This is a genomic window from Mesorhizobium sp. B2-4-2, assembly GCF_006442845.1.
In the GTDB taxonomy this organism is placed as follows: Bacteria; Pseudomonadota; Alphaproteobacteria; order Rhizobiales; family Rhizobiaceae; genus Mesorhizobium.
This window is the reverse complement of record NZ_VFVM01000019.1, coordinates 1-55704: the sequence shown is the minus strand read 5'-3', so window position 1 is coordinate 55704 and position 55704 is coordinate 1. Positions and strand designations below refer to the sequence as shown.

The window sequence follows — 55704 nt, the reverse complement described above, 5'->3', positions numbered from 1 at the left end:
AACGGCATCGAGCACGTTGGCCATCTCAAAAACTTCCTGCAGGCCGCAACGCTCGACCAGCGCGATCTTTGTCTCGACGCTGTCGACGACGGCCGGCGTCGGGATCAGATAGCCGTCGCCCTGGAAGATTTGGGCGAAGCGCCAGGCGAACTCGGCCGGGTTGTAGCGGCGCACGACGCCCACACCGCCCAGCAGCGAAATGACCTTGAAGTCGGTGAGCGATTTGGTGCTGATGAAGGGCAGGCTCGAGAAAAGCGTCTGACCCCAGCCGACGCCGACGCGCATGCCGGATTTCATCGTGTCGGACAGGAAAATCCCGGTCTTCGCGCTGATCGCGGGAATCGGATCGGCATTGGGCGCAGTCAGCGGCGCCACCAGCGCCTGCTTCAGGCCGAACGTGCGCTCCAGCGCGCGCTCCAGCCGCACGATCTCTGACAACTCGCTTTCGATGGTGATTTTCACCTCGTTGCGGGATCTCGCCTCCGCCAGCATGCGCACGATGGTGACGCGGCCGACGCCGAGCACGTCGGCTATCTCGTTCTGCGTCATCTGCTCGACGAAATACATCCAGGCGGCGCGGATCCGGAGGCGGTCCGTACGGCTCTCGTTGACGACCTGTTCGGGCGCCTCGGCCCCGCCGTTTTCGCTATCGCCCTGCCGTCGCCTGCCCAACTGTCTGTCTCCCCGCTCGGCGATGTAGGAGTCCCTCGCCGATTCTCCACGCTGGTTTAATATCGCCTATTGATCTACCAATCGATAGGAACAATGTAGGGTCAGCGGCCGGCTCTCGGCGGCCGAGGCCGGTAGACGTTTTCGAGGCGATTCGCGATGCTCCGACAAATCTCCAGGGATGTCCGCGTCAATTTGAAGGACCGGCTGCGCGATGTCCGCGACATCATTCGCCAGAGCCGCCACGACAGCGACAGCGAGGCCAATCTCGTGCGGGAAGCAACCAGCCATTTGCCGCCGTTCCCGGGCAAAGGCATCGAAGGCCTGCTCGGCCATGCCGCCAGTGCCGTCGACGAAGCCTTGTCGATCGCCGAATCCTTTGTCCCGCATGACCGCCCGACGAAGATCGACGGAACGACCGTGAAAGGCCTTGGCATCTATTTCCCGGCCGGCAACGAGGAACGCCGGTCGAGCGCCGAGCGCGTCTTCCGGCGCGACATGTACTATCTGACCAGGACCGTGCTCGCCGCCCTGAAGATCGACAATGCCCGGATCCACGAGGCGGATTTCGCCGCCGTCCACGCCGCCATGCGAAAACGCCACGCCGGTCTGCTGGCCGCGATACCCGCCAGACCCGGCCCCGCCGCGCTGCCGGCCGTCGCCGCTGCCTGTGCGGGGCTGCTGGTCGAGTGCCTCAACCACCGGCCTGTCCGCTTTGCCGAAGCCGAACCGGATGCAATCGGCGACCGGGCGCTGGACATAGCTTGCCTGGCCCCTGTCGTCCTGGCCTGCGGCCTGGCCACAACGGCCAGCGACGGTGCGCCGGAGCCCGACATGCTGGAGACCGCTGTTCTGGCGGCCGGCATCCGTCACGACCGCATCGTCAAGGCCTGTGCCAAGGCGAGCCCGGTCGATGAATTGACACCTGTCTTCGCCACCTTGCTTGCCCATCTGCCCTAGCTGCCGGTTCCGGTCGGGACTATCGCCCGGCCGCCATGGACGTGATGGTCTTCTTGGCGCGCTGGATCGAGGCCGGGCTCATCGAGAGCTCGGTCAGCCCCATCTCGAGAAAGGCCGGGATGAGATCCGGGCGGCCGGCCGCCTCGCCGCACATGCCCACCATGATGCCGGCGGCCACGCCGGCCTTTGCGGTCAACTCGATCGCCGACATGACGGCCGGGTTGGCGACATCATTGAGCTTGGCCACGGTCGGGTTGAGCCGGTCGGCGGCCATGATGTACTGGGTCAGGTCGTTGGTGCCGATCGAGAAGAACGACACTTCTTTCGCCAGCGCCGGCGCGATCAGAACGGCGGCCGGCGTTTCGATCATCACGCCGAGATCGAACGCCGCATGCGGCACGCCTTGCGCCTTCAGTTCCGCCGCGCATTCGGCAACCAGGACCCGCGTCTGCCGCACCTCCGATATGTCGGAGACCATCGGCAACATCACCTTGATGTTGCCGTGCACGGCTGCCCTGAGCAGCGCCCGTAGCTGGCGCTTGAAGATGTCGGGCCGGTCGAGGCACATGCGGATGCCGCGCCAGCCGAGGAAGGGATTTTCCTCGTCGGGAAATTCGATGCCGGCGATCGGCTTGTCGCCGCCTATGTCGAGCGTGCGCACGATGACGGGATAGGGCGCGAATGCCTTGGCCAGCGCCGCATAGGTCTCGGCCTGCATGTCCTCGGAGGGCAGATGCATATGGCGCATGAACAGAAGCTCGGTGCGGAACAGGCCGACGCCCATGGCGCCGGCTTCCTGCGCTGCCTCGATTTCCTCCAGCGAGCCGATATTGGCGGCGACCTCGATGATCCTGCCGTCCGCGAGTTTGGGCGTCACGGTCTTGAACACGGCCAGTCCGGCGCGCTCCTTGGCCGCCGCCTGGACGCGGGCGGCGAAGTCCGCGCGGGTCGCCGCATCGGGGTCGACGATCACCTGCCCGCCATTGCCGTCCACGGCCACTTCGCGCGCGCTGCGCAGGGCATTGATCTGGTCGCCAAGGCCCAGCACTGCCGGAATGCCGTGCGAACGGGCGATGATGGCAATATGCGAGGTGGCCCCGCCATGGCCGCATACCACCCCGCCGATGCGCTTCAGCGGCGCCCGCGCCAGGTCCCAGGCGCCGATATCGTCGGCGATCAGGATGGCGCCTTCGGGGATATTTTCGAGGCTGGCGTCATCCTGGCCGAGCAACGCCAGACAGATCTGTCGTCCGACCGCATGCACGTCGTCGGCGCGCGCGTTGAGATAGTGATCGTCGACCGCGCTGAAATCGGCGGCAATGGTGGAGGCGGCGGTGATGACGGCCGAAACCGCATCGTTTCCGCTTTTGATCGCCTCCTCGGCCTCGCCGGTCAGGCTGTCGTCGGCGGCGATGTCCCGCAGCGCCGCGATGATGCCGCGATCTCCGGCGGACAGGGTGTCCTGCGCCAGCGCCTTGTCCATGCGCGCCTGAACGGCGGCGACGGCGGCGCGGAACCTGTCGATCTCGCCGGCGATCTCCTCCGCCCGCAGCATGCGGCCCTGTCCAGCGATGTCAGGTGGAAAATGCGCGAAGGCAGGCCCGATGGCGACGCCCTCGCTCGCCGCGACGCCGCGCAAACCGGCCGCGCCTGAAACAGCCGGTACGGGTTCGGACGCCGGCACAGTTTCCTCGCCCGTGTTGGCGGCCGATTGCGGATCGTCATCGTCGAGACCTGCCTTCGGGTTCTCGAGATAGCCGATCAGCGCCTCGATCGCTTCGATGGCGTCCGCGCCATTCGCCCGCACGGTGACTTCCTGGTTTTCCTTCACCGCCAGCAGCATCAGCTTGACCGAGCTCTTGGCGCTGACCGCCTTGCCGTCCTTGACCAGCTCGACATCGGATTCGAAACCCTTGGCAAGCTTGACGAAGCGCGTGGCGGGACGGGCGTGCAAACCTTCATGCACTCTGACGATGGTCGAGCGTTCCATGGCAAATACTCTGTTGTGGCGCCGCGCCGACATGGGTCGCGGCGCGAATGCTTCAGGCGGCGATGGTGATGATCGCGTCTGTCTTCAGGGCGGCCACGAGCGCTTGAGTGTCGACCTGCGAAGCGCAGATCTCGCCCGGCCGCTCGGCCTCGGTGGCGCCATTGAACGAGATGACGACATGCCCCATCTCGAGCACCTTGCTCCAGGCGCTGGAGCCGACCGCCGTGATTGTCGCGGAAACAGGTCCAAGGGTGATCGACGCGCCCTTCTGCGGCGCGCCTTCGCTGGGCCCGAGTTCCGTCTTGTGGAGCACGGAAACCTCGGCAAGCTCCGGCGGCGAGCCATCCGCGAACAGGATGAGCACGCCCCCTTCGGCAAGGTCCGCTACTTCAGGCCCAATGGAAGTGACCCGTGTTCTCAGCAGAACCGTCATATGGCGAACCTCATTTCCTTACTTTCCTCGAGGGGGTCACGGACGCCCCGTGAACCCCTCTATCTCCGTGCTTTGGCGCAATTCCCAAGGGAAAGCGCTACGCGCCTTTTTCCGGGAAAGCCGTTTCAGGCTTTCCCGGAATTTGCTTAGAACACGATCAGACTGACGACCCAGGCGATCAGCACCGAGACCGGGCCCATGATCTGGCGGCTGATGAGAACCGCCGGGACGCCGATTTCGATCGTCTTGGGCTTGGCTTCACCGAGCGCCAGGCCGACCGGGACAAAGTCGCAGCCCACCTGGGTGTTGTAGGCAAACAGCGCCGGCAGCGCCATCGCCGGCGAAATCGTGCCGTTGGCGATCTGCGGACCGATGATGGCGACGCCGATGACCTGCGCGATGACCGCACCCGGTCCCAGGATGGGGGACAGGAACGGCAGGCCGCAGATAGCCGAGATGATCAGCAGGCCGACGATGTTGTTGGCGAGCGGTCCCATCGGCTGGGCAAGCACGTCGCCGATGCCGGTGTACAGGATCAGGCCGATGAGCATGGTCACGAAGGCCATGAACGGCAGCACGTTGCGCACCACCTGGTCGATCGTACGGCGGCCGGCATTGAAGAAGATGCCGACCACGCGGCCCATGACGCGGCCGATCGAGCTGATCAGGCCGATCAGCCCGCCTTCGCTCGGCAGCGGCCGTGGTGCCGCGGCCGCGGTGTTGTTGCCTGGACTCATCGATGCTGCTCCCCCCGCAGTGGTGACCGCCTCGGATCCGTCCGCCATCGTGACATTGGCCGGCTTCACGCCCGAAACGTAGATGTCCTCGGTGATGAACTGGGCGAGCGGCCCAGCCTGGCCGACCGGCGTCAGGTTGACGGTCGGGATGCGCTTGCGCGGATAGACGCCGCAGCGTGCGGTGCCGCCGCAGTCGACGACGACGACCGCCATCTCGCTTTCGATCGGCGGCGCCTTGAAGCCGTCGACGGCCGTGGCGCCGGTCATGTCGGCGATGAGCTGTGCCACGGGATGGATGCCGCCTCCGGTGACGGAGACGATCTTGTCGCGCTGTGCGGTCGGCTCGATGACGAGCGGGCCGCCCCAGCCCGTGGAGCCCCGGGAGATCCTTACGGCTTTGTATGTCTTGGCCATGATGTCCTCCCCGCCCTTACAGCTCGATGCCCTGGCGGCGTGCCATGATGGCGGTGATGCGCTCGGTCAGCATGCCCTTGAGCAGGATGACGACGAGGCCGACGATGGCGTACCAGATCGCCACCTTGACGTGATAGCCTCCGGCGACGACACCCCGCTTCTCGAGGTCGAGCAAGGCGACCAGCATGCCGCCCCAGACGAAGTATTCGCCGGGGTTGATATGCGGGAACAGGCCGAGCGGCGGATGCACGTAGGAGACAGCCGCGTCATAGAAGGCGGGCTTGTGCTTTTCTTCCAGGAACGATCCGAAGGTGTAAGCCATCGGATTGGTGAGGAAGAACACCGCCAGCAGAGGCAGCAGTGTATAGCGGGTCAGCGCGATCCTGCCGGCGCCGCGTGCCAGGCCGTGGACGCGCTCCTCGCCGACCAGTTCGGTGACGGCGTAGAAGGCGGTCATCAGCACCACCAGTGTCGGGATGATGCCGGTGACGAAGCCGGCGAACACTTCGCCGCCTTTCTGGAAGATGCCGATGAAGTATTTGCCGATTGCGGTCAGCCAGCCGAGTTGCTCTTCCTGCTGCACATTTTTCAGCTGTTCCTTCAGCTGATCGGCGGTGACAGGCGCGCTGTCGGTCTGCGCCTGCGCCAACACCACGAGATGATCGGTGGCATGCTCGACGCCGAGCCTGCCATGCCAGGCAGCATCCGAGACCATGGTGCCTGCAACATGCAGGTTATGCACGGCCATGTCGGCATGCTGCGCCAATAACGAAAATACAGACATTTCTCCTCCTTATGCCGCCCGCCGGTTGATTCCGGCCGGTGCGCGGCGTCCTCTAGGCCCTTGCTACGTTCAAGCCGGACAAGCCCGGCTTCTTCCCCGGCTCCGACCGTGCTTTGTCGATCTGTTCAATCGCCCGTTTCACGGCCTCGGCCACACCGGGTTCCCCCTCCCCCAAGATCGCAGGGTTGGACCGGAGTTGATCGAGGGGAACACCCTCGAATTGTTGATGTCGTTTGAATTTGGTGAATACCGAGCGCCCGCTCATGACCATCATGCGGCGCACGATCAGGTCCGGCGTCACCACGACGAGCGCGATGGTGCCCTTGGCCAGCCGGCCGCGAAAATTGCCGGCCCCGACGAAGCCATCCTTGTACTGGTCGGTGACGCCCCGGAAGACGTCCGAATAGTGCCGCATCTGCAGCCAGACGCCGAGCGACTGCAGCGCCCACACAATAACCAGCAGAAGCAGTCCCCACTGCCAAATCGCCATTCGGTTCTCCTCCCGAAGCCTTCATTGAACCGCATCTTGGACGGATGCGCGACAACAGCAAAGTGAGAACATTTGTTTCCGAGAATGTCAATATGTATGATATTGACCTCGGTCACGGTCATCCACAGGGCCGTCGGCCGATTTCGGCGACGGCACGGTTGTGCTAGCCTGTCGTCAAACGGGATATGTGAAATGGAACTGCCCTTCAGGGATGAACTGGCCCTTATGCCCGACCTTCGCCATCGGTTGCGGCAATTGCGCTGGTTCCGCGCCACGTTTCGCGGCAGCGCCAAGGTGGTGTCCGACACATTCGGCGTGCGTTTTGAAATCGACGAAGCCAGGCTCACAAGGGCTTTTCTCGACTGGGTCGAGATCATGGAGGCGCAGAAGCGTTTCGCCGCGATCGACCGCGCCGACTTCATCGTCTTTGCCGCCGGCCTCGTGCTGCGCGAACTGATACGGCAGGCGCCGGCCAGGGAAGTCTCCGGCCTCAGCCATCTCGTCGAGACCGAGCAGAATGCCGGCACGCTGGAAATCGTCCGCTTCTGGCCTGAGGGGTTCCTCTACACCAATTATTGCGTTTCGGTGATTTCGGCGATCTACGAGCAGGAATTCGGCTCAGCGCCCAGCATCGACAAATGCGCCGACGACCTGCGCACATGGTGGTCCTATCGCGAGAACGTGACCGAGATGCCGGCCTATGCCGTGGCTTTCCTCGACCGCTTCCTTGGCGCCGAACCGAACTGGATCACGCCGGATCGCGCGCAATCGCGGCAGGCCATGCAAAGGGCGCTTGGGTCGGCCCGGGCCAGCGATGCGCTACGCCAGCTTTGACAGATTTTGGCGCCCGACCACCACGCTATTGAACATTTGACTTTTTGCCGGTAGCAAAGTGCAAAACTCCGGGGAGAAGCGCGTGGCGCGATCAAGGCCTATCATTTTCGATTGCGACGGCGTTCTCGTCGACAGCGAACCGCTGGCCGCGAGGGCCTATGAGCGCGTCTATGAAAAGCACGGCATGCCGGGCGTGCACGGCGGCATCATCGCTCAGTGCATCGGCATGAAACAGTCCGACATCATCGTCAAAATCAGGGAATTGACCGGCCATCAGTTTCCGGCGGCGGCGGATGGCGACATCTGGACCGAGACCAGGATCCTGTTTTCGCAGGAACTGAAGCCGACACCAGGAATCGCCGCGTTTCTGGAGGCGCTTGAGGGCGACCGCTGCGTTGCCTCGTCGTCCTCCGTCGAGCGCATAAACCACAGCCTGGCAGTGACGGCGCTGGCACGGTTCTTCGGCGACGCAATTTACAGCTCCTCGATGGTTAAGAACGGCAAGCCCGCGCCGGACATTTTCCTGTTCGCCGCGGCAAAGAGGGGCGCCAATCCGGCGGACTGCATCGTCATCGAGGATTCGCCCTTCGGTATCCAGGGCGCGGTTGCCGCCGGCATGACGGCGATCGGCTACACCGGCGGCGGCCACACCTATCCCGAGCATGGCGCGCGACTGAAGGCGGCCGGCGCCGATTTCGTCTGCACCGACTGGCAAGAGATCAGCCGGCAATTGTCCGGGCTCGGTGTCCCCGCCTAAGAGCTTGTTCTAGCGAGTGGGTAGTCCAAGCCGAACCCATTCGTCGGGCGGGATTACAGATCCGACACGTAGGCCGAACGACAAAACCCTGGTCACATCGCTGTCGACCTCGCAGCGGAAGCCCACATGGTACCACGTGCCCGTTGCGCGGAAAGCGACATCCGGGGCGTTGAGAATATTGCCGGCCTTCAGCGGCACGCTTGGGATCAAGTCGGGGAAATAAGAGGCGTCCAGCAATTGCTGCTGCAATGCGCTGGCGCAAAGTTTGGCACCACGCTGGGCGCGCGGCACGCCGCCCATCGAGGTCGTGGCCAGCGCATCGCCGGTAGCGTCTTGCGAATAGAGCTTGCGAACGCCCGGAAGCCCGGAATAGCGACGCGACGCGGCACTGGCGACATCAGGGGAAGCTGGGTCTCCCGCGCTCCCCTTGGGGGACTTCGAGACCTTTGAAGAGCCGGGCTTCGGCGCATTTGCGGGTTTGGGCGTCGGCTTTTCAGCCGATATGGGAAGCTCGACCTCAGTGTCGCCGTCATCGGCGGCCAACGGCGGTGCCGCGGCCGTTTGCTTGTCGGCGTCGGGGGTTTCCGCCTCCTCAGCATCCTTCAGGGACTCGGCATCCTTCGCGGCGGTTGCCGGCTTCTCGCCGGCCTCGGGCAACTCTGCCCCCTTTTCGGTGACCGCCGGCGCGCCAGACTTGGTCTCCGCAGGCTCAGGTGTCACAGGCGGCTTCGACGTCTCCTCCTTGGCAGGCGCTGGCGAATTGTCTTGAGCGCTGGCTCCGTCCAGGGATTTCCTGGGGCCGGCGTCCTTGTCGCCGAACTGAAAGACAGGTCTCAAGGTCTCGATCGGCGGCGTCTTGCGCGGCTGCTTTGCGGGCGGTTCTTCAGCCTTCGTTTCCGGCGGCTTCTCGGCTTTGGGCTCCTTTGGCGGTGCGGGAGCAGGTTTCGGTTTTGGCTGATCGGGCGGAGGCACGAGCGCGACATTTACCGGCTGGTCCTGCTGCGGCTCTTGGGCTGGCCTCGGCAGGTTGTAGAACACCAGCGCTGCGAGGAGCGCATGCAGGATCAGCGATGCGGGCAGCGCCCACAACAGATCCCGACGCCGCTCTCGTGCCTCGTCCTTCATGCTGACCGATGTGGAATGAAATAGCGGCGGCTTCAAGCATAGGCTTTGGATTGATGCAATTTAACCGCTGCACAGCTCGGTGATCTGGATGATCCGCGCCGCTGCGCCGCCCGTCGAGGCGTTGGCACGGCTGGTCGAGCGACCGTACCGTCCTGAATATTCGCAACGACCCTGTTCTGTGACGAGTGACTAGCCTTGCCGCTGGTGCTGGATCTCGTCCAGAAACTGTCCGTCCAGCGGCGTTTCGCCAAACCAGTTCAGCCGGTTGATGCTGACGAAGCCGGCATCGATCGCCTCGTTCTCGTCGCCCGGCTCACTTGCGTGAGCGCGCCCGCGCGGGACTGTGATGACGGTGCGATCGCCGTCGCTCTCCAGGATTTCAGCCTTGCGGCCGATCTTGTCGCGGCCGATGCGCGGCTGCCGGATCCCGGCCGGCAGCGAAGCCGGCAGGTTGATGCTGAGCCAATGGCCATCCGCCGCCCACTCTTCACGCGACCGCCAGAGCGAGGCGATCAACGCGCCGAGCCACTCGTCGTCGACACCGCTGAAGTCCGGATTCTTCACCCGGGAAAAGCCGATCGCCGGAATACCCCAGAATGTCGCCTCGCGCGCAATGCCCAGCGTCCCGGAATAGGCAAGGTCCTCGGCGACGTTGCGCCCGTCATTGACGCCCGCCAGAACCAGGTCGGGCTTTTGGCCATCCGCGAACAGCCAGGCCATCGCGCTCACCACGCAGTCGGCCGGAGTGCCGGAACACGAATACCAGCCGGGCTTGACGCGTCGCATCGTCAACGGCCGCGCGATCGTCAGCGACGCGCCCGCGGCGGTGCGCTTGCCGTCGGGTGCCACCACCCACAAATCGTCGCTCAGGCCGCCGGCCGCCTTGACCAGCCGGACAAGGCCCGGCGCCTCGATGCCGTCATCGTTGCAGATCAGGAGTCTCATGTCTCTTTTCCTCGGCGCACCGTTATGCTCTGGCCGGTGCGGCATTGCGGGCGCAGCGACGGAATATGGGCTTTCAGGTCGTCGAGGAGTTCGCTCGCGCAGGAATGACCGAGCGCCTCCGGGCGCCCTGCCTTCTCCCAGATATCGACATTGCCCGACAGCGTTGGGTGGGTGGGCATGCGCACCCAGTCCGCCCGGCCGGCTTTGTGCAGCAGATCGCCGGGGGAGCCGGAGGGCAGATGCCCGGTCAGCAACACCGGAAAGCCGGCCCGGTCGGCGCGCGGCAGCAGGCGGGACGAAGGCCCGGCCTCGCCCATGCCGTCATCGGCCAGCAAGGGCAGCGAGGGCAGCGGGTCGGCGTCGGTCCAGTCTGCGGCACTACCCAGCCGCAAGCGCAGGATCTCGGATACGCCAGGCAGCAGCGCTGAAGTGGCGGCGATCTGCGCTTCGAGCGAAGCACGCATGCCGGCGTGGATGGCGAAGGGTCCCGGCAAGGCCGCGATCAATTCCAGCGACCGCCCCGACAGCGGCGTCGGCAGAAGGCATCCGTTCGAATGGCGCGCCACCCAGCCCGAAATGGCCTCGGCGCGCGCCGCACCCGGCACGGGATCGGCGCCATAGGACGCGTCGAGAACGAGAAGATCGCATTCGGGGATCGCGTCCATCACGAAGACATTGCTGTCCGGCACCACGTCGGCCGAATAGACGACGCGGCTCTTGCCATCGTCGACGGCAAACCAGACGCCGCCGACGACATGTCCCGACCTCCCCGTCCTGACCGTGAGATTGCCGCTCTTCAGCAAATCGCCGGGTTCGAAAATCTCGATGCGATCTTCCGGAAAGGGAAATCGCTTGAGATCCCCGGGATCGGCATAGCCGGCGAGCGTGGCCGGAGCCTCGGCGCGGGTTTCGGCCGTCATGAAAATCGGACCGGCATAGCCGCGCGACAAAAGCCAGCTCAGAGCACCGACGTGATCCTCGTGCGCATGCGAGACAAACAACGCGTCGATGTCGGCGATCGACCCGTCAAGTGCCGGATAGTACTCCGCCCCTGTGGCCCCGACCTTGATGCCGATATCGAGCAGGATGCGATCGTTTCCGCTGCGGACGGCAACGCTGGTGCGGCCCTTTTCGCCGAAGCCGCCGGCCAGGTCCAGCTTCATCACGACGCCGCCTCCGCCGGGATTACCCAGCCGGACTTAATGCGCAGGCGCGCCTGGGCTCCGCTCTCCAGCACGACCGGGTCGGGCTGCTCGAAATGCAAGGTAAGATCAGGTCCTGCGGAAGGCGTAAATTCGATGCGCGCCGAGCCACCCTGGTAGATCACCCGCTTGACGAGGCCATCGAAGCCGGGGCCGTCCGGCGAAACGTCGAGATCGGCCGACCGGCAGCAGATCCTTGCGCCGGCGCGCGGCCGCTCGCCTGCCCGGCAGCGGACGACCAGCTCTGTTCCGAGAACCCGGACTTTGCAATGACCGGCCTCCTCCGCGCTCAGCACGTCGGCCGGAAGCAGAATCCCCTGCGAAATGAAGGAGGCCACCATTTCATTCGCCGGCTCATGATAGAGCTCGCGCGGGGTCGCGAGCTGGACCAGGCGACCGTGATCCATCACCGCGATGCGATCGGCCAGCGCCATGGCCTCGGCCTGATCGTGGGTGATGTAGACGATGGTCGTGCCGGTGCGCTTGTGAAAGGCGGCGAACTCGTCCTCCATCGAGGCCCTGAGATGCACGTCGAGATTGGCGAGTGGCTCGTCGAACAATACCAGCGAGGGCGCGGCGACCAGGCAGCGCGCCAGGGCCACGCGCTGGCGCTGGCCGCCGGAGAGGTTGGCCGGCCTACGGTCTCCTAACCCCTGTAGATTGACCAGGGCCAGCGCGTCGGCAACCTTCTGGCGGGCGACCGCCTTGTCCAGCTTTGCAACCTTGAGCGAATAGCCGATGTTCTCGGCGACCGTCATGTGCGGCCACAATGCGTAGTTCTGGAAGACGATGCCGACCCGCCGCTTCTCTGGTGGAACGCTGCCGCCTGCACCCGACACGACCTCGCTGCCGACGCGGATTTCGCCCGACGTCACCTTCTCGAAGCCGGCGACAAGCCGCAGCAACGTCGTCTTGCCGCAGCCGGAAGGCCCGAGCACGGCAAGGAATTCGCCGTCGCCGACATCGATCGAAACGTCCTTGACCGCATCGAACTCGGCGAAGCTCTTGGTCACATGGTCCAGGGTCAATCGCGCCATGGCAGAACTCCACTCGGAAGATGAGGGGCAAGCAGGTTGGTCACCAGCATCAGCACGAAGGTGACCGCGACCGTGATGACGGACATCGCCGCCGCGTAGTTGGAATCGCCGCCCTGTTCGAACGAGAACATCACCACGCCGATTGTCTCGGAACCCGACGACCACAGCAGCGCCGAGACCGTGAGCTCGCTGAGCGCCGTCATGAAGATCAGCAGGCCACCGGCGATCGCCGCCGGCGCCACCAAAGGAAAGACGATGGTGCGCATGCGCGTGAACAGGCCCGCGCCCGCCACTTGTGCAGCCTCCTCCAGCGTCCGGTCGATCTGGTGATAGCCGCTGATGGTCGGCCGCAAGGCCAGCACCAGGAAGCGGGCGAGATAGGCGTAGAGGATGATCCAGACCGTGTTGTAGAGCTGTATGCCGGTCAGCGGGATCGGCCGCAGGAACAGCAGCAGCGATGCGATCGCCAGCACCACGCCGGGCAAGGCATAGGGCAGTTCGACCGAAAGATTGAGCAGCCGCACCCAGCGCTGCTTGCCCCAGGCAATGAGATAGCCGATCGGCACGGCGACGAGGACCGCGAAGAAGGCGGCGGCGATAGACAGCCAGAAGCTGTTGAAGAAGGCGCGGCTGGCGGCAGCGTGCTCGAACAGCACGAAGCGGTAATTGTCGAGCGTCGCCGTCTTGGCGCTGAGCGCGATGCCGTAGCCGGGAACCAGCGACGTCAGCACCAGCCCGAACAGCGGCAGGAACAACACCAGTACGACCAGCAGCCACATGCCGGCCTGGACGACCGGACGCCAGCGGCCAAGCTCGTAGGGCTCGGCGGGCAGCGAGGTGGAGCTGATGCGGTAGTCGCGGCGCCGGCTCATGACCTCCTGGGCGATAATGCCGGCCATGGCGATGATGCCGATCAGCACCGACAGGAACGCCGTCTCGCCGAGCACGGCCGGCCCGCCGCCGGCCAGCTTTTGATAGATCAAGGTCGGCAGCACGAGATAATTGGCGGGAATGCCGAGAAAGGCGGGAATGCCGAAATTGCCGACGCAGGACACGAAGGCCAGTGCCGCTGCCGCCATGATCGACGGTGTCATCAGGGGTAGCACGATGGTGACGAGCACGGTGAACCAGCTCGCGCCGCCGGCTCGCGCCGCCTCGACCAGTTCGCGCGGCAGCTTGCGCAGGCCGGCGCGCACCAGCAGGAACACCAGCGGGCCATACTGCACGCCGAGCAGCAGGATGATGCCCGACGTGGAATAGAGCGGGTTCTTGGTGCCCAGCGGCGGTGCGGCGCCGAACAGCTTGAGGAACGGGCTGGCCGGTCCGAACAGTTGCAGCCAGGCAAGCGCCGTGACCTGCGGCGCGATCATCAGCGGCATGACGTAGCAGAGCACCAGCGCGCTTCGGCCGCGTATGTCGGTCAGCGTGATGAGCACCGCCACCAGCGTTCCCGACAGCACGGCAAGCACCGTGCCGCCTATGCCGACGACAAGCGTATGCCAAGTAGCGATCCAGGTCGCCGGACTTCTCAGTCCGGCCTCCAGGGCCATCGTTGACACCGTGCCGCCGGGTGCCACGATTTCCTTGATCAGGCGCAGCATCGGCAGCAGGGACAGCAGCACGATGACGACGGCTACCGCCGCCGTCAGGACCATTTCCTGGCCCCGGCTTTCCCTGATCGTTGATGGCATGGTTGCTGTCCTGAAATTCGACCAGCGCGCAGTGGGGATGCCGCCGAAGCGGCATCCCGGCCGGATCGCCGAGCCTTGTCAGCCGCCGAACAGTTCCGAGAACTTCGCCTTGTCGGCGTCGGTCTTGGCGACGATTGCCTTGGTGTCGAACGACATCACCTTGACCTTGACGCCTTCCGGCAGCCATTCGGGCCGGCCGACCGAGGCCCGTGCCGGCAGGTAGCCCATGGAAAGCGCCAGCTTCTGGCCTTCGTCCGAAAGAATGAAGTCGACGAACTTCTTGGCGCCGTCGACATTCTTGGCCGTCTTCATGATCGCGACCGGTTCGGTCACGGCCGGCACGCCTTCCGAGGGGAACACGAATTCCACCGGCGAGCCCTTCTTCTTGGCGTTCATCGCCATGAAGTCGACGAGGATGCCATAGGGCTTCTCGCCTGATGCCACGGACTTCAGCACCGCGCCATTGCCGCGCACGCTGACGGTGTTGTTGGCCTTCAGCTTCTGGAAGAAATCCCAGCCGTAATCGGCATCGCCGGCGAAGCCCGAAAGCAGGTAGGCGGCGGCACCTGAATAGAGCGGGCTCGGCATGACGAGACCATCGGCATAGGCCGGCTTGGCGAGATCGGCCCAATGTTCCGGCTTCTCGGCGGCCGCGGTGTTGTAGACGATGCCGGTGGTGATCAGCTTGCTGCCGAAATAGGTCTTGTCGGCGTCGTAAGCATCCGGCTCGATGCCGTCGAGCTTTGCCTCGGGATAAGGCAGCAGCCGGCCGTCCTTCTTCAGCAGCTCCATCGAGACCGCATCGGCGATCAACAGCACGTCGGCCTGCGGGCTGCCGGCGGCGAATTCGGCCGCCATCTTGGTGAGGATGTCGCTGGTACCGGAACGATAGATTGCCACGTCGATGCCGGGCTGCGCCTTCTTGAAGGCCTCGACGGTCTTGGCCGCATCGGCTTCCGGCTGGGATGTGTAGAGCGTCAACGTTTCGGCACTTGCCATGCCGGCAAACAAAGTTGCCGCGAGCGCCAGCTGGCTTCCCAGCAGCTTGATGAATAGCGTCTTCATAAGACCTCCTGTCCTGTCTGTGCACGACTGGCCCGGCCCCGGCCGGTTCCCTGTCTCTTCCTCCCTGCACGGCGCATATGACTGGTGGATGACACAGCGCGTGAGATATACAAAATATGTTCATATGTTCGATGTCAATTACAAATGAACAAAACTGTGCAACAATCGACACGCCGGACATCCGGTGCCAGTTGACACGCGGCCGGCCTTTCTCCGAAGAGGCGATGCGGGGCCCAGGCCAAGGCTCATGAGGACGAAAAGCGATGCCCGTGGAAAAACCCAGACCGGCCCGCTCCGGATTGCCGATGGTGTCGTCGGATCTCAACGTCAAGACGGCGTGGCTCTATTATGTGGAGGGCTTCACGCAGGAGCAGATCGCCGAGAAGCTCGACGTCTCCAGGGTGAAGGTCATGCGCACGCTGGCCGCGTGCACGGCCGAAGGCATCGTCGTCACCATGATCAACGCGCCGACCGCCGAACAGGTGGCGCTCGAACGTGCACTCGAGAAGCGCTGGGGCCTCGACGCCGCCGTCGTCATCCCGACGCCTTCGGCGCAAGACCACCTGGAGAAGGCGATCGGCCACGCCGTGGCGGCCTATCTCGGCGAGCAGATGCAGGACGGCATGACGCTGGCAATCGGCGGCGGCGCGACCCTGCATGCCAGTTTGGGCTTTCTCGCCCGCCGGCAGCTGAAGCACGCCTCGGTCGTGGCGCTCGTCGGCAGTCTGCCGCATTCGCAATGGATCAATCCGTCCATCGTCGCCGCCAAGGTCGCCGATGTCTTCGAGGTCGACAGCTACCAGATCACCGCGCCGGTGACGGTCGACAACCCCTCGCTGCGTGACCTGCTCTGGGCGCAGCCGGCGCTGCAAGACGTGCGGCAGCGCGCTGCCGCCGCCGATATCGCGCTGCTTACCGTCGGCGACATGTCGCCGGACGCGACCATCTTCCGCCACGGCATCGTGCCGTCGTCGCTCATCGCGTCGCTGAAAGCGAAGGGCGCGGTCGCCAACATGCTGTGCTATTTCGTCGATGCCTCAGGCAGGCTGGTCGACCACGAAGTCAACGGCCGCGTCATGGCCATCGACCTCGATGTCGTCGGCCAGGTGCCGAATGTCGTGCTGGCCGCCGGCGGAAAACGCAAGGTGGCCGCGATCCTCGCCGCGCTGAAGGCCGTCAGCACCAATGTGCTGATCACCGACAGCGATACGGCGACGGCGCTGCTGGCAAAGGCTGGCTGACGCTGCTTCCAGTGCCGCTTAGATCAGGCCGCGTTCGCGCAAGAAATCCTCGACGCCGACATGGGTCATGGATTCGAATTCGGCGATCGCCTCGGCCACCCGCCTGCGCTGGGCCGCCAGCAGCGTGAACACCTGCTTCATCTCGCCGGAAACGCCGAAGCGGCCCCAGCGCTCCGCGATATGCGCAGGCAAGCCGATGTCGGCGCAGAACGCATCCAGGCTCTCATAGCCGAGACTGGCGACGAGTTGCTTGGTTTCGTCCGCCGACATGCGCGGCTCGAAAGCGTGATCGTGCAGGCGCTGCGCCACCAGCTTGATGTCGGACGGAGACGCGCCCATCACCTTGCCGAACAGGGTCTTGACGTCGGATGGATCGAATGCGGGCATGCGGACCTCCCTTGATCACAGTCCACCTGAAACATGGGCGAAGGGTTCGCGCCTGACAAGTCGATTCTGTGGTGAGCCGGCGCATCATTCGACGCCGGCTCACGTCAACGTGACCTACACCAGCATGCCCATCGGGTTCTCGATCAGCTTCTTGAAGGCGACCAGCAGTTCGGCACCGAGTGCTCCGTCCACGGCGCGATGGTCGGTCGACAGCGTCACCGACATCACCGTGGCGATTCTGATCTCGCCGTTCTTGGCCACCGCCCGCTCCTCGCCGGCGCCCACCGCCAGGATCGTCGCATGCGGCGGGTTGATGACGGCGGCGAAATCCTTGATGCCGAACATGCCAAGGTTCGACACCGCCGTGGTGCCGCCTTGATACTCTTCCGGCTTCAGCTTGCGACTGCGCGCGCGGCTGGCCAGGTCCTTCATCTCGTTGGAGATCACCGACAGCGTCTTTTCGTCCGCCTTGCGGATGATCGGCGTGATCAGGCCGCCGGGGATCGAGACGGCAACGCCGAGATCGGCATGCCTGTGCTTGACCATGGCGCTTTCGGTCCACGAGGCATTGGCATCCGGCACCGCTTTCAGGGCCATGGCCATCGCCTTGATCACCATGTCGTTGACCGACAGCTTGTAGGCGGGCGCCTCGCCCTTGTCGGTCTTCTTTACCGGTGCGGCCGCATTGAGCTGCGTGCGCAGCGAAAGCAGCGCATCGAGCTCGCAGTCGAGCGTCAGGTAGAAATGCGGGATGGTGGTCTTGGCCTCGACCAGCCGGCGCGCGATGGTCTTGCGCATGTTGTCGTGCGGGACGAGTTCATAGGAGCCTTCCTCGAACAGGCGCAGCACGTCCCCCTCCCCCTTGAGGGGAGAGTGGCCGGCCGCAGGCCGGTCGGGTGGGGTCGCTTCGACGGGGCTCGGCGCAAAAGCGGTGCCTCCTGAGACGACCCCCTCCGTCCGCTTCGCGGACACCTCCCCCTCGAGGGGGGAGGAGAGTACCGCATCGATATCCGCCTTCACGACGCGGCCATGTGGGCCTGTGCCTGATATGCCGGAGAGATTCAGTCCTGCTTCACGAGCCAATCGACGCGCCAAGGGTGTAGCGCGGGTTTTTCCCTCCCCCTCGAGGGGAGGGTGGCCGGCCGAAGGCCGGTCGGGTGGGGTCGGTTCGACCGGGCTCAGCGCGAGGGCGGTGCCTTCTGAGGCAACCCCCTCTGTCGACTTCGTCGACATCTCCCCCTCAAGGGGGGAGATTGGCGCCTTGTCCTGCTTGGCCCCGTAGCTTTCATCATCGGCATAGATCCACGCAACCGGCGCGCCGACGGGGATATCGACGCCTTCCTTGCCGGAGACATCGCGCAGGATGCCGCTGGCCGGCGCGTCGATTTCCATCGCCGCCTTGTCGGTCTCGATCTCGAACAGCACGTCGCCCTTCTTGACCCGGGCGCCTTCCTCGGCGAACCAGCGCGAGATCTGTCCGGTCGCCATGTCCATGTCGACCTTGGGAAGAATGACTTCGGTCGGCATGTCTCAGCGAACCCCTCTCACGAGGTCGCGGGCGGCGGTGATGATGCCGGGAACCTGCGGCACCGTCGCCTTCTCCAGCTCCGGATTGTACGGGATCGGCGTCTCCGCGCCGCCCAGCCGCACGATCGGCGCGTCGAGATAGTCGAACGCCTCGCTCTCGGCGATCATGGCGCTGACCTCGGCGCCGATGCCCAGCGTCTTGACCGCTTCGTAGACGCACATCAGCCGCGACGTCTTCTTGACGCTGTCGATGACGGTCTGCTTGTCCATCGGCCGGATCGTCCTGAGGTCGACGACTTCGACGTCGATGCCTTCCGCTTCCAGCGCGGCCGCGGCGTCGAGCGCCTTCTGCACCATGATCGAGGTGGCGACGATGGTGAGATCGCGCCCTTCGCGGCGGATATTGGCCTTGCCGATCGGCACCGTGTAGTAGCCTTCCGGAACCGGGCCCTTCATCTTGTAGAGCAGCTTGTGCTCGAAGATCATCACCGGATCGGGATCGGCGACGGCAGCCAAAAGCATGCCCTTGGCATCGTGCGGCGTCGCCGGCTGGATGACCTTCAGGCCCGGCACATGGCCGAGCCAGGCCTCCAGGCTCTGGCTGTGCTGCGCGGCGGCACCGGTGCCGGAACCGGCGGGAAAGCGCATCACCACGGGAACGGAAACCTCACCGCCCAGCATGAAGCGCATCTTGGCCGCCTGGTTGACGATCTGCTCCATGGCGAGCGTGGCAAAGTCGGAGAACTGGAACTCGAAGATCGGCCGCATCCCGGTGAGGGCCGCACCCACCGCGACACCCGCGCCGCCCAGTTCCGAGATCGGCGTATCCATCACCCGGTCCGCGCCGTAGCGCTCGACCAGATCGCCGGTCACCTGGAAGGCGCCGCCATAGACGCCGATGTCCTCGCCCATCAGGAAGACGCGTTCGTCCATGTCCATGGCGATCGCCATGGCTTCCTGGATCGCCTGGGCGTAGCTCAGTTCACGCGCCATCGCGTCCATCACGCCTGCTCCGTATACACGTAATTTCCGGTCTCGCTGACATCAGGCGACGGGCTCGCCTTGGCGAACTCGATGCCGTCGGCGATTTCCTTGGCCACCGCTTCGCGGATCGCCTCGATGCCCTTGTCGTCAATGAACCCGAAGTCGCGCAGCTCGCTTTCGAACAGGGTGATCGGATCGCGGTTCGACATCCAGTCCTCGATCTCCTCCTTGGTGCGATAGCGGTTGCGGTCGCTCTTGGAATGGCCGCGATGGCGGTAGGTCTTGGACTCGATCAGCGTCGGCCCCTCGCCCGCGCGTGCGCGCTCGACGGCCTTGTAGGACGCCTCGGCGACCTCCGAAAAAATGTTGCCGTTGACGATGACGCCGGGCATCGAATAGGCGGCGGCGCGCTCGGCGATGTTCTTGACCGCGGTCGAGCGGGCCGTCGACGTCGACATGCCGTAGCCATTGTTCTCGCACACGAAAATCACCGGCAGCTTCCAGATCGCCGCCATGTTCAGCGCCTCGTGGAAAGCGCCCTCATTGTTGGCGCCGTCGCCGAAGAAGGAGACCACGACCTTGCCGGTCTTCATCATCTTGGAGGAGAGCGCCGCCCCGACGGCGATCGGAATGCCGCCGCCGACGATACCATTGGCGCCCAGATTGCCCTTGGCCACGTCGGCGATGTGCATCGAGCCGCCGCGTCCCTTGCAGTAGCCGGTGGTCTTGCCGAAGAACTCGGCGAACATGCGCTTGACCTCGGCGCCCTTGGCGATGCAGTGGCCGTGGCCGCGATGCGTCGAGGTGATCTGGTCATCCTCGCCGAGCGGCATGCAGATGCCCATGGCGCTGGCTTCCTGCCCGATCGACAGATGCATGGTGCCGTGGATGAGGCCGCGCGTGTAGCTCTCCTCCGCGCCCTCTTCGAAGCGGCGGATGAGGTACATCTTGTAGAGCACCTGTCTGAGCTGCTCGGCGCTGTACTGGCGATAGACGAAGGGCAGGTTGGCGCGGCTGTCCGCGACGGCTTTGCTGGCTGCGGCCATGATCACACCTCCACGGTTCCGTAGACGAGCTTGTCCTGGCGCGCGCGCAGTTCGGCGATCTTGGAGCCGGGAGCCGGGGCGGCATTGGCGTAGGTGATGAGCTCGCCCTTCTTGATCGGCGCCGTCACCGAACCGCCTTGCAGCAGACCGCAGGGAATGGCCCTGGCGGCATGTGCTTCCGGCGCCGTCATGATCCAGGCGCGGTAGCAATATTCGCCGATCGCATCGAGCTTCTCGCCCGGCTTCATGTCCTTCTTGGCCACGGCTGCGACTTCGGCCACCGGCTTTGCCAGCGGCACCATGTCGGCCTTGCCGTAGAGCACGACGCGGGCGCAGGTCAGGGGCACTTCGAGCGAGGTCAGATGGTAGGGCCGATGGAAGGTGAAGTACGGGCCCTTGCCCATCTTCAAATCTTCCATGCGCTCCGAAATGCGCGGATGCGACATGTCGGCGACGACGAACACGCCGGGCGCGACACCCTTGCCGATCGAATAGTCGACGACGCCGACCTTCGACAGCACGCCGCCGTCCTTCTGCGGCACCAGCACCTTGGACAATTCGCCGAGCGTCGCCGCCGGACCATGCATGCCGGCCTTGTCGGGCACCAGCCCGGTGGCGTTGGCGATCGCCGCCATCTCGACCATGGTCTTGGAGCCGTCGACGAACTCGACCAGCATACGCACATTCATGTGCCGGCGCTTGGCTTCCTCTTCATAGTCGGGCGGCGTGGCGTCGATGTTGAGCGGATTGTTCTTGCCCTTGCCGGCGGCGACGATCGGATGGCCCATCGCCGAGACGAATTCGATAAGCTCCATGCAGGAAGACGGCTCGTCGCCGGCGCCCAGCGAATAGGTGACGCCGAGCCGGTCGGCCTCGCTCTTGAGATAGGCGCCGATGGTGACGTCGGCCTCGACATTCATCATCACCAGGTGCTTGCCGTGCTCCATGGCGCGCAAGCCGATCTCGGCGCCGACGGCGGGAACGCCGGTGGCGTCGATGACGACGTCGATCAGGTCATTGTTGATGACCAGGCTGGCGTCGTTGGTGACCGCCACCTTGCCGGCCTCCATGGCGGCCGTCATCGCCGAGGCGTTCGACACTTCGCGCGCATGCCCGGTTTCCTGGAAGGCGATATCCACGGCCTTGCTGGCGGCGGGCAGGTTCAGCTCGGAAATGGCGCCGATCTCGATGCCGGACATATGGGCGACGCGGGTGACGATGTCGGTTCCCATCTCGCCCGAACCGATCAAGCCGATGCGGATTGGCTTGCCCGACTTGGCCCGCACCTCGAGATCACGGGCAAGGCCCGTCAACGAAACATTGGAAGCCATACCGCTCATTCCTCCCGTAATGCTGCTATTCAATCACCTGACGGGTATTGAACATCTGTATTTCTGTCAAGACTAATGTCCAGATTCGTAGCACTTTTGTACCCTTTCCAGCATCACGAGCAAGGTGGGAAAACCGGCAAATCCGACAACCAAACGCTCGCGACGGTTCGACGCATTCGGGCCCGGAAAAACTTCAACCGTGAGCGCGCTTGATGGCGAGAGAAGGGGCGCCCCCTGCTTAAGTGCTAGCCAACCGGAAAATCGTGGAAATGGATGATGGTGCTGACCGGAATGCCGCGCCATTTGCCGGCGATCAGCCGGTGGACACGTCCGGCGAAGATGTGACGGACACTGCCATGGCGTTGGAATAGCTCTTGAAGGGCATCGGCGTCGGTTAGCGTGACCTCGTCGAGCACCGGCATGTGGATGCCGAACGGCGGGTGGTGCATAAACAGGAGGACCGACCGGTCCGGTGCCTCTTGCAACCGCTTGCCGGCGCCTGCGGCATCAGCCGGGAACAGAACGCCTCGCCTGGGCTTTACTGTGCCGTCCAGCCGCCGTCCATCGGCAAGGTCGTGCCGGTGATCTGCCTGGCTGAATCCGAGCACAGGAACAGCGCCAGGGCGGCAAGGTCCTCGACGGCGACGAATTCCTTTGTCGGCTGTGCGGCCAGAAGCACATCGCGCTTGACCTGTTCCTCGGTCATGCCGCGCGCCTTCATGGTGTCGGGAATCTGCTTCTCGACCAGCGGCGTCCAGACATAGCCGGGCGCGATCGCGTTGACGGTGATGCCGTCCTGCGCGACTTCCAGCGCCACCGTTTTGGTCAGGCCTGATATGCCGTGCTTGGCCGAGACATAGGCGGATTTGAACGGCGAGGCGACGAGCGCATGCGCCGAAGCCGTGTTGATGATGCGGCCCCATTTGCGGCTCTTCATGCCAGGCAGCGCCGCTTTTATCGCGTAGAAGGCCGACACGAGGTTGATGCGGATGATCGCTTCCCATTTGTCGTCCGGGAATTCCTCGATCGGCGCGACATGCTGGATGCCGGCGTTGTTGACCAGAATGTCGAGGCTGCCGAACGCCTCTTCCGCCTCATGCACCATGGCGCTGACCGCCGCGCCGTCCATCATGTTGGCGTCGGAGTAGCGGCATTTGACACCGAAATCCTTCTCGATGCCGGCGCGCTCCTGCTCGATGGTCGTGGCGTCGCCCAGGCCGTTGATGGTGAGATTGGCGCCTTCGGCGGCGAAGGCGCGGGCGATAGCCAGGCCGATGCCGCTGGTCGAGCCGGTGACGAGGGCGTTTTTCGAAGACAGGGAAGCCATGGCGATCTCGCGAGAAGTGGGAGGGAAGATGACGATATAATTGTGCGTCGCAGCATGATAATGACAGAGCCTCGCGCAAAGAAAAAAGCAGCGCCGGCGACCGGCCTGCCTTTTTTTCTGAAAGTGCCTGCCCCGGCTCAGAACACCTGGTGAAAGATGATGAACAGCACGAAGGCCAGCGTGATCGAGCACGGCAGCGTCAGCACCCAGGCCAGCAGCAGGTTGCGCACCGTCGACCATTGCAGGCCCGAGCCATTGGCGCCATGGTTCCGGCGATGCCGGACGACAGCACATGGGTCGTCGACACCGGCAGGCCGAGCCTGTCGGCCATGCCGATGGTCACCATGGCGACGAGTTCGGCCGCGGCGCCCTGGCCATAGGTCAAATGGCCCTGATGGTCCGTCAGGGTCGCTTGGCCCGGGCAGGACCGACATCGGGCGACCCGGCGATTTCCAGCAGCGACGACACCAGCAATTGCCGCTCGTCTGGGGAAAGCACATCCGCGTCGAACAGGTTCATGCTGCGCAGGCCCTCGATGGCGAGATAGCAGACCAGCAGCGACTTGAGATCCGGCGTCTCGCTCTTCAGTCGTTGGAAGAGTTGTCGCTTGAACGTCTTTATCGGCGACATGAAGTCCGGATCCTCGGCGATCGCCGAAAATATCCACGACGCCGATGGCTGCTTGTCCTCGCAATCCTTGGCCGAAAGCCTGATGTAGACGGCGAGCGGATTTGCGCCATTGTCGTTGCTGCTGGCGGTCTCTAGCGCCTGCTCGAATTCGCGCAGATAGCCTTCGACCAGGCCCTGCATCAATTTGGCCTTGGTCGGGAAATTGTAGAGCAGTCCGCCCTTTGATACGCCGGCGCGGCTGGCGACGGCATCCAGGGACAGGCTACCGGGACCGGATTCCCGTGCGACGTCCGCCGCCGCAGCGAGAATCCTCTCGCGCGAGTTCGTTCGTTGGGCTTTCATGGCGCCTCCCATCGCAAGCTTAGGCCCAATTGACAAGACCGTCCAGACGGTACAGTAAGACCGCGGTCATTTGAAATCGGGGCCCGCAGTCGATATGTGTCCCGATATCCGCGCTTCGCGCCGGATTTCGACTGAGGGGACTTCCTTGTTCAAGCGCATACTCCGTTTCGTTATCATCATTCTTGTGTTGGCCGTGCTCGTCATCGTGGTCGGCGGCATCGTCGGGTTCAATTTCCTGCGTGACAACGGCATTAAGCAATATTTCGCCACGATGAAGCCGCCAGCGGCAACCGTGTCGACAACCATCGTCAAGCCGTCGAACTGGACGCCGGGCATCGAGGCGATCGGCACGGTCCGCGCCGTGCGCGGTGTCGACCTGACGGTTGAGACCGCCGGCATCGTCAAGGAGATCCCCTTCCATGCCAACGAGAAAGTGGCGGCCAATGCGGTGCTGCTGCAGCTCGACGACGCCGTAGAGCGTGCCGATCTCGCGGCACAGAAGGCGCAGGCGGCGCTCGATCAGACATCGCTGACCCGTGCACTCGAACTGACCAAGCGCGGTGTCGGCTCGGACTCGACCTTGGACACCGCACGTGCGGCCGCGTCCGCCTCGGCATCCCAGGTCAACAGGCTTCAGGCAGTGCTCGACCAGAAGCAGCTGACGGCGCCCTTTGCTGGAACCGTCGGCATCCCCAAGATCGATCTAGGCCAATATCTGGCGCCCGGCACCGCCGTGGTGACGCTGCAGGATCTCGACACGATGCGGGTCGACTTCACGGTTCCCGAACAGCAACTGCCGCTGCTCAAGATCGGGCAGACGGTTCGGCTGGGCCTCAGCGGCGGCGACATGCCTTTTGCTGGGACCATTCGCGGTATCGATCCCAAGATCGACCCGTCCAGCCGGCTGGTGAACATCCGGGCGGAAGTCGCCAATCCCGAAGGCAAGCTGACCCCCGGCCAGTTCGTGCAAGTGCGTGTCGAACTGCCCGAGGAGCAGAATGTGCTGGCGCTGCCGCAGACGGCGCTGACCACCAGCCTCTATGGCGACTACATATTCGTGGTGCACCCGGCAAAGCCCGCCGAGGCGCAGCCGACCAAGCCGGAGACAAACCCCGCCGCGGCGGCGACCGACAAGCCGGCGGACGCCAAGCCCGCGGCCGATGCCAAACCGGCCGAAGCCGCGAAGCCTGCCGCCGATGCGGCAAAACCAGCGGACAAGGCCGCCGCCGATCAGGCCAAGCCGGCCGCGGGGGGCGAGCAGCCTGCCCTGGTCCTGTCGCAGGTATTCGTCAAGCCCGGCCGCCGTAACGAGGGCATGGTCGAGATCGTCGAAGGCCTCAAGGCGGGCGATGAGGTTGTCACGGCAGGTCAGAATCGCCTCTTCAACGGCATGTCCGTCAACGTCGACAACACCATCGACCCAACCAAATCGGCGAACAAGCAGGCCGACCAGCAATGAGCGTTTCCGATCTCTTCATTCGCCGGCCCGTCCTCTCCACGGTCCTTGCATGCATGATCCTGCTCCTGGGTTTCCAGGGCATATTCAGCCTGTCGATCCGCCAGTATCCGAAGGTTGACGAAACCGCGATCACCATCACGACGGCCTATCCGGGCGCCAGCGCCGACCTGATCCAGGGCTTCATTTCCGCTCCGATCGCGCGCGCCGTCGCCTCGACCGAGAACATCGATTACGTCACGTCGTCGAGCCGACCGTCCTCCAGCACCGTGACTGTGCAGATGAAGCTCGGCTCCAACCCGGACGTCGCGCTGACCGAAGTGCTGTCCAAGGTCCAGGGCGTGCGCGGCACCTTGCCGGACGCCTCCAAGGATCCCGTCATCGTCAAGGGCACGGGCCAGCAATTCGCGATGATGTACATCTCGATGCAGAACCCGAACATGACCAAGGAGCAGCTGACCGAGTATATCGAACGCGTCATCAGGCCCCGCATGTCGACGGTCGAAGGCGTCGCCGACGTGCAGATCTTCGGTGCCCAGGAATACTCGATGCGGGTCTGGATCGATCCGGTCAGGCTCGCCGCGCGCGGTGTGACCGCATCGGAAGTGCTGACGGCGATCAACAACTCCAACTTCCTGTCGGCGCCCGGCAACACCGAGAACGAATATGTCGTCTCCTCGATCACCGTGCGCTCGACGCTCCAGACGCCGGAAGCCTTCGCCGAACTGCCGCTGCGCTCGACCGACGGCAATGTGGTGCGGCTGCGCGATGTCGCCCGCGTCGAACTGGGCGCCGAGAATACCGACACCAGGGTTTCCTTCAACGGCAAGCCAGGCACCTTCCTCGCCATCTTCCCGACCCCGGCTGCCAATCCCCTGACCACGGCGGCGGCGCTCACCAAGCTGGTGCCTCAAATCCAGGAGACGTTGCCGAAAGGCATGACGATCGAGATCGTCTACGACGCGACCGGGCAGATCAGCGCCTCGATCGACGAAGTGTTCAAGACCATCGGCGAGGCCGTTGCCATCGTCGTCGTCGTCATCCTTTTGTTCCTTGGCTCTTTCCGTTCGGTGATGATGCCCATCGTCACCATCCCGCTGTCGCTGATCGGCGTCTGCTTCCTGTTGTTCGCGGTGGGCTATTCGATCAATCTTCTGTCGCTGCTCGCCATGGTTCTGGCGATCGGCCTCGTCGTCGACGACGCCATCGTGGTGGTGGAGAATATCCACCGCCACATGGAAGAGGACCACATGTCGCCGATGCAGGCGGCCTTCAACGGCATGCGCGAGATCGCCACCGCCATCGTCGCCATGACCATGACGCTGGCCGCGGTGTTCGCACCATTGGCCTTCACCGGCGGCCTGACCGGCGCGCTGTTCCGCGAATTCGCCGTCACGCTCGCCGGCTCGGTGGTGCTGTCGGGCGTGATCGCCATCACCATCACGCCAATGATGTCGGCGCGCCTGCTGAAGTCCGGCACGCCAGGCCGTTTCCAGCGCATTGTCGACGGCACTTTCGCGCGGGTCGAGCACGTCTATGAGCGGGCCGTCACCGGGTCGCTCAACTATCGCCCGCTGACGCTGATCATCGTGCTGGCGCTTGTCGGGGTGACCGGCTTCATGTTCACCAAGACCTCAACCGAACTGGCGCCGGAAGAAGACCAGGGCTTCCTGCTCTCGCTTGTAACGGCGCCGCGTTATGCGACATCCGATTACACCGAGACTTACGTCAACCAGATGCTCGGTCTGGTGAAGGATATTCCCGAAACGCGGGCGCAGTTCTCGGCCGTCGCGTTCGGCGGCACGACGAACAGTGCGTTCGTCGGTTTCGCCTTCAAGGACTGGGCGGAGCGCAAGCGCAACTCGAAGGAGCTGCAGGCCGACATCACAGCCCGTCTCGCCAAGGTGGCGGGCGTCCAGGCCTTCGTCTTTGCGCCACCGACGCTGCCGGGCTCCGGCGGCGGCCTGCCCATCGCCCTGGTGGTGCGATCGACCGGCGACTCCTCGGAAGTGTACGACGTGGCCGAGAAGATCAAGAACAAGGCACAGGCCTCCGGCCGCTTCATCGTCGTGCAGAATTCGATGGCCTATGACGCGCCGCAGGTGACGGTGACCATCGATCGCGACCGCGCCGCGGCGCTGAACCTGCCGATCGCCGATATCGGCCGGACGCTGACGCTGCTGGTCGGCGGCGCCGAAGTGGCGCAGTTCGACCGCGACTCCAACAGCTACGACATCATCCCGCAGGTGCCGAAAGAATTCCGCGACAATCCCGAAAAACTCGGCGAGTACTTCGTGCGCAGCGTAACGGGCGAGATGGTGCCGCTGTCGGCGGTGGTGAAGATCTCGACCAATGCGTCGCCGGCCGCGATCGAGCAGTTCAACCAGCTGAATTCGTCGACGATCTCGGCGCTGCCGCTGCCCGGCGTCACCACGGGCGATGGATTGAAAGTCCTCGAGGACATAGCCAGGGAGAGCCTGCCCGACACCTTCTTCATCGACTATTCGGGCCAGTCCAGGCAGGAGAAGGAACAGGGCAACACGATCCTGATCGCCTTCGGGGCGGCCGTCATCGTCATCTATCTGGTGCTGGCGGCGCAGTTCGAAAGCTTCCGTGATCCGCTGATCATCATGATGGCGGTGCCGCTGTCGATCTTCGGCGCCATCGTGCCGCTCAATCTGGGCCTCGGCACACTCAACATCTACACGCAGGTCGGACTGATCACGCTGATCGGCCTGATCACCAAGCACGGCATCCTGCTGGTCGAGTTCGCCAACCAGCAGCGCGAGATCCACGGTATGCGGCGACGCGACGCCATCATCGCTTCGGCCAAGGTGCGGCTGCGGCCTATCCTGATGACGACGGCGGCGATGGCGCTTGGCGTGGTGCCGCTGATCACGTCCAGCGGCGCCGGCGCCGCGGCCCGCTATTCGATGGGCCTGGTCATTTTCACCGGCATCCTGGTAGGCACCATGTTCACGCTCTTCGTCGTGCCCATGTTCTATACCTTCATTGCCAGCAAGGACTTGCCCCAGCTGGCCGAGAAGCCGGATCCCAAATTGATGCCGGCATTGCCGAGCTGATGGAAACGGCATTGCCGAACTAACAAAAACTAACAAAGAAAAGAGGCCGAAACGTCCCGGCCTCTTTCTTTGGCTGTGCTCGATTTACCGCGGGAAAATGTTCCGGCGGGAGCCCTGAACGGATATGGCTGCTGTGCCGATCCGTTGCCAGCCAGCTACTTGACGATGACGATGCTGGTGTTGGCCGGCCCGAAGGTTTCGACGAGCTGGTAGAAATCGGCGGCATTGTCGGGATGCAGCCGCACGCAACCATGCGAGGCCGGCCGGCCAAGCCGCTTGATGGCATAGGTGGCGTGCACCGCATAGCCGCCGCTGAAGAACACCGAATGCGGCATCGGCGCGTTGTCGTACTTCTTCGAATACCACATTTCATGCATGCGCGTCGGCTTAAACGAGCCGGTCGGCGTCACATGCGCCCTGTCGCCGGTGGAAACCTTCCAGGCGAAGGCCGGGCGGCCGTCGACCGAGACTTCCATGACCTGTTGCGAAAGCGAGACGCGCGCCACGATCTTGTTGGCGGCATGCGCGGTACCCGTGCCGGCGCCGAACAGAAGCGCCGCAGCCGTCAGGGCAGCGGCGGCGGTGATGTTGATGAGCTTGGCGGAAATAGCAGTATGCATGATGTCCCTCTCTCTGCCGGGCTGGCCGGCCCCAAATTCGATGAGCGGCTTATCCCTGCATCATGTTTCGGAAAGATTTCGTGAAATGCTCGTTTGTGTTTCGAATATGTTTCCTCTGGTTAATGGGCCAAAGTTCCCATATGGCGAACATCGACGCTGTCACCCTGGACAGGAGTAGGCACATAGGTATCCAGCCCGAAACGAAAGTTCGGATTAGCCAAAACTGAAAGGTTGGAGCCCTATTTCGAAACAGAATCTGCAACAAAGCGCATTTTCGGCGGCATGAAGCGGATACAGGCCGTCGGCAAAGTTGACGTAACGAAAGCAGACGGCAACGACCACGGGAACGAAAACGAACATGCGGTCCTGGTTTCTCGGGATCAGCATCGCAGCAGCAGCCATTAGCGGCGCCGGCACGGTTGCCGACGGTTCCATGGCCAGCCTCGCGGCGATGAGTTCGAGTGAGATCTCAACCCTCTATACCGTCCTGTTTTGTGCCACGGTCTGGATTGTTCCAGCCTGCGCATCGTCCGGCTCAAGGCCCACTGGCGGGTTGGCCTTCGGCTGCTGGCATTGCGCGGCCCCTCCGGCAACTTGCTGCTGAGAGGACCGAAGGCCCGCGCCGTGACGGGGGGCTCCGTAGACGGCGCGGGCACTTCGGGAGTTCCTGAAGTATGCCGAGGCGTCACGCGCCCACTCAAGACGGGCGTTGGTCTTCGGAAAACAAGCTGCCGCAACATGATTTACTGGGGATTGACGCAATGAAAACGAAACTTGCAGCTTCGGTGCTTTCGGCACTGCTCTACGCACAGGGCCTGCTCGGCTTTGCCGGGCTCGCCACCGTGCTCTTGAAAGAGCGCGCGCAAGCAGGCGAGTTCACGGCAGGCAGCGACATGCCGCCGGGGCCATCGCTACTGGTGGTGCGCTGAGCACAGGGCAATCGGGCCCGAGGTGAAAACCGGTTTGGAAATCCGATGCTCAACCAGAGGAATTGCGTGAGCGCCCAGCCGTCAATCGGCGAATTGCGCCGGCGGATCGAAACGGTAGCCGGCGCCGCGTATGGTGATGATGGCTTCCGTATCGAGCTTGCGGCGCAGCCGCACGATGCGCGAATCGATCGAGCGGTCGAAAGCGTCGACATTCTCGGCCGGCGCCGCCGCGATTATGTCGTCGCGCGTCAGCACCTTGCGGGGACTGGCCAGGAACAGCCGAAGCAGCGCCACCTGGCCGGGCGAAAGCTGCTCCTCCGTGCCCGAGCGGTGCATGACGATGGCCGACCTCAAATCGACGGTCGCGTTCTCCAACACGATCAGTTCCTGGGCGGCCCTGCCCCGCCGCGTCAGCAGGCCGCCGACGCGGGCGGCGAGTTCCCTGACATTGAGCGGACTTTCGATGACGTCGGCCGCACCGAGCTCGAGCGCCAGCACCTTGTCGACGAGGTCGCACGGCCGGCAGATCAGGATGAAATCCGGTCCGCCTTCACCGCCCCCGCCTTGGCTGCCATAACGCCTGAGCAGATCACGTCCCTCCGCCTGGCTGAGGCTGTCACCGACGACGACGACGTCGACGCCCTTTCCCGCCAGCATAGATTCCGCTTCCCAGGGCTGGCGCGCCTGACGCACGTCGTGGCCTCGCCGCTCAAGGTGATCGGCGAGTTCGGTCGCCACCACGTCGGCGACGCAGATAAGCCCGATAACGGCGCGTGCAGCCATGTTTTCCAACCATTTCCTGGCAACCCGATATGAGTGCTGGACATCATGTTTATACCCAATCTACTTTCCACCGAAAGTGGGAGCGAGCGCATCGTGCGGGCAAGAATTTTAATTGTCGAGGATGAGCCCGATCTCAGAGAGGCGGTCGCCGAATATCTCGGCGCCGCCGGCTATGACGTGGCGACCGCCGAAACCGCGGCCGCCGCGCGCAGCCTGGTCGAAACGCAATCATTCCACCTCGCCATCCTCGACATCGCCATGCCGGGTGAGGATGGGCTATCGCTCGGCCGCTGGTTGCGCTCGAGACTGCCGATCGGCATCATCTATGCCACCGCCGCCGGCACCGCGCTTGATCGCATCGTCGGACTTGAGCTCGGCGCCGACGACTACATCGTCAAACCCTACGAGCTGCGCGAGGTGCTGGCCAGGGTCCGCAGCGTGCTGCGCCGGGTTCCGCAGCACGCGCCGATGCACGGCCAAAAGGCGAGCGATCCGCGCCGCTCCGTCGCTTTCGGCTCCTTCCAGGCTGATCTCGACGGCAGGCTGGTCACCGGCGCCAACGGCGCGGTGATCGACATGGCCAAGAGCGAGTTCGACGTGCTGGAGGTTTTCCTGACCCGCGCCAACCGGCTGCTGACACGTGCTGCCATTTCCGAAGCGATCGGCCTCACCGAAGATCCGGAATCCTCGCGCGCGGTCGACATTCGCATCATGCGCCTGCGCAAGAAGATAGAAACGGATCCGGCCAGCCCGAAATTCCTGCGCACGGTGCGCGGCGAAGGCTATATCTTCTCGCTGCCGGCCGGCGACGGCCACTAAGTGGGCGCGGGGGATTGCTCCCGCGCCTGTGCTGGTCTGTGGACGGATCCGTCGCAATACTTGTCGCCCAAAAACGCTCTTGGTTTTGGGACAACGCATAAAAACAAGGATTTGAGACGCGGCGCATGAAATCCGCTTGGCACCGCAACAATGGCTGAAAATGACCGCTGAAGCAGCAGGCACGGACATGCAAGACGGCCGGCAAGGCGCGGCGATGGCGGCCGTGCGCGTGGTGCGGCGGCTGCGCGAGGCCGGCGACTGGCAGCGCGAGATGGAAGCCATACTGGAAACGCTTTGCCGCGCAATGGACTGCCAGCGCGGCATCCTGTTCCGCCTGCGCGAACTGCCCGGCCAGGGATTTGCCCAGTCGGTGGCCGCCTACTGGATCGATCCCGTGGTCGGTGGCGAGCTGGCCTCGCCGACGGTGATCGTGCAGTCGATCATCAACGCCGATCCGCTGCTGGAACGGCTGCAGGAGGATGAACGGCAGGGCAAGATTTTCGCCGGCCATACGCGCGACCTGGACGGCTTCCTGAGAGCCGATTTCGAAAAACAGAGCATTAAATCGTTCCTGTCGGTGTCCGTGTTCGCGCATGGCCACCTATGGGGGACGCTGGCGGTCAATGACTGCATCGAGGAGCGCGAATGGACCGACGAGGAAGAAGCGACGCTGCACATCATCGCGCTGGCCATCGGCGACGCGATCGAACGCTCGCCCTCCGACGCCCACGCCAGCGAGGTCATCCGCCGCACCATGCTGCAAGCCTCGCTCGATGCCATCCTCGTCATCGATGAGACCGGCTCGATTGTCGAATTCAATCCGGCCGCCGAGAAGATGTTCGGCTTCCTGCGCAGCGATATCCTCGGCAAGGACCTGCTCGACACCATCGTGCCGATCTATTACCGCAAGGGCTATGCGTCGGGGGCCGAATACATGTCCGGCCGCGGCGCGCCAATGGTCGGACAGCGGCTCGAGACGGTGACCCAGAACGCCGCCGGCGAGATTTTCCCCATCGAACTGACGGCGACCGAGATGCGAGTCGCCGACCGCCGCCTGATCTTCGGCTCCATCCGCGACCTGCGCGACAAGCTGCGCGCCGAGGAGGAGATCAACCGCCAGCGCGAGAAGCTGCACCAGAACGAGAAGATGGCGGCGATGGGTTCGCTGCTTGCGGGTGTCTCGCATGAACTCAACAACCCGCTGGCCGTGGTTGTCGCCCAGTCGACGCTGCTGCACGAATTCGCCTCCGATCCGCAGACCAAGGTTCGCGCCGAGAAAGTTCGCGCCGCCGCCGAGCGCTGCGGCCGTATCGTCAAGAGCTTCCTGTCGATGGTCCGGCTGCATCCGACCGAGCGGGCCGAGACGGACCTTAACCAGGTGATCCGCGCGGCGCTCGAGGTGACCGCCTACGGCGCGCGCTCGAGCGGGATCATCATCGACACCGATTTCGCGCCTGGCCCGTTGCTGGCCATGGCCGACGCCGATCACGTCACCCAGGTGGCCGCCAATTTTCTCATCAACAGCCAGCATGCGCTGGCAGGCATAGGCGGCGACCGGCTGATCAAGGTGCGGACCTTCCGCAGCGAGCGCGGCGATCCTGGTTTCTCGGTCGAGGACAATGGGCCTGGCGTACCGGAAGCGATCCGGTCCCGCATCTTCGAATCCTATTTCACCACCAAGCCGGTCGGCGTCGGAACCGGCATCGGCCTGTCGATCTCGAAATCGATCATCGAGCGGCACAATGGCAATGTCTGGTTCGAGGAAGTGCTGCCAAGTGGCGCCCGTTTCGTCGTCCAGCTGCCGGCCATTGTAGCCGGCGTCGCCATCGCCGGCGAGGGCCAGCCGCGATCGAGCGGGCTGCGCCACGCCTTGATCATCGATGACGAGCCCGACGTCGCCGGTTCGCTCTCCGACATACTCGAACTGATGGGCATCAAGTCACGGATCGCGCCCCTCTGGGACACGGCCACAGCCATATTGGCTGGCCACATGCCGCCCGACATCGTCTTTTCGGACCTGCGCATGCCTGGAACAAGCGGCATGACCATCTATCGAGAGTTGCTTGCCGAAAGACCGGAACTGGCGCGGCGTTTCGTGCTGGTCACTGGCGACCTGATCGGCGCCAAGGCCGAAATCGAGGCGCTGCCGCTCTTGCAGCGTCCGCAGATCCTGGAGAAACCGTTCAGCACGCTGGATGTGCGCAGCGTGCTTTCCGCCATTGCCGACCAGGTGGTTTCGAAGGGATAGACCGTACCAACCGGTTAAAAAAGCCCCCGGCCGACATGCGGCGGGAGCCGAAGGGAGCGCTGGACGCGCTCGGGGAGCGCCGCGGCACGATCCAAAGCGGAGCCGCTTCGGAACAACGTTTCAGCCAAAACTCAGAAAATATTCGGCGTGTTGGTCAGTGGCGCGGCATTGGCGATCATCCGGACCGCACGGGCTTTGTGGGCTCCGGACTGCTCGGCTATGGCCCGCAGGCAATCGGCGCTCTCGGCGCCCCAGGCCTGACCCTTGCAGGCAAAGTCGATCATCGGCATCGGCAGGCGTGCGGTTCTGGTGGTGGTCATTGCGCCGCCGACGACGTTGACCGGTGGATTGAGCGAAGCAAAGGCCGGGCCGACCGTCGGCGCGAACGCCATGCCGGCGAAGGCGCAAGCAGCCAGCGCCATGAACATCGCCATGGGGTGGTCGCTGGCGCGCCGGCGCAATGCCAGCTTCGGGCGGCGGCTAACGCGCTCCGGAGCCTGGGACCGGCGGTCATTACTGGCAATCTGAACTTTCGCATGCATCATCATCCCCTTCGTTGACTTTCTTTTTTTGATAAAACGAACTTAGTCGCGCTCTGTATCAGCGGAAAGCTGGCGTGAATCTGATATTGTAACCGCCTTGAAACGGCCCCGTGGCCAGACCACATCAAGTGGGCATCTCGCGCAGCCGATCCCGGCTCGGCGGACCGGCAAGCGGGCAAGACGTGCGGCGACGCCCTTTTTGTCTCGGCTCCCTCCTGGCAGGATTTGCTTCGAAAACAGCCGGAACCAAGCTTTGAACCCGGGCTAACGCCCGGATTCTCCGGGTTTTCGGGGCGAGCCGTTGCATCGGATTGGATTGAAATCGGTGCGCCAACTTTCTTTCGAAAATATGCCTGTTTCCACAAGCCATTGCATTTCAATGAAAAATATGATTATATTGAACGGATATTCAATAAAAAGAAGAGACGTTTTATGAACCCGCATCTCCGTGACGTGGCCATTCCCAACGATTGGGACCGGCGGGGACTGCCTGGCTGGAGCTACCATTCCGATGCCCTCCTCGAACTCGAGAAGGAGCACGTTTTCCGCAATCATTGGCAGATCGCCGGACATGTCAGCGACATCCCTGACGCCGGCGATTACCTGGCCATGGACGTCGTCGGCGAACGCGCTCTGATCGTGCGCGGCAAGGACGGCGTCGTGCGCGGTTTCAACAATATGTGCCGCCACCGCGGCAGCCGTGTCGTCGCCGACAGCCAGGGCAATTGCAAGAACGCGCTAGTGTGCCCGTTCCACGGCTGGGTCTACAATCTCGACGGCACGTTGCGCGGCGCTGCCCGCCCGCGTTCCTTTCCCGATCTCGACAAGACCGAGTTCGGCCTGATGCCGCTCGATCTGGAGGTCTGGATGGGCTTTATCTTCATTCGCTTCCGCGCTGGCGGCCCGCAGCCCTCCGTCGCCGAGCTGATGAAGCCGATCGAGCCCGAATTCTCGCACTACAAGGCCGCCGACATGGTGCCCTCCTGGGGGATCTGGACCCAGAAAACTCCGGTCAACTGGAAGTCGGTGCGCGACGTCGACAATGAGGGCTATCACGTCGCCATGGCGCACCCGGCTCTGCAGGACCTCTATGGCGCGACCTATTTCGACGAACCCTTCGTCAACGGCGTGTCGCGCTCCTTCGCCAGCTACAACCCGCATGCCGGCCGTCGCTGGAGCGTAAGGAACTACGTCAAGATCGCGCCGGAGCCGGCGCATCTGCCGGACTATCTGAAGAAGGCCTGGGTCTATTATGGCATCTTCCCCAATGCCGTCCTCTCGGTGATGCCGGAATCGGTGCAGTTCTATCAGGAGTTCCCGCTGTCGACGGGTGAGACCCTGCTGCGCGGCGCCATTTACCGCTATCGCGACGAAAGCCGCGAGCAGGCTGCGGCCCGCTATCTCTCCTTCCGCATCGACCGCGACACCATGTCGGAGGATGTCCAGCTTTCGGTGTGGTCGAACGAATCCATGCTGTCGGAAGCCTTCGAGGGTTTTTACCTCTCCGACCTCGAATACGGAGTGCGCACCCACCACGACCATCTGCGCAGGCAGATCCCCGTGCTTGGGCTCGAAACGGCGCCGGAGGAGAAGGACATGTGGAACTTGAACGACGCGCTGCGGTCGCGTGGATAGGCGACGCCGATAATTGGCGAAACCATCGGTGAGAGCGCTCCTCTCCCCGTCCTATGCGGGGCGAAGAAAGAACGTCATCCCCGCCACACCCCTTCTTTCCTGAGATCATCCATCGTGCGCGAAATGCCCTCGCGCAAAATGCCGACCATGTCGTCGATCTGCTCGCGCGTGATGACCAGCGGCGGCGACATCACGCACATGTTGATCAGCGGCCGCACCAGCAGGCCGAGCTCGTGGCAATGCGCGTCGATGCGTTTGCCGACATCCTTGTCGAGCTGCAGCGGGTCCTTGCTTTCGCGGTCGGCGACACATTCGACGCAGCCCATCAATCCCAGCCCGCGCACCTCGCCGACCAACGGCAATTCTTCCAGCGTCTTCAGCTGCGCCTGGAAGTAGGGCGCGACCGCTTGCGTATGGGCAAGTACGCCCTGTTCCAGAAGGTCGAGATTCCTGAGCGCCACTGCGCAGCCGACCGGATGGGAGGTGTAGGTCAGGCCATGGCCGAACATCGCGTCGGGATGGTTCGACCGGCGCAGTTCCTCCAGCAGCCGTTCCGATATGATGACGCCGCCGAGCGGGAAATAGCCTGACGTCACACCCTTGGCGAAGGTGATCATGTCGGGATCGATGCCGAACATGTCGCCGGAGGCGAAGACATGGCCCAGGCGCCCGAAGCCCGTCACCACCTCGTCGGAGACATAGAGGATGTCGTTGTCGCGGCAGATCTCGCGGATGCGCTTGAGATAGCCGTCCGGCGGCACGATAACGCCGCCGGAGGCCTGCACCGGCTCGCCGACGAAAGCGCCGATCCTGTCGGCGCCGACACGCGCGACGGTGTCGCGGAACTGGTCGACGAGGAAGTCGGTGAAATCAGCCATGCTCATGCCCTGCGGACGACGGAACGGATCGGGCGAGGACAGCTTGATCACCAGCTCGTCGGCGCCGTCCATCCAGTCGCGGTCACGCGGGCGGCCATTGAGCGAGGCCGACAGATAGGTCGAGCCGTGATAGGCGCCGCCGCGCGACAGGATCAGCTTCTTCTCCGGCCGGCCCCGCACATTGTTGTAGAACTGCATGAAGCGCAGCGCCGTCTCCACCGCCGAGGAGCCGCCTGTGGTGTAGAAGACGTGGCTGAGATCGCCGGGCGCGTGACCGGCTATGCGACCGGCAAGTTCCGCCGACGGCGCGTTCATCGTGTACCAGGGCGTATTGTAGGACAGTGCCATCGCCTGGTCGTACATCACCCTGGCGAGCTCCTCGCGCCGATGGCCGACATTGACGCACCACATGCCGGCCGGCCCGTCGATCAACCGCTTGCCGGTGCCGTCGGTGATGTAGATGCCGTCGCCTTCGCCGATCAGCGCGCGCGCTTCCGCGCCGACCGAACCGGCATACGGCCAGGGCTGGACGAGATGGCGCCTGGCCAACTCGACGGCATCGGCGGCTCCAGCTTCGGCCATTTCGCTCGCCTTCAGGTCCCTCGCAGCCGCCATTGTCATCTCCACATCATTCGTCGAATTCAGGATTTCGAAATTTGGCCGGCAGTGCCGGAAATTTCCGGCATAATCCCCACCATTTTGAATGTCTGTTCAATCAATATCTCAGAAATAGCGCTTGATTTCAATCCGCGGATGCGGGCATGATGAAAGAAAGCCGGCAAGCTCGGAGCGCGATCAGCAAAACTGGTCACCGGTTTTGCGTTCGATCGCGCTCCAAAACAAAATTGGGAACAAACAGCCGGCGCCAGTCCAACGGGATACCGCATGGCGGGACGCTCCAGGCCAGCAACCGAGATCACAGCCGGAGCCCTGCCCCCCGGAGCCTGGCAATGACGGCGGCGGCGGAAGGGTCGCCCCCGTTGCGCATGACGCGGGCCAGACGAAATGCCCTTCTGCAATCCGAACCCGTGCAGGGCTTTGCCCTGATCAGCCCGACCTTTCTCTACGCGCTCATCCTCCTGGTCCTGCCGATCCTGGTGGTCATCGCCCACTCCTTCTGGACGCAGAACTATCTGACCATCGACCGCACCTTCACGCTGGAAAACTACCGCGTCGCCCTGACCGAGCCGATCTATCGCGATCTGTTGTGGCGCTCGCTGTATATCTCGCTGACGGTCAGCTTCTTCACCGTCGTCCTGGCTTATCCGATCGCCTATTTCATTTCCTTCCACGGCGGCCGCCACAAGAGCCTGTGGCTGTTCCTCATCACCATCCCGTTCTGGACCAGCTATCTCCTGCGCGTGATGTCGTGGAAGGTCATTCTCGGCTATAATGGCGTCTTGAACTCCGGGCTGATCGGCCTCGGCATCATCGACGAGCCGTCGACGGCGCTGCTCTACAATTCGAGCGCCGTCATCATCACGCTGACCCACGCCTGGGCGGCCTTTGCCATCCTGCCGATCTTCGTCTCGCTGGAGAAGATCGACCGGACCCTGGTGGAAGCGGCCACGGATCTCGGCGACGGTCCCTTTCGTTCGTTCCTTCGCGTGACTTTGCCGCTGTCGGCGCCAGGCATCATCTCGGCGGCGCTGATCGTCATGATCCCGACGGTCGGCGACTATGTCACCCCCAAGCTCGTCGGCGGCAAGGACGGCGTCATGATCGCCAACGCCATCCAGGCGCAGTTCGGCAAGGCCTCGAACTGGCCGCTGGGCGCCGCCCTTTCCGTCACCACCATGCTAGTCGTGACATTGATGGCCGGCGCCACGGTGCTGCTCATCCGTGCCGCCCAGAGGCTTGCGCGATGAGCGCGGCGCGACGTCTGCTGCCGGGCGGCTGGCTATCGGCCTATGCCTTCCTCTATGTAGGTTTCCTTTATCTGCCTGTGATCTTCCTGCCGATCTTTTCGATCAACACGGCGGCTACGCCGAAATTCCCTCTCACCGGCTACACCCTCAAATGGTACGAGGACCTGCCCAACACGCCGGCGCTGCTCGACGCCACCTGGAACAGCCTGATCGTCGGCGTCTCGGCGTCCGTCCTTTCGACGGTTCTCGGCATCCTCGCCGCCCGCTCGATCACCCGCTACCGCTATCCCGGCCGGCGGGCCATCAACGGCCTGATCATGGCGCCGCTCGTGCTGCCGGAAGTCATCGTCGCCATCTCGATGCTGCTGGTGATGCTGCAGCTCGGCTTGAGCCTCTCCCTGTTCACCGTCGTGCTCGGCCATGTCCTGGTCTGCATCCCCTATTCGATGACGGTGCTGACCTCCGGCTTCGAGGGTTTCGATCGCAGCCTCGAGGAGGCCTCGGCCGACCTCGGCGAGAGCGCCTTCGGCACCTTCCGGCGGGTGACGCTGCCGATGGTGGCGCCGGCAATCATCTCCAGCCTGCTGGTCTGCTTCACCATTTCGCTGGACGAGTTCATCATCGCCTTCTTCCTGACCGGTACCGAGGCGACGCTGCCGATCTATATCTGGGGCCAGTTGCGCTTCGCGGCGAAACTGCCGGGCGTGCTCGCGCTCGGCACGCTGCTGCTGGTCGCCTCCTTCCTGCTGATGACCGTCGCCGAAATCCTGCGCCGCCGCGCCGCCAGACGCACGAAGAACGAGGGAGGGCTTTATGCCTGAGCAGGCCCCATCCGCACGAACCCTGTCAGAACGGACGATGATCGAGATCAACGGCGTCACCCGCAGCTACGGCGCCTTCAAGGCGCTCGACGATGCCTCCCTGAGCATCCGCGAGGGCGAATTCTTCTCGCTGCTCGGCCCGTCCGGCTGCGGCAAGACCACGCTGTTGCGCATGATCGCCGGCTTCGACAACCCGACGAGCGGTTCGATCTCGGTCGGCGGCCAGCCGATGGAAGGCATTGCGCCCAATCGCCGACCGACCAACATGGTGTTCCAGAGCTATGCGATCTTCCCGCATCTCAACGTCGAGCAGAACGTCGCCTATGGCCTGAAGCGGCTGAAATTGCAGGGCGGCGAGGAGAAGCGCCGCGTCGAGGAAGCCCTGGCGCAGGTCTCTCTCACCGGCCTCGGCAAGCGTCTCGCCACCGAGCTGTCCGGCGGCCAGCGGCAACGCGTCGCGCTCGCCCGCGCGCTGGTGATGCGGCCCAAGGTGCTGCTGCTCGACGAGCCGCTGTCGGCGCTCGACAAGAAGCTGCGCGAACAGATGCAGGTCGAGTTGCGCCGCCTGCAGCAGGCCGTCGGCATCACCTTCGTGCTGGTCACCCACGACCAGTATGAAGCGCTGGCCATGTCCGACCGCATCGCCGTGATGTTCGGCGGCAAGATCGCGCAGGTCGCCTCGCCCAAGGAGATCTACCAGCGGCCGGTCAACCGCCAGGTTGCCGACTTCCTCGGCGGCATGAATTTCGTCAAGGCCGAGATCGTCGAGGAGAACGGCGCCTCGCTGGTCGTCGACACGCTGGGCTTCGGCCGTGTGAAGACCGACAAGCCGAAGGCCTTCGTGCGCAATGGCGGCGGCGCCACGCTCGGCATCCGCCCGGAGCGCCTGCGCGTGTTGTGGGACAATGCGACGGCCAAGTTCGAGGTTGCCGGAAAGGTGGTCGAACGCCACTATTTTGGCGAGATCACCCATTTGATCGTCGAGATCCCCGGCCTGGAAAAGCCGCTGTCGGTAACCGAGACCAACGATTTCGGCGCCGACGATATTCCGGTCGGCACTTCGATTCGCCTTGCCTACGATCCCGAAGCCCTGGTGGCGATGGCGGATTGACGGTCCGCGATGATCTTTCGCGCCGCTATGCGACCGGCAACGATCGCCCCTTCGACATAGCCGGGAAATGACGGCGACAGCTCCGACGATGCGAAATGAACAGGCGGCGCGCCGGCCAGGAGCACAGGTTCGGCATCGGTCGCCGCGACGTCGACGATGAGGTCGCTGTAGCCGCCGCCGCTCCAGCGGTCATGCGTCCAGTCGCGCTGGCTGAAACCCGCGATTTCGGCCGCGCCGGGGCCGAGGGCTTCCACCAGTTTCCCGGTCACTTCGGCGCGCAGTGCCGCCTCGCCAAGCTCACCCCAGCGCAAGGCGAGCGGGCCGCCGACGAAGACGACCAGCGCCGCGTGGCCTTCATCCGGACTGGCATCGCAAGCGAACAGCCCCGGCGGGTCGCGCCACATCACCATGCCGCTCAAGCCGCGGCGGCGCCAGAAGGCAGCGGGGTAGCGCACCAGCACCTTGATCACGGCGCCGCTTTCCCAAACGCCGAGTGCCTTCGCCAGGGATTCGGGCAGAGCGGGTGCGAAGTCCAGTTTCGCCGCCATGACCGGCGGCACCGCGACAAGTGCCGCCCGCGCTTCAATGACACCCGCCGCCGAGATGATGCGAACGCCTTGCGGTCCATGCTCGATGCATGAAACGGCCGCGTTGAGCCACAGCCGGTCGCCGAGATCGCTGGCCAGGTCCTCGGCCACCGACTGCATCGTCTCGCGCAGGAAATACTGGAGCTCCGGCACCTCATTGGTGATGCGCCGATCATTGTCGATCAGGTGCCAGAGCGGCAGTTTCTCCAGCGTCAGGCACCACAGGCCCTCGATCATCGAGCGGAAGGCTGCCTTGGCGGCATCGGCATCATCCTGCCGGTCGAGCCAGGCGGCAACGGTCAGCCCGGCAATCGAGGGATCGTCCGGCGCGATCGCGTTCATCCGCTCGCGGATCGCCATCGAACCAGAATAGGTTCGCCTCGCCTCGGCGGCGGAGATCGGCGGCTGGGCGATAAACGCGCCCTCGACATGGGTTTCGACCAGCGTCTTGCCGCGCGCTTCGACAAGCGCCATCAGTTCCGGCATGTCCTCGCACAGGAACTGGCCGCCACTGTCGATGCGCTCGCCGGAGCCGATCTCCACCGATTCGACGCGCCCGCCGACACGGGCACGCGCCTCGAGCAGCACGAAATCGACGCCGGCCTTTTTCAGCTCGAGCGCCGCCGACAGCCCGGTGAAGCCGGCGCCGATGATGACGACATCGGCTCTTGTGGATTCGCTGTTCAATAGCCGGCCTTGATCTTCTCGAACTCGGCGACCATGCGCTGCTTGAGCTCCGGCGCCACCGGCTGTTGGAACAGCGTCTTGTCGAGGAATTTGTCGAGATCGTCGAAGCCGCGATCGGCCAGAACCGTGTGGTCGACTACAGCCATGCCGGCGCTGTTGCCGTGGCCGTAGCCGAAGGTCTTCACCAGATAGTCCGAAACGGCAGAAGCGTTGACTGCATTCAGAAAGTCATAGGCCTGATCGAGCTTGCCGGGTGCATCCTTCATCAGCACATAGCCGCACACCCAGGTCGAGATACCCTCCTTGCTGTCGCGGTTCATCGCGATCGGCAGGCCTTGCCCCTTCAGCGTCACATAGGTCTCGTTCCAGCCCCAGACGAGATCGACCTCATTGCCGATGAAGGCCTGGTTGAGATCAGTGTCGTCGGTCCAGTAGAAACGGATGTTCTTGTGCACGTCGCGCAGGAAGGCGGACGCCTCCTGGAACTGGGCATCGGTCATCCTTGTCCAATTCTTGAGGCCGATGACGAGGCTCGCCAGCGCGTAGGCGTCGTCGACATTGTCGCCGATGGTGACGCGGCCCTTGAACTTCGGGTCGGCGAAGATCCTGAGCGACTGCGCCTGCTCCGGCGTCACCTTGTCGGTGCGGTAGAGAAGCGAGGTGTTGCCCCAGTCGAATGGCATGAACCACGCCTTGCCGTCGTCTGTGGTGGCGAGATCCTTCATCGCCATGATGCCGGGATTGAGGTCTTTCCAGCCTGCTATCCTCGACGTGTCGAGCGGCTGCAGTAAGCCCGCCTCGCGCCACTTGACCACGCTTTGCGAACAGGGATGCGCGATGTCGGCCTTGAAGCCGGCTCGCATCTTTTCGAAGGCCTCGTCCTCGTCGCCGAAGAAGGCGAAGGTCGGCTCGGCGCCGTATTTGGCGGCATAGGCGGGGTGCAGCAGCGGGTCCTCATAGCCGGACCAGTCGAACACGACGAGGTCGCCGCCACCTTCCGCCCAGGCATAGACGGTGCCGGCGCCGATCACGCAGGCGACGGCAAGGGCAAGGCGGCGTAGCACTGGCTTCATGGTGCGAATTCCCCCGTCGCGAAAGGCTGCCGCGAGGTTATGAGAATTCGCCTCTCTTGGCGAGCCCGCCCGCCCACCATCTCCGCAGACGGGCGGGCGGCCGAACCGGCTCAATATCCGGCTTTGATCTTCTCGAACTCGGCGATCATCTTGAGCTTGAGCTGCGACGGCACCGGCGACTGGAACAGCGTCTTGTCGACGAATTTCTGCACGTCGTCATAGCCTTTTTCCTTCAGCACGGCCTGATCGACGCCGGCCATGCCCTTGGCGTTGGCCTGGCCATAGCCCCAGTCCTTGACCAGCACCTTGGCGGTTTCGGGATCGTTGACGGCGTTCAGATAATCATATGCCTTGTCGACATTGCCGGGCGCGTCCTTGAACAGCACATAGCCGCAGACCCAGGTCGAAATGCCTTCGTTAGTGTCCTTCTTGGACTTGATCGGCACGCCGGCGGCGACCGATTGCACGGTGGCGTCGTTCCATGCCCAGGCAAGATCGACCTCGCCGCCGCTCAAAAGCTGCACCACGTCCGTTGTGTCGGTCCAGTAGGAGCGCACGTTCTTATGCACCTGGCGCAGGAAATCCGACGCCTGTTTGAACTGGTCGTCGGTCATCTTGGTCCAGTCCTTGACGCCGATGGCGAGGCTCGCCAGCGCATAGGCGTCGTCGACATTGTCGCCGATCGAAACCCGGCCCTTGAACTTCGGATCGGCGAACGCCTTCAGCGACTGCACGTCCTTGGCGTCGACCTTTTCGGAATTATAGGTGAGCTGGGTGTTGCCCCAGTCCCAGGGCATGAACCAGGCCTTGCCGTCCGCGGTCGTGGCGAGATCCTTCATCGCCATGATTCCGGGATTGAGATCTTTCCAGCCTGTGATCTTCGATGTGTCGAGCGGCCGCAGCAGGCCGGCCTCGCGCCATTTCACCACGCTCTGCGAGCAGGGATGGCCGAGATCGGCCTTGAAACCCGAGCGCACCTTTTCGAACGCCTCGTCCTCGTCGCCAAAGAAGGCGAAGGTCGGCGAATCGCCGTTCTTTTCGACATATTTCGGATGGAAGCTCGGATCCTCATAGCCGGACCAGTCGAACACGACCAGGTCTTTGTCGGCGGCAACCGCCAGGGCTGCGGCCGAGGCCGCCAGCACGCCGGTCAATGCCAGGGTCAATGTCAGGCGTCGGGCCAATGTCAGCCGCTGGATTGATGTCTTCATTGCTGTTCCATCCTCTTTTATTTTATCGATTGCTTCATGCCTTGCGACGGGTGGCGGCTGCTCCCTGGTAATGTTTAGGGAATGCGGCCGACAGGAATTCGTTGGCTGCCTGCAAGGCGCTCTCGCGGGTGGTGTCTTCGGTGCCCATCATCAAGCGCAGCCACAGCCCCTCCAGCATCGCGCTGAGCGCCAGCGCCATGACCTGCGGCTCGTAGTCATATCCGCCGCTTTGCTTGAGCGTCGCGCAAAGCTCGATGAAGATGTTCTGGTAGACGGCATCGCGGGCGCTGCTCAGCGCCTGGTAGGTCGGCCGCGACTTGGCCTCGCCCCAGAAGGCGCACCAGGCCGCCAGCTTGCGCTTGTTGCAGATCGAACGGTCGAAATCGGCCGCGACCAGGGTCCGCAACTGGTCGGCGGGGTCGTTCCCCGCTTTCTCCAAGGCATTGCGCCAATGCGCCGAGTACTCGTCATACATATGCTGCAAGGTCGCGATCAGCAGTTTTTCCTTGCTCTCGAAATGGAAATTGACGATGCCGCGCGACAGGCCCGCGCCATCGGCGACGTCGGCCATCGTCGTCTCCGAATAGCCGCGCTTGGCCAGCGAATCGATCGTCGCCTCGATCAGCTGAAGCTGCCTGACCTCCTTGGAGGCCTTGCGCCCGCGTTTCTCGGGTTCGCTCGATGCCTCGGCGGACTGCTCTTGGCGTGCTGCAATTTTCATGGGTGCGGTCATGCTCCACATCGCCGGCTAGCCGACCATCTTCGGTTTTTGCCCGCGAAGATGAGTGGGACGGTGCTCGCCACTGTCAAGCACCTTCTGCATGGCCTCCCAGGTTCGTATGTTCTTGTCGACATAGGCGGCGCCCACTGCCGCCGCGACCGTCGGATAGAGCGGCCCCTTCAGCCTTTCCAGTTCGCCCCGCGCCACCTCGCGGTACCAGGGATTGCGGTCGCGAACCGCGATCTCGGCAAAGCCCGCCTGGCGCATCGCCTGTGCGTAACGCGCCGGCGAGGCCATCGCGAAGGACAGCCCTTCGGCGGCGACATAGGCCTTCATCTCCGGTGATGGTTCGCCGTCATGCGAGATCATCCAGTTTGATGCCGCAAAGGCGCCGCCGGCCTTGAGCACGCGGAATATCTCCGCAAACAGCGCATCCTTGTCGGCGACATGCAGCAGCGCATCCTTGGAGAAGACGACGTCGAACGACTGATCCTCGAAAGGCAACCGCCCAGGCGGCGCCTGGATGAAGCTGGCGCGGTCGGCAAGCCCGCGGGAGGCTGCCCGGCGCCTGGCCGTTTCGGTCACCGGCCGCTCGACATCGAAGCCGGTGACGTGCGCGGCGCCATGCCGTTCGACCAGATGCAGCGTGATGCCTCCGGACCCGCAGCCGATGTCGAGCACGGTCTTGCCTGCGAGCGAAAGTCCCTCGAGCACGCGGTCGACTTCGTCGGGCCCGCCCGGCGACAGGTAGCCGTCGCCCCACAGCGCCTCGAGGAAGCGGATGGCGGCTCCGTCGTACTCCGGCTCGGCCTCGGCCGTTTCGATCATCAACCCTCGATCCCCAATCGACGAATGTCCGTCTCGAACGCCTGCAAAGCCTAGCCCAGGTCTGGGAAAACGCAACATCATTTGTTGAACATTCATTCAATACGGCTGGACAAAACGACGACTACCGTGCCAAATTTCGCGCATTGAGGGGACGGATTACGCCAAAATGAACAGCGGATCGCATGGAAAGACTGGGCCAAAATGAAAGCTTGGGATGCGATCGTCATCGGCGGCGGACACAACGGACTGGTCAACGCCTGCTATCTCCAGCGCGCCGGGCTCGACGTGCTGGTGGTGGAGAAGAATCCCTGGGTCGGCGGCGCCGCCACCAGCCGGGAATTGACGTCGGGCTTCCTCTATTCCAACTGTTCCTATGTCTGTTCGCTGTTTCGCCCTGAAATCATGCGCGACCTCGAACTGCCGCGCTTCGGCCTGCAGGTTATCTCCTATGAGGGCGGCGCTGTGTTCACCAGGGATGGCGATTATCTCGCCAATTACCGGGACCATGATGCACACCGGCGCGAATTTGCGCGCTTCTCGAAACGCGATGCCGAAGCCTACGACCGTTATGCGCGCGACGTGACGCGCCAGTGCCGTTTCATCCAGCCGCTGTTGATGCGCACCGCGCCCGACCCGACCAGTCTGCGGCCGCGGGATCTGGGCGAGCTCCTTTATCTGGGCAAGAAATTCGCGGGCCTGTCGGCGGAGGAAATGGCGCTGACGCTGCGCTTCTGGACCATGTCGATCTCGGACTTCCTCGATGAATATTTCGAGACCGATGTCATCAAGGCCAATTTCGCTTTGTCCGGTATCATCGGCACGGCGCTCGGGCCGATGTCGCCCGGCACGGCTTATGTGCTGCTGCACCACTATATGGGCGAGGTCGACGGCTCGGTCGGCGCCTGGGGCTATGCGCGCGGCGGCATGGGCGCGGTGACAAAAGCGCTGGCGGCATCCTTCAAGGCGTCGGGTGGAACCATTCGCACCGGCGCCGAGGTCGACCATGTTCTGGTGAGCCGCGGCAAGGCCAAGGGTGTGGTGCTGGCCGGCGGTGAGGAGATCCGTGGCAAGCTCGTCGTCTCCAACGCCGACGTGAAGCGAACCTTCCTGAAACTGGTCGAGGAAAAGGAACTGCCCGAGATTTTCCTGCGCCGGGTCAGGAACTTCAAGATCCGAGGTTCGTCCGGCAAGGTCAACATCGCGCTGGACTCGATGCCCGAATTCCCGGCTCTGCCGAAGGATTCGCCGGTCTATCGCGGCGACATGCATTTCACCGATTCGATGGAGCGCATGGAGCGCGCCTATGACGACTGGAAGGCCGGGCGCTGGTCGGCCGATCCTTTCCTCGACATGGTCATCCCGACGACGCTCGACCCGACGATGGCGCCGCCGGGAAAACACTTCATGAGCTGCTTCGTGCAATACGCGCCGCCCAAGGTAAACGGCCATGAATGGTCCGACGCCGATCGCGACGGATTCGCCGAAAGCGTGATCGCGCAGATTGCCGACTACTCGCCCGGCTTTCGCGACCGCATCGTCCACATGGAGGTGCGCACGCCGCGCGAAATCGAGGCCGAGGTCGGGCTCACCGAAGGCAACATCTTCCAGGGCGAACTGACCTTCGACCAGCTTCTGTTCAACCGCCCGGTGCCGGGCTACGCGCAATACCGCTCGCCGGTCGGCGGTCTTTATATGTGCGGCTCCTCGACCCATCCCGGCGGCGGCGTCATGGGCGCGCCCGGCCGAAATGCCGCGGCCGAGATCCTGCGCGATCTCGCCAAATCGACCTCGCATATGAGCCCGGCCCATGACGTCATATGATGCAATCGTCATTGGCGGCGGCCATAATGGCCTCGTCACTGCTGTCACGCTGGCGAAGGCAGGGCGCAAGGTGCTGCTGCTGGAAGCGGGAGCCGATCTCGGCGGCGCCGCGCGCACGGAGGAATTCGCGCCGGGTTTTCATGTCTCGTCGATCGCCCATCTGCTGAACCGCCTGCATCCCGACGTGGTGAAGACGCTGGAACTGGAGAAGCATGGCCTGCGGATCACCCCAGACGACTTCGCGCCGTCGGTTGCGCTGTCGATGGACGGCTCCCCGCTGGTCCTGCACGGCGCCTATGGCGAAACGCTGACCGGCGCAAGTTTGTCCGAGCAATCCGCGTGGAAGCAGTTGCGCGCGCAACTGCTTCGCTACGCCGGCATCCTGGAACCCCTCCTCTCGCGTCGTCCGCCCGATCTGGCCGGCATGTCGCTGCTGGAGGCGGCGGCGTTCGGCCAGGCCGCACTGGCGCTGAAAAGGCTCGGCAAGGAAGACATGCGCGATTTCCTGCGTGTGCTTTTGATGAACGTCGCCGACCTGCTCGACGAGCAGCTTGCCGACATCAGGCTGAAAGGGCTGCTGGCCTTCGACGCGACGCTCGGCAGCCATCTCGGTCCGCGCTCGCCCACCTCGTTGCTCGGCCTCTACTACCGGCTGGCCGGCGAGGCCGGCGGTGCGGCCGGCGCGCAGACAGTGCCGAAGGGCGGCATGGGCGCGGTGATCGCCGCCATCCGCGCCTCGGCCGAAAAGGCCGGCGTGAACGTCCGCACATCGGCGCCTGTCGCAAGGATCATTGTCGAGAAAGGCCGTGCCGTCGGTATCGCATTGGACAATGGCGAGGTGCTGCGCGCCAGGACGATCGTCTCCGCGACAAATCCGGCGACGACTTTGCTCGACCTTGTCGGTCCACGCGAACTCGACACCGGCTTCGTGCGCAAGGTGAACAACATCCGCATGAAGGGTGATGTCGCCAAGCTTCACCTGGCGCTCGACAGGCCGCCGCAATTCACAAATGTCGATGCCGCCGGCCACAGGGGGCGGCTGGTTATCGCCCCCTCGCCCGATCATGTCGAGCGCGCCTTCAATCCATCCAAATACGGCGCGTTCTCGCCCGAACCGGTGATGGAGATCACGCTGCCAAGCCTCGCCGATCCATCGCTCGCGCCCGACGGCGCCTGCGTGCTGTCGGCGGTGGTGCAATACGCGCCCTATGCTCTGAAAGAGGGATGGGGCGCCGGCAAGGCGAAATTCCTGGAGGCAATCATGGCTCAGCTCGAAGCCTACGCGCCAGGCATCGGCAAGACGGTGCGCCACACCGAGCTCTTGACGCCCGCCGACATCGAAACGCGCTACCGCATGCCGGGCGGCCACTGGCACCACGGCGAGTTGCAGGCCGACCAGATGCTGATCTCGCGCCCGGTCTCGGGCTGGTCCGGCTACGACACACCGCTCGACGGGCTGTTTCTCGCCGGTGCCGGTTCACATCCCGGCGGCGGCGTCTCCGGCGCACCTGGATTGAACGCCGCTCGACGCATCATTGCGATGAAGGGGTAAGGCGATGTTTCAGTTGGCGGCAGTCGCGTTCTACGGCGAAGGATCGCCAGCATGAATCAGCAACCATCATCCGCCCGCATCGCCGCCCAATCCCACTTCCGCACGTTGCGTCTCGGCACGCCGTTCCAGCCGCGCATCGATGCTCTGGCCAAGACCCAGGATTGGTACAACTGGGCGGGCTACCGCGCCCCCCATTCGCTGTGGGACGAGGAGCTCGAATATTTCGCCATTCGCAGCCAGTCGGCGCTCTTCGACATCTCGCCGATGACCAAATACCGCGTCGAGGGACCGGACGCCGAGGCCTTCCTCGACCGCGTCGCGCTGCGCGACGTGACCAGGCTGAAGCCGGGCCGCGTCCATTATACCGCGTGGTGCGACGACGAGGGCTTCGTCCTCGATGACGGCACGCTGTTCCGGCTCTCGCCAACGCGGTTCCGGCTGTGCTCGCAGGAGCGGCATTTGCCTTGGCTGCTCGACAGCGCCATCGGGTTCGATGTGACGGTGGAGGAAGAGACCGAAGCCGTCGCGGGCCTGGCACTCCAAGGTCCGACCTCTTTCGCCGTGCTGCGTGATGCCGGTTTTGCCGATGTCGAAAAGCTGAAGGCATTCGACCTCGCCGAATTCCCGCATGATGGCGAAACCGTCACCATCTCGCGCACCGGCTTCACCGGCGACCTCGGCTATGAATTGTTCATGCCGGTCGACAAGGCGCTTAGCCTGTGGGACCGGCTGATGGCGGCCGGCGAACTGCGCGGCATCCGCGCCATCGGCTACACCGCGCTCAACCGCGCCCGGCTCGAAGCCGGGCTGATCGTCGCCAATGCCGACTTCACGACAGCCGAACACGCCATCCGCGCCGACCGCTTGCGCATGCCCGACGAGATCGGGCTCGGCTTCATGATTGATCTGGAAAAGGCCCATTTCAACGGCCGTCGCGCCATCTTCGAGGCGCGCGCCAAGCGCAAGCTGCGGCATGTGCTGGTCGGGCTGGAGATCGAAGGCAACATCCCGGCCGAACACGCCATCGTCTATCACAGAAAGAGCCAGGAGGTCGGGCTGGTCAGCGCCGCCATGTGGTCGCCGATGGCCAAGCGCAACATCGCCATCGCTTCGCTGGTGCGACCATATGGTGATACTGTCGTCGACGACCTCTGGGTCGAGATCTACGCAATGCGCGAGCTGCAATACCAAAAGCTGATGAAGCGGGCCAAGGTGGTGCCGCGGCCGTTCATCAAGCTCGATCGCCGCACCGCCAATCCGCCGGCGGATTTCTGACCATGGACGAGGAAGCCGACAAGCAGCAAGAAGAGGCGGTCGAACAGTGGGAACTGGTCAACACGCCGCTCGGCGAAAAATGGTCGGGCCGCACACGCTATGCCGCCGCCATGTTCTTCTACAAGCGCGGCGAGATGAGCGCCGAGACGCTTGAGGTCTACCGCATCTGCGCGCGGCTCGATTCGGAAAACCCGCTGCCGATCATCCGCGACCGCGGCGTCGGCAAGGACTGGCTGAAGCGCATGGGGTTCGGCTGACCTGCCTATCCTATGGTTCTTTCCAGCATGGCCAGCCAGTTTCGGTAGGCGATCTTTTCGATCAGCGCGCGGCCGAAGCCGCGTGCGGCGAGCGCATCGATGAGCTTCGGCAGACCGGCGGCGTCGCCAATGACGGCCGGGATCATGGCTCCGTCGAAATCGGAGCCGAGGCCAACCCCATCCTCACCCAGCGCCTGCAGCAGGCAATCGATGTGGCGCACCATGATGTCGAGGCCGGTATCGGCATTCATCTTTCCGTCCTCGCGCAGGAAGCCGGTGGCGAAGTTCAGCCCGACCATGCCGCCGGTTTCGCGAATCGCGCCGAGCTGCCAGTCGGTGAGATTGCGTGAGTGGCCGCAGATCGCATGCACGTTGGAATGGGTCGCGACCAGCGGCGCATCGCTGAGCGCGGCGACATCGCGAAAGCCCTTCTCGTTGAGATGCGACAGGTCGATCATGATCCTGAGTTGGTTGCAGGCCTTGACCAGCGCCTTGCCGGCATCGGTCAAGCCGGGACCGGTATCGGGCGAGGACGGAAAGCGGAACGGCACGCCATGGCCGAAAGCGTTCGGGCGGCTCCAGACGATGCCGAGCGAGCGCAAGCCGGCGGCATGCAGCACGTCGAGCATGGTGAGTTCGGGATCGATCGCCTCGACCCCTTCGATATGGAATACCGCAGCGATCGAGTCGCGCACCATGGCGCCGCGCACATCTGCGGCATTGCGGCAGACGCTCAGCGCTCCGGCCCGTTCCAGCCTGAACAGGATCGAGGCCATCGCGATCGTCGAGGCCAGCGCATCGCTGTGCGGGAGTTCGGGCGGCAACGGCTCGGCATCGCTGGGCGTCGACGGGACAGCGCCGCGCCGGCCTCTCTCGACAGGGGGCGGGAAGATCGCGAACATGCCGCCGGCGAACCCGCCGGCCCGTGCGCGCGGCAGGTCGATATGGCCGCCCGATTTCCCTTCCATGAACAGCTTTTCGACGTCCGGGTCTTTCGACTGATAGAGTCTGAGCAGCGTGTCGTTATGGCCGTCGAAGACGGGAACGAGATCGGTTTCGGTCATGAAGGGATCATTCGGTTCGATGTGCGCACGCCGCCCGCGATATATCATATCTACTTAGGCAAGATGGGCCGAGCGTGCAAATGCCAAAGCCGTGCTGGCCTATCACACTGTTTTACTCCCGAGGGTCCGGACTGGCAAAGCGCCGGCTGATCCTACCCCTTCAGCACGTCGGCCCACTCCGGATGACGGCGGAACTGGGCGTTGGCAAAGGGACAGAGCGGGATGATCTTCTTGCCCGCCGCGCGCGCGTCCTCGACGGCACGGGTGACGAGCCGAAGCCCGGCACCCTGGCCGCGAAACGCGTCGGGCACTTCGGTGTGGTCGATGATGATCTGGTGCTCGCCGATCCTGGTGAAGGTCATCTCCGCCTCGGCGCCGCCCGGACCGCGCAGCACGTAGCGGCCCTTGGAACCACGATCTTCGAGTTCGATCTCCGGCAGTTGGTCAGGCATCGCTTACTCCTTGGGCCACGCCGGCAAAGAGCCGCCGCGCCGCCTCGATTTCGTTCGGCCGCACTTCGTGCCCGCCTTCATGCCACTCCACTGTGACATCGGCGCCATCGGCGCGCAAATTGGCTTCGAGCCGCGAAGTCAGGTTCGGCGGACAGATCGGATCCCGCCTGCCGGCGGTCACCAGAATGCGGCGCCCGGCAAGACTCCCGTTCACCTGCGGTTCGAACGGGATCAGCGGGTGCATCAGCACCGCCGCGTCGAACAGGTCAGGGGCTTCGAACAGCAGCGACGCCAGGATGTTGGCGCCGTTTGAATAGCCGAGAGCGTAGACCGCCGACGGTTTTGCCGCTGCTATCTGCGCCTTGACGAAGCCCGCCATCTTCCGAGTCGCGCGCGCCAGGTCCTGCATGTCATAGACGCCCTCGCCGGTGCGACGGAAAAAGCGCGCAGCGCCTTGTTCAGACACATCGCCGCGTGGCGAGATGATGGTTGCCTGGGGCGCGAGATCGCGCCCCAGCGAGACGAGCTGGCCCTCGTCGCCTCCGGTGCCATGGAAGACGAAGAGCAGCGGACCGCCCGGCGAACCGGGCAGCACCTTGTGGATGTAGCTGTCTGTGCTCATGACCCCGCCCCTCGGTCTTCCAGCTTCTGCAGATGCTGTTCGAGATAGGGCCGCAGGTGTTGATGCTGCGCCGGCAGCTTCAAAGCTTCACCGAGATGGGCGGTGTCCTCGTCGCGGTCGAAGCCCGGCTCGTTGGTGGCGACTTCGAACAGAACGCCGCCCGGCGTGCGGAAATAGATCGCCCAGAAGTAATCGCGGTCGATCACTGGCGTCACCTGGTAGCCGGTATCCATCAGCGCCTTGCGCACTTCGAGCTGCCTGGCGCGATCCTCGACGGCGAAAGCGACGTGATGGACCGAGCCCGCGCCGAGATCGGCAAAGGCGGCACCGGGTAGCGATTCGATGTCGACGACGTCGGCGCCATTGCCGTTCCTGATCGCCAGCCGCCTGACATTGCCGGATTTGTCGAGCTCCTCATAGCCCATGAACTTCAAGAGTTCCTCGGTGGCGCCGCCATCCTTCAGGCGCAGCGACACGGAGTGAAAGCCCCGGATCGCCTCGTCGGCGGGAATGCCGCCCTTCGCCCATGGCGCGCGCGTGTCGGCCCTGTCCTCGACGAGCGCGAAACCGTCGCCGTCCGGTCCGGCGAAGGCCAGACGCTTCTCGCCAAAGGTCTCTTCGCGCGAAAGGCCGGCGATACCTTCCTCGGCGAAGCGCCTTTCCCAATAGGCGAGCGTGCCTTCCGGCACCGAATAGGCGGTGGTGCCGACTTCGCCGACGCCGTGACGGCCCTTGCCGATATTGGGAAACGGAAAATAGGTCATCACCGAACCCGGCGTGCCGAGCTCGTCGGCATAGTAGAGATGGTAGACGTCGGGCGCGTCGAAATTGACCGTTTTCTTGACCCGGCGCAGGCCGAGCTTCCCAGTGAAGAACTCATTGTTCTGGCGGGCATCGCTGGCCATCGAGGTGACGTGATGCAAACCCTTGATCTGGTCGAGCATGAGTGCCGCTCCCTTGTTCTATTGCGGCCCCTGCCGCTGTCGCCGCCAATATGAGCATCGGCCTGTCCCCGTCAAAGGCGGCAAAGGCGGGATGGACTGTACTCTGGAAGTGAACAATCGAAAGCAATTTGTTCACCGATCCACCAGCAGCCCGGGCTTGCGCCGGGGCGGGATTTCGGTTCCATGAGCGACGCTCGCACATTAGCCAAGGATTATCGCCAGTGACCGGAAAAGGCAGGCGTCCGAACGTTCTCCTGATCACCTGCGACCAGTGGCGCGGCGATTGCCTTTCGGCGGCCGGCCATCCCCTGGTGAAGACGCCGAATGCCGACGCATTGGCAGCGGAAGGCGTATTGTTCAAGCGGCACTATGGCGGCGCGGCACCCTGCTCGCCGGCCCGTGCCTGCCTCTATACCGGCCTCTACCAGATGAATAACCGGGTTTGCCGCAACGGCACGCCGCTCGATGCCCGTCACGGCAATATAGCGCTTTCGGCGCGCGCGCTGGGCTACGATCCGACGCTGTTCGGCTACACCGACGTATCGCTGGATCCGCGCCGGCTCGCTCCGGCTGATCCGCGGCTGCGAAGCTATGAAGGCGTGCTTCCTGGTTTCACGGTGCGCCAATTGCTGCCAGAGCATCAGAAGCAGTGGCTGTCATGGCTGGGAATGCAGGGCATCGATACCGACGCCGGCTCCCCCGCGATCCATCGACCGGCGAACGGGGCAGGCGATGCCGGCTCCGTGACGAGTGCGCCGCCCGTCTATTCGAAGGAGCAGACGCCGACCGCTTTTCTTGCCGGCGAATTCATCCGATGGCTGGGCGAACAGGAGCATGCCGCGCCCTGGTTCGCGCATCTCTCTTTCATCAGCCCGCATCCGCCTTTCATCGTGCCTGCACCATACGACACCGTGTACGACCCCGCCGACGGCCCCGACTTTCGCCGTGCGGCAGACTGGCAGAAAGAGGCGGACAGCCATCCCTATCTCGCCTACGATTTCGGCAGGCAGAAAAAGCACAAGTTTCGACCTGGCGCCGCAGGCAGTGTACATGACTGGAGCGAGGATGATTTCCGCCGCATCCGCGCGATCTATTACGGCATGATCTCGGAAGTCGATGCGCAGCTCGGCCGAATCTGGCAGGCGGTCAAGACGGCGGGCGCGTGGGACGACACCATCGTTGTGCTTACCTCCGACCATGCCGAGATGATGGGCGACCATTTCATGCTGGGCAAAGGCGGCTTCTTCGACGCCAGCTATCATATCCCCTTGGTCATCCGCGACCCGCGTCACGGCCGCACCGCAGGCGTGGCCGTCGACCGCTTTACCGAGGCGGTGGACATATTGCCGACCTTGCTCGACCTGCTGGGGGGCGAACCGGCGCCGCACCTCGACGGTCATTCGCTGCGGCCGTTCATCGCCGGCGAGGAGCCGCCGGACTGGCGCGACGCCGCGCATTGGGAATTCGATTTCCGTTCGATCGCGGAAGGCGAAGCCGAACGGCATTTCGGCCTTGCCTCGCGCCAGTGCAATCTCGCCGTGATCCGCACGGAAAAATTCAAATATGTGCATTTCGGCGGCGGCCTGCCGCCATTGCTGTTCGACCTGGAAAAGGATCCCGCCGAGCTCGCCAATCTCGCCGCCGATCCCGCCTATCTCCCGATCAGGCTCGAGTTCGCCGAACGGCTGCTTGCCTGGCGGACCGAACATCTCGACCAGTCGCTGGCGCTGGCGGAGCTGACCAGGGATGGCGTTGTGGGCTATGTAAGTAGGGCAGTAGGGGAATAGGGAATCCCTACTGCCCTACTGCCCTACTGCCCTACTGCCCTACTGCCCTACTGCCCTACTGCCCTACTGCCCTACTGCCCTA

Annotated in this window: 53 protein-coding genes and 1 pseudogene (1 of these 54 only partly in view); 18 read left to right on the top strand and 36 right to left on the bottom strand. The window is 63.9% G+C overall.

Going from position 1 to position 55704, the window contains the following annotated elements:
* Positions 1–672 carry the 5' portion of a sugar-binding transcriptional regulator gene (locus FJ942_RS27430; protein WP_140501598.1) on the bottom strand. Its footprint begins 339 nt before the window's first position, so 672 of the gene's 1011 nt are visible here — the first part of the coding sequence; its start codon is at positions 670–672; its stop codon lies off the left edge, out of view.
* A 156-nt stretch (positions 673–828) separates the two neighbouring features.
* On the opposite strand from FJ942_RS27430, the gene FJ942_RS27425 reads away from it, so the two are divergent.
* A complete protein-coding gene (locus tag FJ942_RS27425; RefSeq protein WP_140501600.1) occupies positions 829–1629 on the top strand; it encodes a hypothetical protein in 801 nt (266 codons plus the stop codon).
* Between the two features lie 19 nt (positions 1630–1648).
* Here FJ942_RS27425 and ptsP read toward each other — a convergent pair whose 3' ends face one another.
* From ptsP to FJ942_RS27400, 5 genes are all read right to left on the bottom strand, one after another.
* On the bottom strand, positions 1649–3619 hold the full coding sequence (gene ptsP, locus FJ942_RS27420) for a phosphoenolpyruvate--protein phosphotransferase (RefSeq protein WP_140501602.1): 1971 nt from the start codon (positions 3617–3619) through the stop codon (positions 1649–1651).
* 52 nt (positions 3620–3671) lie between these two features.
* On the bottom strand, positions 3672–4052 hold the full coding sequence (locus FJ942_RS27415; RefSeq protein WP_140501604.1) for a PTS glucitol/sorbitol transporter subunit IIA: 381 nt from the start codon (positions 4050–4052) through the stop codon (positions 3672–3674).
* A 146-nt stretch (positions 4053–4198) separates the two neighbouring features.
* Positions 4199–5203, bottom strand: a complete 1005-nt coding sequence (locus FJ942_RS27410) for a PTS glucitol/sorbitol transporter subunit IIB (RefSeq protein ID WP_140501606.1) — start codon at positions 5201–5203, stop codon at positions 4199–4201.
* Between the two features lie 16 nt (positions 5204–5219).
* Positions 5220–5987, bottom strand: a complete 768-nt coding sequence (locus FJ942_RS27405; protein WP_140501608.1) for a PTS glucitol/sorbitol transporter subunit IIC — start codon at positions 5985–5987, stop codon at positions 5220–5222.
* 52 nt (positions 5988–6039) lie between these two features.
* Entirely contained in the window at positions 6040–6477 is a 438-nt protein-coding gene (locus tag FJ942_RS27400; protein ID WP_140517924.1) for a transcriptional regulator GutM, read from the bottom strand.
* Positions 6478–6669: 192 nt separating this feature from the next.
* Between FJ942_RS27400 and FJ942_RS27395 the strand changes: the two genes are divergently transcribed.
* Both FJ942_RS27395 and FJ942_RS27390 read left to right on the top strand, forming a co-directional pair.
* Entirely contained in the window at positions 6670–7311 is a 642-nt protein-coding gene (locus FJ942_RS27395; RefSeq protein WP_140517923.1) for a hypothetical protein, read from the top strand.
* Positions 7312–7393: 82 nt separating this feature from the next.
* Positions 7394–8068 carry an HAD family phosphatase gene (locus tag FJ942_RS27390; protein WP_140525806.1) on the top strand — a complete coding sequence of 225 codons (675 nt, stop codon included), beginning with the start codon at positions 7394–7396 and terminating at the stop codon, positions 8066–8068.
* 9 nt (positions 8069–8077) lie between these two features.
* On the opposite strand, the gene FJ942_RS27385 is transcribed toward FJ942_RS27390, so the two are convergent.
* The 6 genes from FJ942_RS27385 to FJ942_RS27360 form a co-directional block, all read right to left on the bottom strand.
* Positions 8078–9229 (bottom strand): DUF930 domain-containing protein, encoded by a 1152-nt coding sequence (locus FJ942_RS27385; protein WP_348640492.1) that lies wholly within the window; start codon positions 9227–9229, stop codon positions 8078–8080.
* Between the two features lie 153 nt (positions 9230–9382).
* On the bottom strand, positions 9383–10138 hold the full coding sequence (locus FJ942_RS27380) for a 5'/3'-nucleotidase SurE (protein WP_140627881.1): 756 nt from the start codon (positions 10136–10138) through the stop codon (positions 9383–9385).
* On the bottom strand, positions 10135–11301 hold the full coding sequence (locus tag FJ942_RS27375) for an MBL fold metallo-hydrolase (protein WP_140676472.1): 1167 nt from the start codon (positions 11299–11301) through the stop codon (positions 10135–10137). The genes FJ942_RS27380 and FJ942_RS27375 overlap by 4 nt, the downstream gene beginning before the upstream one ends.
* Entirely contained in the window at positions 11301–12377 is a 1077-nt protein-coding gene (locus FJ942_RS27370) for an ABC transporter ATP-binding protein (protein ID WP_140899548.1), read from the bottom strand. The genes FJ942_RS27375 and FJ942_RS27370 overlap by 1 nt, the downstream gene beginning before the upstream one ends.
* The gene (locus tag FJ942_RS27365) at positions 12365–14068 is read right to left on the bottom strand and encodes an iron ABC transporter permease (RefSeq protein ID WP_140517918.1); all 1704 of its coding nucleotides are present in this window, start codon (positions 14066–14068) and stop codon (positions 12365–12367) included. Before FJ942_RS27365 ends, FJ942_RS27370 begins: the two co-directional genes overlap by 13 nt.
* A 78-nt stretch (positions 14069–14146) precedes the next feature.
* Complete coding sequence (locus FJ942_RS27360) at positions 14147–15133, bottom strand: ABC transporter substrate-binding protein (protein WP_140500630.1); 987 nt, start codon at positions 15131–15133, stop codon at positions 14147–14149.
* A gap of 263 nt (positions 15134–15396) precedes the next feature.
* Between FJ942_RS27360 and FJ942_RS27355 the strand changes: the two genes are divergently transcribed.
* Positions 15397–16374, top strand: coding sequence for a sugar-binding transcriptional regulator (locus tag FJ942_RS27355; RefSeq protein WP_140500629.1), 978 nt, complete (start codon positions 15397–15399; stop codon positions 16372–16374).
* Positions 16375–16392: 18 nt separating this feature from the next.
* Here the strand turns inward: FJ942_RS27355 and FJ942_RS27350 are convergent, their stop codons facing one another.
* From FJ942_RS27350 to FJ942_RS27310, 9 genes and pseudogenes are all read right to left on the bottom strand, one after another.
* Positions 16393–16761, bottom strand: coding sequence for a hypothetical protein (locus FJ942_RS27350; protein WP_140500628.1), 369 nt, complete (start codon positions 16759–16761; stop codon positions 16393–16395).
* Positions 16762–16875: 114 nt separating this feature from the next.
* Positions 16876–18288 carry a pyruvate dehydrogenase complex dihydrolipoamide acetyltransferase gene (locus FJ942_RS27345; RefSeq protein WP_140899545.1) on the bottom strand — a complete coding sequence of 471 codons (1413 nt, stop codon included), beginning with the start codon at positions 18286–18288 and terminating at the stop codon, positions 16876–16878.
* A 3-nt stretch (positions 18289–18291) separates the two neighbouring features.
* Positions 18292–19290 carry an alpha-ketoacid dehydrogenase subunit beta gene (locus FJ942_RS27340; RefSeq protein WP_140899543.1) on the bottom strand — a complete coding sequence of 333 codons (999 nt, stop codon included), beginning with the start codon at positions 19288–19290 and terminating at the stop codon, positions 18292–18294.
* Entirely contained in the window at positions 19290–20318 is a 1029-nt protein-coding gene (locus FJ942_RS27335; RefSeq protein ID WP_140500625.1) for a thiamine pyrophosphate-dependent dehydrogenase E1 component subunit alpha, read from the bottom strand. Before FJ942_RS27335 ends, FJ942_RS27340 begins: the two co-directional genes overlap by 1 nt.
* A gap of 2 nt (positions 20319–20320) precedes the next feature.
* On the bottom strand, positions 20321–21649 hold the full coding sequence (locus FJ942_RS27330) for an NAD(P)H-dependent oxidoreductase (protein WP_140525493.1): 1329 nt from the start codon (positions 21647–21649) through the stop codon (positions 20321–20323).
* 245 nt (positions 21650–21894) lie between these two features.
* On the bottom strand, positions 21895–22071 hold the full coding sequence (locus FJ942_RS27325) for a hypothetical protein (RefSeq protein ID WP_224619737.1): 177 nt from the start codon (positions 22069–22071) through the stop codon (positions 21895–21897).
* Positions 22072–22187: 116 nt separating this feature from the next.
* Positions 22188–22976 carry a 3-hydroxybutyrate dehydrogenase gene (locus FJ942_RS27320; protein WP_140561607.1) on the bottom strand — a complete coding sequence of 263 codons (789 nt, stop codon included), beginning with the start codon at positions 22974–22976 and terminating at the stop codon, positions 22188–22190.
* Positions 22977–23113: 137 nt separating this feature from the next.
* Positions 23114–23364, bottom strand: a pseudogene (locus FJ942_RS27315) (inorganic phosphate transporter); the annotation flags it as partial.
* Between the two features lie 14 nt (positions 23365–23378).
* The gene (locus tag FJ942_RS27310; protein ID WP_140517913.1) at positions 23379–23948 is read right to left on the bottom strand and encodes a TetR/AcrR family transcriptional regulator; all 570 of its coding nucleotides are present in this window, start codon (positions 23946–23948) and stop codon (positions 23379–23381) included.
* Positions 23949–24093: 145 nt separating this feature from the next.
* Between FJ942_RS27310 and FJ942_RS27305 the strand changes: the two genes are divergently transcribed.
* Both FJ942_RS27305 and FJ942_RS27300 read left to right on the top strand, forming a co-directional pair.
* Positions 24094–25407 (top strand): efflux RND transporter periplasmic adaptor subunit, encoded by a 1314-nt coding sequence (locus FJ942_RS27305; RefSeq protein ID WP_140525491.1) that lies wholly within the window; start codon positions 24094–24096, stop codon positions 25405–25407.
* On the top strand, positions 25404–28487 hold the full coding sequence (locus tag FJ942_RS27300; RefSeq protein WP_140525490.1) for an efflux RND transporter permease subunit: 3084 nt from the start codon (positions 25404–25406) through the stop codon (positions 28485–28487). The genes FJ942_RS27305 and FJ942_RS27300 overlap by 4 nt, the downstream gene beginning before the upstream one ends.
* Before the next feature lie 155 nt (positions 28488–28642).
* Here the strand turns inward: FJ942_RS27300 and FJ942_RS27295 are convergent, their stop codons facing one another.
* A complete protein-coding gene (locus FJ942_RS27295) occupies positions 28643–29107 on the bottom strand; it encodes a L,D-transpeptidase (protein WP_140525489.1) in 465 nt (154 codons plus the stop codon).
* A 213-nt stretch (positions 29108–29320) separates the two neighbouring features.
* Positions 29321–29542: a hypothetical protein gene (locus tag FJ942_RS28640; protein WP_181170053.1), complete on the bottom strand. Its 222-nt coding sequence runs from the start codon at positions 29540–29542 to the stop codon at positions 29321–29323.
* A 326-nt stretch (positions 29543–29868) separates the two neighbouring features.
* On the opposite strand from FJ942_RS28640, the gene FJ942_RS27285 reads away from it, so the two are divergent.
* Positions 29869–30036, top strand: a complete 168-nt coding sequence (locus FJ942_RS27285) for a hypothetical protein (RefSeq protein WP_140561603.1) — start codon at positions 29869–29871, stop codon at positions 30034–30036.
* Positions 30037–30117: 81 nt separating this feature from the next.
* Here the strand turns inward: FJ942_RS27285 and FJ942_RS27280 are convergent, their stop codons facing one another.
* Positions 30118–30819, bottom strand: a complete 702-nt coding sequence (locus tag FJ942_RS27280) for a response regulator transcription factor (RefSeq protein WP_140500617.1) — start codon at positions 30817–30819, stop codon at positions 30118–30120.
* A gap of 45 nt (positions 30820–30864) precedes the next feature.
* On the opposite strand from FJ942_RS27280, the gene FJ942_RS27275 reads away from it, so the two are divergent.
* A complete protein-coding gene (locus tag FJ942_RS27275; RefSeq protein WP_181167426.1) occupies positions 30865–31638 on the top strand; it encodes a response regulator transcription factor in 774 nt (257 codons plus the stop codon).
* A 160-nt stretch (positions 31639–31798) separates the two neighbouring features.
* Positions 31799–33886 (top strand): sensor histidine kinase, encoded by a 2088-nt coding sequence (locus FJ942_RS27270; protein WP_181170051.1) that lies wholly within the window; start codon positions 31799–31801, stop codon positions 33884–33886.
* Between the two features lie 131 nt (positions 33887–34017).
* On the opposite strand, the gene FJ942_RS27265 is transcribed toward FJ942_RS27270, so the two are convergent.
* Positions 34018–34428, bottom strand: coding sequence for a hypothetical protein (locus tag FJ942_RS27265; RefSeq protein ID WP_140584504.1), 411 nt, complete (start codon positions 34426–34428; stop codon positions 34018–34020).
* A 432-nt stretch (positions 34429–34860) separates the two neighbouring features.
* Here FJ942_RS27265 and FJ942_RS27260 point away from each other — a divergent pair, with 432 nt between their 5' ends.
* The gene (locus FJ942_RS27260; RefSeq protein WP_140500615.1) at positions 34861–36063 is read left to right on the top strand and encodes an aromatic ring-hydroxylating dioxygenase subunit alpha; all 1203 of its coding nucleotides are present in this window, start codon (positions 34861–34863) and stop codon (positions 36061–36063) included.
* Between the two features lie 74 nt (positions 36064–36137).
* Here the strand turns inward: FJ942_RS27260 and FJ942_RS27255 are convergent, their stop codons facing one another.
* Positions 36138–37556: an aminotransferase gene (locus FJ942_RS27255; protein ID WP_140899541.1), complete on the bottom strand. Its 1419-nt coding sequence runs from the start codon at positions 37554–37556 to the stop codon at positions 36138–36140.
* Between the two features lie 26 nt (positions 37557–37582).
* Positions 37583–37828 carry a hypothetical protein gene (locus tag FJ942_RS27250; RefSeq protein ID WP_140899539.1) on the bottom strand — a complete coding sequence of 82 codons (246 nt, stop codon included), beginning with the start codon at positions 37826–37828 and terminating at the stop codon, positions 37583–37585.
* 63 nt (positions 37829–37891) lie between these two features.
* Between FJ942_RS27250 and FJ942_RS27245 the strand changes: the two genes are divergently transcribed.
* The 3 genes from FJ942_RS27245 to FJ942_RS27235 are packed head-to-tail and all read left to right on the top strand — an operon-like array spanning position 37892 to position 40741.
* Positions 37892–38809 (top strand): ABC transporter permease, encoded by a 918-nt coding sequence (locus FJ942_RS27245; RefSeq protein WP_140899537.1) that lies wholly within the window; start codon positions 37892–37894, stop codon positions 38807–38809.
* Positions 38806–39630 (top strand): ABC transporter permease, encoded by an 825-nt coding sequence (locus FJ942_RS27240; protein ID WP_140658314.1) that lies wholly within the window; start codon positions 38806–38808, stop codon positions 39628–39630. Before FJ942_RS27245 ends, FJ942_RS27240 begins: the two co-directional genes overlap by 4 nt.
* 37 nt (positions 39631–39667) lie before the next feature.
* A complete protein-coding gene (locus FJ942_RS27235) occupies positions 39668–40741 on the top strand; it encodes an ABC transporter ATP-binding protein (protein WP_140658336.1) in 1074 nt (357 codons plus the stop codon).
* Here FJ942_RS27235 and FJ942_RS27230 read toward each other — a convergent pair.
* The 5 genes from FJ942_RS27230 to FJ942_RS27210 all read right to left on the bottom strand — a co-directional run bounded on the left by FJ942_RS27230 (position 40705) and on the right by FJ942_RS27210 (position 45848).
* Positions 40705–42015, bottom strand: a complete 1311-nt coding sequence (locus FJ942_RS27230) for a flavin monoamine oxidase family protein (RefSeq protein ID WP_246671091.1) — start codon at positions 42013–42015, stop codon at positions 40705–40707. The genes FJ942_RS27235 and FJ942_RS27230 overlap by 37 nt on opposite strands.
* A complete protein-coding gene (locus FJ942_RS27225) occupies positions 42012–43088 on the bottom strand; it encodes an extracellular solute-binding protein (RefSeq protein WP_140899535.1) in 1077 nt (358 codons plus the stop codon). Before FJ942_RS27225 ends, FJ942_RS27230 begins: the two co-directional genes overlap by 4 nt.
* A gap of 110 nt (positions 43089–43198) precedes the next feature.
* A complete protein-coding gene (locus FJ942_RS27220) occupies positions 43199–44299 on the bottom strand; it encodes an ABC transporter substrate-binding protein (RefSeq protein ID WP_140899533.1) in 1101 nt (366 codons plus the stop codon).
* Between the two features lie 34 nt (positions 44300–44333).
* Entirely contained in the window at positions 44334–45020 is a 687-nt protein-coding gene (betI, locus tag FJ942_RS27215) for a transcriptional regulator BetI (protein ID WP_224647079.1), read from the bottom strand.
* A gap of 27 nt (positions 45021–45047) precedes the next feature.
* On the bottom strand, positions 45048–45848 hold the full coding sequence (locus FJ942_RS27210; protein WP_140899531.1) for a class I SAM-dependent methyltransferase: 801 nt from the start codon (positions 45846–45848) through the stop codon (positions 45048–45050).
* A gap of 201 nt (positions 45849–46049) precedes the next feature.
* Here FJ942_RS27210 and FJ942_RS27205 point away from each other — a divergent pair, with 201 nt between their 5' ends.
* Genes FJ942_RS27205 through FJ942_RS27190 form a run of 4 tightly spaced genes read left to right on the top strand, consistent with a single transcriptional unit; the run spans position 46050 to position 50753 of the window.
* Entirely contained in the window at positions 46050–47669 is a 1620-nt protein-coding gene (locus tag FJ942_RS27205; protein WP_140500605.1) for an NAD(P)/FAD-dependent oxidoreductase, read from the top strand.
* On the top strand, positions 47656–49221 hold the full coding sequence (locus FJ942_RS27200; RefSeq protein ID WP_140899529.1) for an NAD(P)/FAD-dependent oxidoreductase: 1566 nt from the start codon (positions 47656–47658) through the stop codon (positions 49219–49221). Before FJ942_RS27205 ends, FJ942_RS27200 begins: the two co-directional genes overlap by 14 nt.
* Before the next feature lie 51 nt (positions 49222–49272).
* Positions 49273–50496: an aminomethyltransferase family protein gene (locus tag FJ942_RS27195; RefSeq protein WP_140899527.1), complete on the top strand. Its 1224-nt coding sequence runs from the start codon at positions 49273–49275 to the stop codon at positions 50494–50496.
* A gap of 2 nt (positions 50497–50498) precedes the next feature.
* On the top strand, positions 50499–50753 hold the full coding sequence (locus FJ942_RS27190) for a hypothetical protein (RefSeq protein ID WP_140899525.1): 255 nt from the start codon (positions 50499–50501) through the stop codon (positions 50751–50753).
* Positions 50754–50758: 5 nt separating this feature from the next.
* Here the strand turns inward: FJ942_RS27190 and FJ942_RS27185 are convergent, their stop codons facing one another.
* The 4 genes from FJ942_RS27185 to FJ942_RS27170 form a co-directional block, all read right to left on the bottom strand.
* Positions 50759–51817 carry a dipeptidase gene (locus FJ942_RS27185; RefSeq protein ID WP_140899523.1) on the bottom strand — a complete coding sequence of 353 codons (1059 nt, stop codon included), beginning with the start codon at positions 51815–51817 and terminating at the stop codon, positions 50759–50761.
* Positions 51818–51969: 152 nt separating this feature from the next.
* Positions 51970–52269: a GNAT family N-acetyltransferase gene (locus tag FJ942_RS27180; RefSeq protein ID WP_140500600.1), complete on the bottom strand. Its 300-nt coding sequence runs from the start codon at positions 52267–52269 to the stop codon at positions 51970–51972.
* Complete coding sequence (locus tag FJ942_RS27175; RefSeq protein ID WP_140500599.1) at positions 52262–52891, bottom strand: alpha/beta hydrolase; 630 nt, start codon at positions 52889–52891, stop codon at positions 52262–52264. Before FJ942_RS27175 ends, FJ942_RS27180 begins: the two co-directional genes overlap by 8 nt.
* Complete coding sequence (locus tag FJ942_RS27170; RefSeq protein WP_140500598.1) at positions 52888–53835, bottom strand: VOC family protein; 948 nt, start codon at positions 53833–53835, stop codon at positions 52888–52890. The genes FJ942_RS27175 and FJ942_RS27170 overlap by 4 nt, the downstream gene beginning before the upstream one ends.
* 221 nt (positions 53836–54056) lie before the next feature.
* On the opposite strand from FJ942_RS27170, the gene FJ942_RS27165 reads away from it, so the two are divergent.
* The gene (locus FJ942_RS27165; RefSeq protein ID WP_140500597.1) at positions 54057–55622 is read left to right on the top strand and encodes an alkaline phosphatase family protein; all 1566 of its coding nucleotides are present in this window, start codon (positions 54057–54059) and stop codon (positions 55620–55622) included.
* The last annotated feature ends 82 nt before the right edge of the window (positions 55623–55704 follow it).

Coding starts and splice junctions, on each gene's coding strand:
- FJ942_RS27200 (WP_140899529.1), top strand. CDS start 47,656: ATGACGTCATATGATGCAATCGTCATTGGCGGCGGCCATAATGGCCTC.
- FJ942_RS27325 (WP_224619737.1), bottom strand. CDS start 22,071: ATGCCGGTGCTCGACGAGGTCACGCTAACCGACGCCGATGCCCTTCAA.
- FJ942_RS27260 (WP_140500615.1), top strand. CDS start 34,861: ATGAACCCGCATCTCCGTGACGTGGCCATTCCCAACGATTGGGACCGG.
- FJ942_RS27265 (WP_140584504.1), bottom strand. CDS start 34,428: ATGCATGCGAAAGTTCAGATTGCCAGTAATGACCGCCGGTCCCAGGCT.
- FJ942_RS27330 (WP_140525493.1), bottom strand. CDS start 21,649: ATGGCTTCCAATGTTTCGTTGACGGGCCTTGCCCGTGATCTCGAGGTG.
- FJ942_RS27365 (WP_140517918.1), bottom strand. CDS start 14,068: ATGCCATCAACGATCAGGGAAAGCCGGGGCCAGGAAATGGTCCTGACG.
- FJ942_RS27300 (WP_140525490.1), top strand. CDS start 25,404: ATGAGCGTTTCCGATCTCTTCATTCGCCGGCCCGTCCTCTCCACGGTC.
- FJ942_RS27170 (WP_140500598.1), bottom strand. CDS start 53,835: ATGCTCGACCAGATCAAGGGTTTGCATCACGTCACCTCGATGGCCAGC.
- FJ942_RS27285 (WP_140561603.1), top strand. CDS start 29,869: ATGAAAACGAAACTTGCAGCTTCGGTGCTTTCGGCACTGCTCTACGCA.
- FJ942_RS27320 (WP_140561607.1), bottom strand. CDS start 22,976: ATGGCTTCCCTGTCTTCGAAAAACGCCCTCGTCACCGGCTCGACCAGC.
- FJ942_RS27225 (WP_140899535.1), bottom strand. CDS start 43,088: ATGAAGCCAGTGCTACGCCGCCTTGCCCTTGCCGTCGCCTGCGTGATC.
- FJ942_RS27250 (WP_140899539.1), bottom strand. CDS start 37,828: ATGCGGTATCCCGTTGGACTGGCGCCGGCTGTTTGTTCCCAATTTTGT.
- FJ942_RS27190 (WP_140899525.1), top strand. CDS start 50,499: ATGGACGAGGAAGCCGACAAGCAGCAAGAAGAGGCGGTCGAACAGTGG.
- FJ942_RS27340 (WP_140899543.1), bottom strand. CDS start 19,290: ATGGACGCGATGGCGCGTGAACTGAGCTACGCCCAGGCGATCCAGGAA.
- FJ942_RS27375 (WP_140676472.1), bottom strand. CDS start 11,301: ATGAAGCTGGACCTGGCCGGCGGCTTCGGCGAAAAGGGCCGCACCAGC.
- FJ942_RS27255 (WP_140899541.1), bottom strand. CDS start 37,556: ATGGCGGCTGCGAGGGACCTGAAGGCGAGCGAAATGGCCGAAGCTGGA.
- FJ942_RS27345 (WP_140899545.1), bottom strand. CDS start 18,288: ATGCCGACCGAAGTCATTCTTCCCAAGGTCGACATGGACATGGCGACC.
- FJ942_RS27280 (WP_140500617.1), bottom strand. CDS start 30,819: ATGGCTGCACGCGCCGTTATCGGGCTTATCTGCGTCGCCGACGTGGTG.
- FJ942_RS27185 (WP_140899523.1), bottom strand. CDS start 51,817: ATGACCGAAACCGATCTCGTTCCCGTCTTCGACGGCCATAACGACACG.
- FJ942_RS28640 (WP_181170053.1), bottom strand. CDS start 29,542: ATGGAACCGTCGGCAACCGTGCCGGCGCCGCTAATGGCTGCTGCTGCG.
- FJ942_RS27310 (WP_140517913.1), bottom strand. CDS start 23,948: ATGAAAGCCCAACGAACGAACTCGCGCGAGAGGATTCTCGCTGCGGCG.
- FJ942_RS27195 (WP_140899527.1), top strand. CDS start 49,273: ATGAATCAGCAACCATCATCCGCCCGCATCGCCGCCCAATCCCACTTC.
- FJ942_RS27425 (WP_140501600.1), top strand. CDS start 829: ATGCTCCGACAAATCTCCAGGGATGTCCGCGTCAATTTGAAGGACCGG.
- betI (WP_224647079.1), bottom strand. CDS start 45,020: ATGAAAATTGCAGCACGCCAAGAGCAGTCCGCCGAGGCATCGAGCGAA.
- FJ942_RS27400 (WP_140517924.1), bottom strand. CDS start 6,477: ATGGCGATTTGGCAGTGGGGACTGCTTCTGCTGGTTATTGTGTGGGCG.
- FJ942_RS27355 (WP_140500629.1), top strand. CDS start 15,397: ATGCCCGTGGAAAAACCCAGACCGGCCCGCTCCGGATTGCCGATGGTG.
- FJ942_RS27295 (WP_140525489.1), bottom strand. CDS start 29,107: ATGCATACTGCTATTTCCGCCAAGCTCATCAACATCACCGCCGCCGCT.
- FJ942_RS27240 (WP_140658314.1), top strand. CDS start 38,806: ATGAGCGCGGCGCGACGTCTGCTGCCGGGCGGCTGGCTATCGGCCTAT.
- FJ942_RS27175 (WP_140500599.1), bottom strand. CDS start 52,891: ATGAGCACAGACAGCTACATCCACAAGGTGCTGCCCGGTTCGCCGGGC.
- ptsP (WP_140501602.1), bottom strand. CDS start 3,619: ATGGAACGCTCGACCATCGTCAGAGTGCATGAAGGTTTGCACGCCCGT.
- FJ942_RS27220 (WP_140899533.1), bottom strand. CDS start 44,299: ATGAAGACATCAATCCAGCGGCTGACATTGGCCCGACGCCTGACATTG.
- FJ942_RS27210 (WP_140899531.1), bottom strand. CDS start 45,848: ATGATCGAAACGGCCGAGGCCGAGCCGGAGTACGACGGAGCCGCCATC.
- FJ942_RS27415 (WP_140501604.1), bottom strand. CDS start 4,052: ATGACGGTTCTGCTGAGAACACGGGTCACTTCCATTGGGCCTGAAGTA.
- FJ942_RS27395 (WP_140517923.1), top strand. CDS start 6,670: ATGGAACTGCCCTTCAGGGATGAACTGGCCCTTATGCCCGACCTTCGC.
- FJ942_RS27405 (WP_140501608.1), bottom strand. CDS start 5,987: ATGTCTGTATTTTCGTTATTGGCGCAGCATGCCGACATGGCCGTGCAT.
- FJ942_RS27245 (WP_140899537.1), top strand. CDS start 37,892: ATGACGGCGGCGGCGGAAGGGTCGCCCCCGTTGCGCATGACGCGGGCC.
- FJ942_RS27180 (WP_140500600.1), bottom strand. CDS start 52,269: ATGCCTGACCAACTGCCGGAGATCGAACTCGAAGATCGTGGTTCCAAG.
- FJ942_RS27370 (WP_140899548.1), bottom strand. CDS start 12,377: ATGGCGCGATTGACCCTGGACCATGTGACCAAGAGCTTCGCCGAGTTC.
- FJ942_RS27350 (WP_140500628.1), bottom strand. CDS start 16,761: ATGCCCGCATTCGATCCATCCGACGTCAAGACCCTGTTCGGCAAGGTG.
- FJ942_RS27205 (WP_140500605.1), top strand. CDS start 46,050: ATGAAAGCTTGGGATGCGATCGTCATCGGCGGCGGACACAACGGACTG.
- FJ942_RS27380 (WP_140627881.1), bottom strand. CDS start 10,138: ATGAGACTCCTGATCTGCAACGATGACGGCATCGAGGCGCCGGGCCTT.
- FJ942_RS27235 (WP_140658336.1), top strand. CDS start 39,668: ATGATCGAGATCAACGGCGTCACCCGCAGCTACGGCGCCTTCAAGGCG.
- FJ942_RS27360 (WP_140500630.1), bottom strand. CDS start 15,133: ATGAAGACGCTATTCATCAAGCTGCTGGGAAGCCAGCTGGCGCTCGCG.
- FJ942_RS27335 (WP_140500625.1), bottom strand. CDS start 20,318: ATGGCCGCAGCCAGCAAAGCCGTCGCGGACAGCCGCGCCAACCTGCCC.
- FJ942_RS27410 (WP_140501606.1), bottom strand. CDS start 5,203: ATGGCCAAGACATACAAAGCCGTAAGGATCTCCCGGGGCTCCACGGGC.
- FJ942_RS27270 (WP_181170051.1), top strand. CDS start 31,799: ATGACCGCTGAAGCAGCAGGCACGGACATGCAAGACGGCCGGCAAGGC.
- FJ942_RS27275 (WP_181167426.1), top strand. CDS start 30,865: ATGTTTATACCCAATCTACTTTCCACCGAAAGTGGGAGCGAGCGCATC.